General features: G+C 66.9%; 50 protein-coding genes and 1 tRNA gene. 24 read left to right on the top strand and 27 right to left on the bottom strand.

The genetic code is table 11. From position 1 onward, the window contains the following. Positions 1–317: 317 nt before the first annotated feature. The 3 genes from mqo to NR101_RS14695 form a co-directional block, all read right to left on the bottom strand. A complete protein-coding gene (gene mqo, locus NR101_RS14685) occupies positions 318–2015 on the bottom strand; it encodes a malate dehydrogenase (quinone) (protein ID WP_256776367.1) in 1698 nt (565 codons plus the stop codon). Between the two features lie 149 nt (positions 2016–2164). Further along, a complete protein-coding gene (locus NR101_RS14690; RefSeq protein ID WP_256776366.1) occupies positions 2165–2749 on the bottom strand; it encodes a hypothetical protein in 585 nt (194 codons plus the stop codon). A 117-nt stretch (positions 2750–2866) separates the two neighbouring features. After that, positions 2867–3772, bottom strand: coding sequence for a LysR family transcriptional regulator ArgP (locus NR101_RS14695; protein ID WP_256776365.1), 906 nt, complete (start codon positions 3770–3772; stop codon positions 2867–2869). 135 nt (positions 3773–3907) lie between these two features. On the opposite strand from NR101_RS14695, the gene NR101_RS14700 reads away from it, so the two are divergent. Together NR101_RS14700 and NR101_RS14705 are read left to right on the top strand one after the other, a co-directional pair. Continuing rightward, positions 3908–4546, top strand: coding sequence for a LysE family transporter (locus tag NR101_RS14700; protein WP_256776364.1), 639 nt, complete (start codon positions 3908–3910; stop codon positions 4544–4546). Between the two features lie 645 nt (positions 4547–5191). Then, on the top strand, positions 5192–7165 hold the full coding sequence (locus NR101_RS14705) for a S9 family peptidase (RefSeq protein ID WP_256776363.1): 1974 nt from the start codon (positions 5192–5194) through the stop codon (positions 7163–7165). A gap of 71 nt (positions 7166–7236) precedes the next feature. Here the strand turns inward: NR101_RS14705 and NR101_RS14710 are convergent, their stop codons facing one another. Further along, positions 7237–9012 (bottom strand): oligopeptide:H+ symporter, encoded by a 1776-nt coding sequence (locus NR101_RS14710; RefSeq protein ID WP_256776362.1) that lies wholly within the window; start codon positions 9010–9012, stop codon positions 7237–7239. A 179-nt stretch (positions 9013–9191) separates the two neighbouring features. After that, the gene (locus NR101_RS14715) at positions 9192–10343 is read right to left on the bottom strand and encodes a heparan-alpha-glucosaminide N-acetyltransferase domain-containing protein (protein WP_256776361.1); all 1152 of its coding nucleotides are present in this window, start codon (positions 10341–10343) and stop codon (positions 9192–9194) included. Positions 10344–10565: 222 nt separating this feature from the next. On the opposite strand from NR101_RS14715, the gene NR101_RS14720 reads away from it, so the two are divergent. The 3 genes from NR101_RS14720 to NR101_RS14730 all read left to right on the top strand — a co-directional run bounded on the left by NR101_RS14720 (position 10566) and on the right by NR101_RS14730 (position 16201). Continuing rightward, on the top strand, positions 10566–12536 hold the full coding sequence (locus NR101_RS14720; protein ID WP_256776360.1) for an oligopeptide transporter, OPT family: 1971 nt from the start codon (positions 10566–10568) through the stop codon (positions 12534–12536). 147 nt (positions 12537–12683) lie between these two features. Continuing rightward, positions 12684–14747: a S9 family peptidase gene (locus NR101_RS14725; RefSeq protein WP_256776359.1), complete on the top strand. Its 2064-nt coding sequence runs from the start codon at positions 12684–12686 to the stop codon at positions 14745–14747. Between the two features lie 215 nt (positions 14748–14962). Beyond that, complete coding sequence (locus tag NR101_RS14730) at positions 14963–16201, top strand: DUF819 family protein (RefSeq protein ID WP_256776358.1); 1239 nt, start codon at positions 14963–14965, stop codon at positions 16199–16201. Positions 16202–16447: 246 nt separating this feature from the next. Here the strand turns inward: NR101_RS14730 and NR101_RS14735 are convergent, their stop codons facing one another. Genes NR101_RS14735 through NR101_RS14755 form a run of 5 tightly spaced genes read right to left on the bottom strand, consistent with a single transcriptional unit; the run spans position 16448 to position 19487 of the window. Continuing rightward, the gene (locus NR101_RS14735; RefSeq protein WP_256776410.1) at positions 16448–16933 is read right to left on the bottom strand and encodes a hypothetical protein; all 486 of its coding nucleotides are present in this window, start codon (positions 16931–16933) and stop codon (positions 16448–16450) included. Positions 16934–16982: 49 nt separating this feature from the next. After that, positions 16983–17243: a cell division topological specificity factor MinE gene (gene minE / locus NR101_RS14740; protein ID WP_017355894.1), complete on the bottom strand. Its 261-nt coding sequence runs from the start codon at positions 17241–17243 to the stop codon at positions 16983–16985. 2 nt (positions 17244–17245) lie between these two features. After that, on the bottom strand, positions 17246–18055 hold the full coding sequence (gene minD, locus NR101_RS14745; protein ID WP_256776357.1) for a septum site-determining protein MinD: 810 nt from the start codon (positions 18053–18055) through the stop codon (positions 17246–17248). A gap of 36 nt (positions 18056–18091) precedes the next feature. Next, a complete protein-coding gene (gene minC, locus NR101_RS14750) occupies positions 18092–18877 on the bottom strand; it encodes a septum site-determining protein MinC (protein ID WP_256776356.1) in 786 nt (261 codons plus the stop codon). 13 nt (positions 18878–18890) lie between these two features. Beyond that, on the bottom strand, positions 18891–19487 hold the full coding sequence (locus tag NR101_RS14755; protein WP_256776355.1) for a GNAT family N-acetyltransferase: 597 nt from the start codon (positions 19485–19487) through the stop codon (positions 18891–18893). 137 nt (positions 19488–19624) lie between these two features. On the opposite strand from NR101_RS14755, the gene NR101_RS14760 reads away from it, so the two are divergent. From NR101_RS14760 to NR101_RS14780, 5 genes are all read left to right on the top strand, one after another. Next, positions 19625–20815: a histidine kinase gene (locus tag NR101_RS14760; RefSeq protein ID WP_256776354.1), complete on the top strand. Its 1191-nt coding sequence runs from the start codon at positions 19625–19627 to the stop codon at positions 20813–20815. An 11-nt stretch (positions 20816–20826) separates the two neighbouring features. Continuing rightward, the gene (locus tag NR101_RS14765) at positions 20827–21468 is read left to right on the top strand and encodes a response regulator transcription factor (protein WP_256776353.1); all 642 of its coding nucleotides are present in this window, start codon (positions 20827–20829) and stop codon (positions 21466–21468) included. Between the two features lie 282 nt (positions 21469–21750). Further along, on the top strand, positions 21751–22830 hold the full coding sequence (locus NR101_RS14770; protein WP_256776352.1) for an SRPBCC family protein: 1080 nt from the start codon (positions 21751–21753) through the stop codon (positions 22828–22830). A gap of 101 nt (positions 22831–22931) precedes the next feature. Then, positions 22932–23303 (top strand): DUF423 domain-containing protein, encoded by a 372-nt coding sequence (locus NR101_RS14775; RefSeq protein WP_256776351.1) that lies wholly within the window; start codon positions 22932–22934, stop codon positions 23301–23303. Between the two features lies 1 nt (position 23304). After that, positions 23305–23979: a DNA-3-methyladenine glycosylase gene (locus tag NR101_RS14780; protein WP_256776350.1), complete on the top strand. Its 675-nt coding sequence runs from the start codon at positions 23305–23307 to the stop codon at positions 23977–23979. Positions 23980–24265: 286 nt separating this feature from the next. On the opposite strand, the gene NR101_RS14785 is transcribed toward NR101_RS14780, so the two are convergent. From NR101_RS14785 to NR101_RS14805, 5 genes are read right to left on the bottom strand one after another with little or no spacing between them, the layout of a single operon-like run. Further along, positions 24266–25072: a M15 family metallopeptidase gene (locus tag NR101_RS14785; protein WP_256777165.1), complete on the bottom strand. Its 807-nt coding sequence runs from the start codon at positions 25070–25072 to the stop codon at positions 24266–24268. Between the two features lie 9 nt (positions 25073–25081). Then, positions 25082–25636, bottom strand: coding sequence for a PH domain-containing protein (locus tag NR101_RS14790; RefSeq protein WP_256777163.1), 555 nt, complete (start codon positions 25634–25636; stop codon positions 25082–25084). Position 25637: 1 nt separating this feature from the next. Next, positions 25638–25814: a DUF4177 domain-containing protein gene (locus tag NR101_RS14795; RefSeq protein ID WP_256777161.1), complete on the bottom strand. Its 177-nt coding sequence runs from the start codon at positions 25812–25814 to the stop codon at positions 25638–25640. Then, entirely contained in the window at positions 25811–25990 is a 180-nt protein-coding gene (locus NR101_RS14800; RefSeq protein ID WP_256777159.1) for an Arc family DNA binding domain-containing protein, read from the bottom strand. The genes NR101_RS14795 and NR101_RS14800 overlap by 4 nt, the downstream gene beginning before the upstream one ends. 3 nt (positions 25991–25993) lie before the next feature. Then, a complete protein-coding gene (locus tag NR101_RS14805) occupies positions 25994–26863 on the bottom strand; it encodes an SPFH domain-containing protein (RefSeq protein ID WP_256777158.1) in 870 nt (289 codons plus the stop codon). A 123-nt stretch (positions 26864–26986) separates the two neighbouring features. Here NR101_RS14805 and purT point away from each other — a divergent pair, with 123 nt between their 5' ends. Next, on the top strand, positions 26987–28174 hold the full coding sequence (purT, locus tag NR101_RS14810; protein WP_256777156.1) for a formate-dependent phosphoribosylglycinamide formyltransferase: 1188 nt from the start codon (positions 26987–26989) through the stop codon (positions 28172–28174). A gap of 88 nt (positions 28175–28262) precedes the next feature. On the opposite strand, the gene NR101_RS14815 is transcribed toward purT, so the two are convergent. Continuing rightward, entirely contained in the window at positions 28263–29468 is a 1206-nt protein-coding gene (locus NR101_RS14815; protein WP_256777155.1) for an endonuclease/exonuclease/phosphatase family protein, read from the bottom strand. A 37-nt stretch (positions 29469–29505) separates the two neighbouring features. After that, on the bottom strand, positions 29506–30261 hold the full coding sequence (locus tag NR101_RS14820; RefSeq protein ID WP_306175563.1) for an arginyltransferase: 756 nt from the start codon (positions 30259–30261) through the stop codon (positions 29506–29508). Between the two features lie 153 nt (positions 30262–30414). On the opposite strand from NR101_RS14820, the gene NR101_RS14825 reads away from it, so the two are divergent. Beyond that, the gene (locus NR101_RS14825; protein WP_256777153.1) at positions 30415–31020 is read left to right on the top strand and encodes an EF-hand domain-containing protein; all 606 of its coding nucleotides are present in this window, start codon (positions 30415–30417) and stop codon (positions 31018–31020) included. A gap of 54 nt (positions 31021–31074) precedes the next feature. Here the strand turns inward: NR101_RS14825 and NR101_RS14830 are convergent, their stop codons facing one another. The 4 genes from NR101_RS14830 to NR101_RS14845 form a co-directional block, all read right to left on the bottom strand. Continuing rightward, complete coding sequence (locus tag NR101_RS14830; RefSeq protein ID WP_256777151.1) at positions 31075–32280, bottom strand: RNA polymerase sigma factor; 1206 nt, start codon at positions 32278–32280, stop codon at positions 31075–31077. Between the two features lie 166 nt (positions 32281–32446). Further along, the gene (locus tag NR101_RS14835) at positions 32447–32950 is read right to left on the bottom strand and encodes a pathogenicity-like protein (protein ID WP_256777150.1); all 504 of its coding nucleotides are present in this window, start codon (positions 32948–32950) and stop codon (positions 32447–32449) included. A 1-nt stretch (position 32951) separates the two neighbouring features. Further along, entirely contained in the window at positions 32952–33860 is a 909-nt protein-coding gene (gene tesB / locus NR101_RS14840) for an acyl-CoA thioesterase II (RefSeq protein WP_256777147.1), read from the bottom strand. Between the two features lie 534 nt (positions 33861–34394). Continuing rightward, positions 34395–35174 carry an enoyl-CoA hydratase/isomerase family protein gene (locus NR101_RS14845; protein WP_256777142.1) on the bottom strand — a complete coding sequence of 260 codons (780 nt, stop codon included), beginning with the start codon at positions 35172–35174 and terminating at the stop codon, positions 34395–34397. Positions 35175–35208: 34 nt separating this feature from the next. On the opposite strand from NR101_RS14845, the gene NR101_RS14850 reads away from it, so the two are divergent. Continuing rightward, complete coding sequence (locus NR101_RS14850) at positions 35209–35655, top strand: copper chaperone PCu(A)C (RefSeq protein ID WP_256777137.1); 447 nt, start codon at positions 35209–35211, stop codon at positions 35653–35655. A gap of 254 nt (positions 35656–35909) precedes the next feature. Here NR101_RS14850 and NR101_RS14855 read toward each other — a convergent pair whose 3' ends face one another. From NR101_RS14855 to uvrA, 3 genes are all read right to left on the bottom strand, one after another. Further along, positions 35910–36635, bottom strand: a complete 726-nt coding sequence (locus NR101_RS14855) for an enolase (RefSeq protein WP_256777136.1) — start codon at positions 36633–36635, stop codon at positions 35910–35912. A gap of 154 nt (positions 36636–36789) precedes the next feature. Next, a complete protein-coding gene (locus tag NR101_RS14860; RefSeq protein ID WP_256777134.1) occupies positions 36790–37197 on the bottom strand; it encodes a thioesterase family protein in 408 nt (135 codons plus the stop codon). Next, the gene (gene uvrA / locus NR101_RS14865) at positions 37197–40199 is read right to left on the bottom strand and encodes an excinuclease ABC subunit UvrA (RefSeq protein WP_256777132.1); all 3003 of its coding nucleotides are present in this window, start codon (positions 40197–40199) and stop codon (positions 37197–37199) included. Before uvrA ends, NR101_RS14860 begins: the two co-directional genes overlap by 1 nt. Before the next feature lie 294 nt (positions 40200–40493). On the opposite strand from uvrA, the gene rplU reads away from it, so the two are divergent. The 3 genes from rplU to cgtA all read left to right on the top strand — a co-directional run bounded on the left by rplU (position 40494) and on the right by cgtA (position 42335). Beyond that, on the top strand, positions 40494–40811 hold the full coding sequence (gene rplU / locus NR101_RS14870; protein WP_256777131.1) for a 50S ribosomal protein L21: 318 nt from the start codon (positions 40494–40496) through the stop codon (positions 40809–40811). A gap of 15 nt (positions 40812–40826) precedes the next feature. Next, positions 40827–41087 carry a 50S ribosomal protein L27 gene (rpmA, locus tag NR101_RS14875; protein WP_256777127.1) on the top strand — a complete coding sequence of 87 codons (261 nt, stop codon included), beginning with the start codon at positions 40827–40829 and terminating at the stop codon, positions 41085–41087. Between the two features lie 195 nt (positions 41088–41282). After that, the gene (gene cgtA, locus NR101_RS14880) at positions 41283–42335 is read left to right on the top strand and encodes an Obg family GTPase CgtA (protein ID WP_256777125.1); all 1053 of its coding nucleotides are present in this window, start codon (positions 41283–41285) and stop codon (positions 42333–42335) included. Between the two features lie 262 nt (positions 42336–42597). On the opposite strand, the gene rpsT is transcribed toward cgtA, so the two are convergent. Beyond that, positions 42598–42867, bottom strand: coding sequence for a 30S ribosomal protein S20 (rpsT, locus tag NR101_RS14885; protein ID WP_019184515.1), 270 nt, complete (start codon positions 42865–42867; stop codon positions 42598–42600). Between the two features lie 116 nt (positions 42868–42983). Here rpsT and murJ point away from each other — a divergent pair, with 116 nt between their 5' ends. From murJ to ispH, 5 genes are all read left to right on the top strand, one after another. After that, complete coding sequence (gene murJ / locus NR101_RS14890) at positions 42984–44588, top strand: murein biosynthesis integral membrane protein MurJ (RefSeq protein WP_256777167.1); 1605 nt, start codon at positions 42984–42986, stop codon at positions 44586–44588. Positions 44589–44663: 75 nt separating this feature from the next. Then, entirely contained in the window at positions 44664–45611 is a 948-nt protein-coding gene (locus NR101_RS14895; protein ID WP_256777124.1) for a bifunctional riboflavin kinase/FAD synthetase, read from the top strand. Next, entirely contained in the window at positions 45608–48439 is a 2832-nt protein-coding gene (gene ileS / locus NR101_RS14900) for an isoleucine--tRNA ligase (RefSeq protein ID WP_256777123.1), read from the top strand. Before NR101_RS14895 ends, ileS begins: the two co-directional genes overlap by 4 nt. Next, positions 48439–48945 carry a signal peptidase II gene (gene lspA, locus NR101_RS14905; protein ID WP_256777122.1) on the top strand — a complete coding sequence of 169 codons (507 nt, stop codon included), beginning with the start codon at positions 48439–48441 and terminating at the stop codon, positions 48943–48945. Before ileS ends, lspA begins: the two co-directional genes overlap by 1 nt. Positions 48946–48999: 54 nt before the next feature. Continuing rightward, on the top strand, positions 49000–49950 hold the full coding sequence (gene ispH, locus NR101_RS14910; protein WP_256777121.1) for a 4-hydroxy-3-methylbut-2-enyl diphosphate reductase: 951 nt from the start codon (positions 49000–49002) through the stop codon (positions 49948–49950). Positions 49951–50065: 115 nt separating this feature from the next. On the opposite strand, the gene NR101_RS14915 is transcribed toward ispH, so the two are convergent. Next, complete coding sequence (locus NR101_RS14915) at positions 50066–51613, bottom strand: hypothetical protein (protein WP_256777119.1); 1548 nt, start codon at positions 51611–51613, stop codon at positions 50066–50068. Positions 51614–51796: 183 nt separating this feature from the next. Between NR101_RS14915 and NR101_RS14920 the strand changes: the two genes are divergently transcribed. Further along, positions 51797–53680: a peptidase M61 gene (locus tag NR101_RS14920; RefSeq protein ID WP_256777118.1), complete on the top strand. Its 1884-nt coding sequence runs from the start codon at positions 51797–51799 to the stop codon at positions 53678–53680. After that, positions 53677–54396 (top strand): lysoplasmalogenase, encoded by a 720-nt coding sequence (locus NR101_RS14925; protein ID WP_256777116.1) that lies wholly within the window; start codon positions 53677–53679, stop codon positions 54394–54396. Before NR101_RS14920 ends, NR101_RS14925 begins: the two co-directional genes overlap by 4 nt. Before the next feature lie 25 nt (positions 54397–54421). Here the strand turns inward: NR101_RS14925 and treA are convergent, their stop codons facing one another. Beyond that, a complete protein-coding gene (gene treA, locus NR101_RS14930; protein WP_256777115.1) occupies positions 54422–56059 on the bottom strand; it encodes an alpha,alpha-trehalase TreA in 1638 nt (545 codons plus the stop codon). Positions 56060–56258: 199 nt separating this feature from the next. On the opposite strand from treA, the gene NR101_RS14935 reads away from it, so the two are divergent. Continuing rightward, positions 56259–56334 (top strand) — tRNA-Thr (locus tag NR101_RS14935). The last annotated feature ends 149 nt before the right edge of the window (positions 56335–56483 follow it).

The following is a 56483-nucleotide window of genomic DNA, read 5'->3' on the forward strand; positions in this document are numbered from 1 at the left end:
ATAAAGGGGGAGGGGGCGGCCGCAGGCCGACGCCGGAGGACATTCGCCGGAAAGGCCATGGGGGCCCACCGCCCGGCCCACCGACCACCGCTGGAGGCGAAATAAACGAGGAGAGGGCGCCCGCAGGCCGACGCCGGGGGACATTCGCCGGAAAGGGCATGGGAGCCCAGCGCCCGGCCCGCCGACTGCCGCTTCATAAAGGTCCAGAGAGCGCCCGATGTTTCCCACGCCGATGGAATAACACGCAAAAAAAATCCGGCCCACACCGGGGCCGGATCCAGGTTTTCACCGCGCGGCCAACGCCGCAGCAGGCAGGCTTACAGCGCCTGCAGTTCTTCGTTGGCGTTGCGCTTCTTCTGCGTCGGCGCGGCGGCCGGCGGCGGGGTCAGCATCACCGCCGGAGTGGTGGCGTTTTCCACCGGTACCTCCAGGTAGGGCAGCTTCAGCGTTTCGCTGGTCTGGCGGCGGATCTCGTTGGTCAGTGCCGGGCTGTCGTTGAGCTTGCGCCCGTAGGACGGCACGATCTGCTTCAGCTGCGCTTCCCAGCCGGCGGCCATCTGCTGCGGGAACGCCTTCTTGAGCAGGTCCAGCATGATCGGCGGCGACGTCGAGGCGCCCGGCGAGGCGCCCAGCAGCGCGGCCAGAGTGTGGTCCTTGTCGGTTACGATCTCGGTACCGAACTGCAGCACCGGACCCTTCTCCGGGTCGCGCTTGATGATCTGCACGCGCTGGCCGGCGGTGACCAGTTTCCAGTCCTCACGCTTGGCGTTGGGGAAATACTTCACCAGTTCGGCCTGGCGATCCGCGTCGTTCAGGCGCGCCTGGCCCATCAGGTACTTCACCAGGTCCAGGTTCTCCATGCCCACATCGAGCATGCCGGCCACGTTGTTGTGGTTGACCGAGGAATACAGGTCGAACCACGAGCCGTGCTTGAGGAACTTGGTGCTGTACAGCGCGAACGGCCCGAACAGCACCACCGGTTTGCCGTCCAGCTTGCGCGCGTCCAGGTGCGGCACCGACATCGGCGGCGAGCCGGTCTCGGCCATGCCGTAAGCCTTGACCGAATGGCGTCCGGCAATTGCCGGGTCCTGGAAGGCCAGGAATTGGCCGCCCACCGGGAAGCCGGCATAGTCCTTCGCCTCGGGGATGCCCGACAACTGCAGCAGCTTCAGCGCGGCGCCGCCGGCACCGATGAACACGAAGCGCGACTTGATCGTGGACTCCTTGCCGGACTTCAGGTCCTTGACCGTCACGTTCCAGCTCTTGTCCTCGTTCTGGCGCAGCGCGCCAACTTCATGCTCCAGGTGCAGCTGGAAGTTCGGGCTGCGCTGCAGGCCGGCGGTCAGCTGCCGGGTGATCACGCCGAAGTTGACGTCGGTGCCCAGCGGCATCCAGGTCGCGGCGACCTTCTGCTTCGGGTCGCGGCCTTCCATCAGCAGTGGCGCCCACTGCTTGATCTGCGTGGCATCCTCGGAATACTGCATGCCGTAGAACAGCGGGTTCTTGACCAGCGCCTGCTGGCGCTTGTGCAGGTAGGCGATGTTGTCATCGCCCCACACAAAGCTCATGTGCGGGGTGGGATTGATGAAATCCGACGGTTCGCCCAGGCGGCCCTGCTTGATCTGGTGCGACCAGAACTGGCGGGAGATCTCGAACTGTTCGGCGATACCGACCGCCCGCTTGGTCTCGATGCTGCCATCGGGCAGTTCGGGGGTGTAGTTGAGTTCGGCGAACGCCGAGTGGCCGGTGCCGGCGTTGTTCCAGCCGTCCGAACTCTCCAGCGCCACGCCGTCGAGGCGTTCGTAGAGCTGGATGTTCCAGTCCGGCTGCAGTTCCTGCAGGAACGTGGCCAGGGTGATGCTCATGATGCCGCCGCCGACCAGCACGACATCGACCGGCTTGCCGTTGGCCGCGGCCGGGACCGAGCGCTGGTGCAGGGGCCAATACAGGAAAAGCGCGGCTGTCAGCAGCAACAGCACGAGCAGGCCGAGGACGACCTTGGCGAATTTCTTCATGGGGATCTCAGGTGGGGGAGATGTGAACAGGATGCCCACGCCCCGGCTACGAGGCGTGAAGAAACAAAGGGTTGGCACTCCAGGATGGCGATTTTATCGCCTTTCGACCGATTTCTGGTGCAACGCAGCATCCGGCCGGTGCAATGCGCTCAATCCGGCGAAAGGGTGAAGTACTCGGCCAGGAAGTAGATCGCCTGGTACAGCAGCGCTGCCACGGCCAGCGCCAGCTGCACGCGTCGCTGCCGGCAGACCGCACCCAGGCCGGCGATCGCCAGCATCAGCACCGTATGCAGGGGATAGGCCGGCCCGAGCATCTGCCACCGGCTGTGGCCCTTGATGGCCGTATCGCCCAGGTCGAGCAGGGTCAGCAGCGCCAGCATGCCGAAGAACCAGCCGCGACGTTGCAGCAGATAGGCCTCATAACTGCCGTACTCGCGCACGTCATCGGGAAACAGCAGCACGCACAGCATGAACCAGGCCGCGCAGTAGGCGATGACAAACAGGTACAGCCCGAACGTCCATTGGCGCACTTCGCCGAGGCGGAACTCCCACCACCAGAACGTCACCACCGAGATCAGCGCCCACAGCACCCAGCACAGGTGGATCCATGACCAACCACGCCGCCCGGGGTGCTCGATGATCGAGGCCAACCCGCGCAGCAGGGTAGTGATGCTCAGCCCCAGGATGATGCTGAGCACCACGCGGATATGCAGGTAGACCGGATCGGTGTCCATCGCCATGGCCATCGCGGGGATGCGCCGATGCTGCGCCGGGCAGGATCATCGGGCCGTGTAGGGCGTGGCGCCCCGCAGGATGTGCTTCTTGCTTCTGAACCGTGCCGGCCGATCCCGTCAGCGCTTCTTCCGCACCAGCGTGGTCGACGCATCCAGCACCGCCCGGGTCAGCAGCGCCATGGTCTGCACGTCGCCCTTCCAGTGCTGCCAGTACAGCGGCACGTCTTCCCACGCGCGCTGCTTCATCAGCACCAGTCGGCCGGCCTCCAGATGGCGCTTGACCAGCGGCAGCGGATTCATCGTCCAGCCCAGCCCGCCCAGGTTGGCCTGGACGAACGCCCGCGTCGACGGAATCCACCACGTCGGTGCCGTCAGTGGCAGATCGTCACCGGCCAGGCGTCGGGCAAAACGCGCCTGCATGTCGTCCTTGCGGTTGAACACCAGCACCGGCGCCTGCGCCAGCGACTGCGCATTGACCCCCTTGGCGAAATGCTTCTCATGGAAGGCCGGGGTGCACGTGGCGGCGTAGCGGATGCTGCCCAGCGCATGGATCTGGCAGCCTTGCACCGGCTCGTCCAGGGTGGTCACCGCGCCGAGCACCGCCCCCTGGCGCAGCAACGCCACCGTGTGGTCCTGGTCTTCCGAACGCAGGTCCAGCGTGGTGCCGGTCTGCCGCGCGAAGTTCAGCGCTGCCTCCGGGAACCAGGTCTCCAGGCTGTCGTGGTTGACCGCCACCGGAATGCTCGCGTGCGGCAGGTCTTCATCGGCGATACCCATCCGATGCAGCGCATCGTGCTCCAGCAGCGCCGTCTGCTCGGCCAGCTGCACCAGCACCTGGCCCTCCGGGGTGGCCACCGCGGGCGAGGAGCGCTTTACCAGCAGTCGCCCGACCCGATCCTCCAGCGCCTTGATCCGCTGGGACACCGCCGAAGCGGTCACATTGAGCGACTGCGCGGCCCGCTCGAAGCTGCCCTCGCGGACCACCGCGGCCAGCGCGCGCAGCTGGGCATGGTCGATGCGCATCAGATTAAGTCCTGCTAAAGATGGTTAAGTAAGTTTAGCTCTACTTTTTCATGTTGCGGCGCGACAATATGCGCCATCCGGTGCTGTACGCCTTGGCGAGGCACCGCTCCCATCTGCAAGACAAGGCGGTATCCCATGTTCTCCACCATTCTCTCCGGCGGCCCCGGTCTGGCCGCGTGGCTCAGTGGCGCCGCTACCGGCATCGGCCTGTTCGCCGTGGTCGGTGCGCAGAGCGCCTTCATCCTGCGCCAGGGCATCCTGCGCAAGCACATCGTGCCGGTGGTAGCCACCTGCGCGGCGATCGACGGCATCTTCATCTTCGCCAGCGTGGCCGGCCTGCGCACCCTGACCCAGGCGCTGCCGTGGCTGACCACGGTGGTGCTGTGGGGCGGCGTCGCCTTCCTGGCCTGGTACGCGTGGCAGTCGGCGCGGCGTGCGCTGGCCGGTGGCGGCGGCATGCACGTGGACGATGGCGACAGCACCTCGCGCCGTGCCGTGCTGATTTCAGCAGTCGGCTTCTCGCTGATCAACCCGCATTTCTGGCTGGACATGATGGTCATTGGTGGCATTGCCGAAAACTTCGGCAACGCGCGCATGGCGTTCGCCGCCGGCGTGTTCACCGCCAGCTGCCTCTGGCTGACCGCCCAAGGGCTGGGCGCACGCATGCTGGCCCCGCTGTTCACCAAGCCCAAGACCTGGCGGATCCTGGACGGCACCATCGCGGTGATTCTGTCGATCCTGGCCCTGACCCTCGCGTTCCGCGGCATGCATTGAACTCTCTCCTCGATGCGTTCCTCAATGGCACCGCTTGCGGTGCCATTTTTTATGGGTTTTCCCCTGCATCGGCGTGGCAAGCACGAAGCCCGCCGTGGACCTTTACAGGCGCGGCCGTCGGTGGGTCGGGCGCTGGGGCCCCATGCCCTTTCCGGCGAATGTCCTCCAGCGTCGGCCTGCGGCCGCCTCCTCCCCCTTTATTTCGCCTCCAAGGGCATGGGGCCCCAGCGCCCGACCCACGGACGGTCGTCAGAAGAGCCCGCTTTGCCGCGTTGCCTGTGCCATCCGCAAGCCGAGCCCCGTAGCGGCCGCTAGGCTCCTGGGCAAAATAAAGGAGGAGGCCGCTCCGCGGCCGGGGGACATTTGCGCCAGGGGCCTAGCGGCCGCTACGGGGCCCTCACGCGCGCGACAAACCCGAGCGGAGACAGCACTAGATCCAAGACGGCGTCCGACTACCCAGCCACACGTATCGCTGTCTGCGACGCGCCTTCAAGGAGGCGCGCCCCAAACTGGAAGAAACACCCTGTTACAAGCGCCACCGAGGAAAGACCCGACAGGCGGGTCCGAAGTGCTCCTATGATCCCGGCATTCAGCTTCCGTCTAGAATCGGCCACCCGGACAGGGTGTCCGGAAACAGGGGGAAGGATGCGCAAGTCAGGCTGGATGGCATTGATCGTGTGTGGCGCGCTGGCGGGGCAGGCCGGTGCAGTGGACCTGGACCGATATCTCAAGCGCGATGATTTCGCCGATATCAAGATTTCGCCCAATGGCGACTACTTCGCCGCCACCGTGCCGATGGAAGACCGCACCGCGCTGGCGATCCTGCGCCGGTCGGACAGCAAGGTCGTGGGCACCTTCGTGCCGCCGGCCAAGAACCACGCCAACGACTTCGACTGGGGCAACGGCAATCGCGTGCTGATCGGGCTGGCCGAGAAGATCGGCGCGCTGGACATGCCACGACCCACCGGCGAGTTGTTTGCGATCAACGCCGATGGCGGGCGCGGCGAACTGCTGGTCGGCTACCGCGTGGAAGGCAACGGCCCCGGCACCCGCATCCAGCCCAAGAAGGTAGAGGCCGTGGCGGCGTTCCTGTTCGACGACCTCCCGCAGGATGACCGCAACGTGCTGGTCTCGATCTGGCCCTTCAGCAACGAGCCCTTCACCCGCGTGGACAAGCTGGACGTACAGAGCGGTCGCCGCCAGACGGTGGCGCTGTCGCCGGTACGTCGTGCCGAGTTCGTCAGCGACGCCAACGGCCAGGTCCGCTTCGCCCATGGCGCCGGCACCGACAACGTCAACAAGCTCTATTACCGCGAAGGCGGGGGCGACACCTGGAAGCTGGTCAACGATGAGGCGGTCAATGGCCGCATCGAGCAGGCGATCGGCTTCTCCGCCGACGGCAAGCTGGCTTACTTCACCTCCGAGCAGGCCAACGGCCCCACCGCGATCATCGCCTGGGATCCGGCGACCGGCGCGCGGACGCCCGTGCTGCGCGATCCCAAGGTCGATCCCAGCCGCATCATCCGTCGCCCCGGTACCGCCATCCCGGTCGGCGCGCTGTTCCTGGGCGACACGCCGCACACCCGCTTCTTCGATGAGACCTCCGTCGATGCACGGCTGTATCGCAGCCTGGAAGCGGCCTTCGGTGGCGATGCGGTCTTCATCACCTCCAGCACCCGGGACGGCAAGCAGCTGATGATCGAAGCGTGGTCGGGGCGGAATCCCGGCGACTTCTACATCTTCAACAACGAAACCAAGAAAGCCGATCACGTGATCAGCCGCAGCAGCTGGGTGGACCCGGCCAAGGCCGCCACCGTGCTGCCGGTGGCGGTCAAAGCCCGCGACGGACTGGACCTGAGCGGGTTCCTGACCGTCCCGGCTGGTCGTGCCGGCGGCAAGCTGCCGATGGTGGTCATGCCGCACGGCGGCCCGTTCGGGATCTTCGACGACGGCAGCTACACCACCGAAACCCAGCTGCTGGCGGCGGCCGGTTATGCCGTGCTGCAGGTCAACTTCCGTGGCTCGGGCAACTATGGCCGCGCCTTCCAGGCCGCCGGTGCGAAGCAGTGGGGCGGGACGATGCAGGATGATCTGACCGACGCCACCCGTTGGGCCATTGCGCAGGGCCACGCCGACCCCGCGCGGATCTGCATCTACGGTGCCAGCTATGGCGCGTATGCCGCCCTGATGGGCGCGGCCAGGGAGGCCTCGCTGTACAAGTGCGCGGCCGGTTATGTCGGTGTCTACGACCTGCCCATGATGTTCACCCGTGGCGATACACAGGAAAGAAAGTCCGGTGAAACCTTCCTGAAGGATTGGTTGGGCGATCCGCAGAAGCTGGCGGCAGTGTCGCCGGTCAACCTGGCCGCGCAGATCAACGTCCCGGTGTTCCTGGCTGCGGGCGGTGAAGACCAACGCGCCCCGATCTTGCACACCAAGCGTATGGAAGAGGCGCTGAAGAAGGCCGGCGTGCCGGTGGAGTCGCTGTACTACGCCACCGAAGGCCACGGCTTCTACACCGATCCGCATCGCCGCGAGTACTACAGCAAGCTGCTGGCGTTCCTGTCGCGCAGCCTCGGCGGGGAAACCGCCAACGCAGCGCCGGCCGCACAGCCCTGATCAGCGCTGCAGCGTGGAAACGAGAACGGCACCGCGAGGTGCCGTTCTGGTTTGGGCATGGGGGGCGCGCCTTATTTCACCCCGTGCATCATCTTCTTCAGCAGCGGCGAGCAGGCCAGCGCGACGGCCGCGCAGCCCAGGCCGATCCACATCAGCAGCCAGAACAGGTGCGCGTAACTGGCCGCGGCGCTGGCGATGTTCATCGTCTGGCCCTCGGGCACTTCGATCGCGGCGAGCTTGCCGAACAGCGCGGCCAGCGTTTCGGAGAAGGCGGTGGCCAGGAACCAGGTGCCCATCATCAGGCTGACCACGCGCGGCGCGGCCAGCTGGGTGACCGCCGACAGGCCCACCGGTGACAGGCACATTTCGCCGATCTCCAGGATCAGGTAGGCCAGCACCAGCCACCACACGCTGGCCATCTGCCCGGTCGCGCCCACCTGCTGGGCGGCCAGTGCCAACGGCACGAACGACAACGCGGCAAAGATCAGTCCGATCGAAGACTTGACCGGCTTGGACGGGTCCAGGCGACGGCGGTCCAGCCACGCCCACAGCATCGCAAACAGCGGGGCGAGGACCACCAGGAACAGGCCACCCAGATAGGTCAGCGAGCCGGCGGTCTGCGGGATCACCAGGCAGTCGCGGATCAGCATCACCAGCATCAGTGCGACGATGACGATGAACAGGTTGCGCGGCGCGGTCGAGCCGGGGCTGCGCTCGGACAGCCGTGCGGCCACCACGAAGCCCAGCGGCGCCAGCAGCAGCGAGGCGATCGACCACGGCAACGGGGTGCCGCCCTGGATCACCAGCGACGGCACCAGATCCTTGGTCAGCAGGCGATCGGTGAAGGTCACCCACGACCCGTAGGTCTGCTCGTACAGGGTAAAGAACACCAGGGCCATGAAGATCAGCGCCATCAGCGCGATCATCTGCTGGCGCTGCACCGGCGTGCAGCGGGTGCCGGTGAACCAGGCGAACCAGACCAGCACGCCGCCGAGCACGACGATCATCAGCATCAGCGCCAGACTGATTTCACCGCCGAGCGCGAACGCGCCGTTGGCGGCGGCCCACATCAAGGCAGCGACGGGGATCACGCCGAGCACCGCCAGCGCGTAGATCAGCCACTCGCGGCGGATGCCCAGCACGCGCTGGCGCAGGGCCGGCACATCGGTCGGTTCGGCGTGGCCTTGCAGGTACTTCTGGCCCCACAGGAACATGCACAGGCCGATCACCATGCCGATGCCGGCCGCACCGAAGCCGTACTTCCAGCCATAGGCTTCGCCGAGGAAACCGCACACCAGCGAGGCGAACAGCGCGCCCAGGTTGATGCCGGCATAGAACAGGGAGAAGCCGGAGTCGCGGCGTGGATCGTTTTCCGGATACAGCTTGCCGACGATGGTGGAGATGTTGGGCTTGAGGAACCCCACGCCCATGATGATCAGCGCCAGCGACAGGTAGGTGATGCCCAGCGCGGCGTCATCGCGCACGATCTGCCCGTCGATGCGGGTCGCCGCGTGGCCTTCGAAGGCCATGCCCATATGCCCCAGCACCAGCAGCACGCCGCCGAACACCACCGCCTTGCGCATGCCCAGCCAACGGTCGGCGAGCAGGCCGCCGAACACCGGGATGCAGTACACCAGGCCACCGTAGGCACCGAGCAGATCCAGCCCGGCCTTGTCGCCGAACAGGTGGTACTTGGTGAGATACAGCAGCAGCAGCGCCTTCATGCCGTAGAACGAAAACCGCTCCCACATCTCGGTGAAGAAGCAGACGTAAACGCCCTTGGGGTGGCCGAGGAAATCGTCGGTGGCAGTGGAGGTTGCGGAGGCGGGCAGGGCGGCTGCGGTCATCGAGGGATAGGGCGCGGCGGACAAGGAGGCGAGTATAGGCCCGGGGCGAAGGGCCAGCCGTGCCGCGTCTGGCCGCTCCGCCGTCGTGGTGTCGGCCGCTCCGCTGTCGTAGTGCCGGCCGCTACGCTCTAGTAGTGCCGGCCGCTGGCCGGCAGCCTCACCATCCCGGCATCGCGCGCTTACAGATAACGAAGCCAGGCCAGGTCCCGCCGGCGCGCCTTGAACCGCGCGAACGCTCTGGTCGGCCAATACAGCGCCAGGGCCAGCACCGCGGTGATCCCCCACAGGCTGGCCACGTGGTCCACGGCGAAGTACGCCCCGTGGGTGTGCCCCCAGCGTGCTTCGGCCAGCACGTACAGCAGCTTCAACACGTACAGGTGCAGCAGGTAGAAGAACATCGGCGCCGCGCCGATGTCGGCCAGCGGTGCCAGCGCCCGGGCCACGCGCGGCTGCTCGTACAGGCGCAGCACCAGCAGGCCGATGCCCAGGGTCAGCAGCAGGAACAGCAGCGAGGGCGGGTACTTGGTGACGTTGAAGAAGCTCATCAGCGTGCTGCCCGGGGTGGCGAAGGACTGCCACGGGCTGTCGCCGTAGAGGTTCACCGCCCGCAGCAGCACGAAGCCCAGCAGTGCACCGGCCCCGGCCATCCACAGGCGGCGCTGGCGCAGCAGGGGATCGCCGCCGCGCGCGAACCATGGGCCGATCACCCAGCCCAGCGCAATGACGCCGATCCACGGCAGCACCGGGTAGGAGGTGCGCAGGCGCAGCCCGTCGGTCACGGCGATCCAGTCGCGCTGGTGCAGCACCTTCCACAGCACGGCCAGCGCCCCGTCGCCCTGCACGCGTACGCCATCGAGCAGGTTGTGCCCGGCGATCACGGCCAGCGCCAACACCGCCAGCGCCCCGCGTGGCAGCCACAGCAGCCCGGCCAGCGCGATCATGCTGATGCCGATCGCCCAGATCACCTGCAGGTACATCACGCTGGGCGGGAACTGCAGCGTCCACGCGACATTGACCACCAGCAGCTCCAGCACCACCAGGAACAGGCCGCGCTTGAGCAGGAAGGCCGACGCGGCCCGGCGCCCATCCGGTTTGCCACTGGCGTACAACCAGGCCGACAGGCCGGTCAGCAGCACGAACACCGGCGCACACAGATGTGCCAGCAGCCGGCTGACGAACAGCGCCGGCTCGACCTGGTCCACCACCATCGGGTCGCCCACCTGCTGGTGCATATGGAAGGTTTCGCGTACGTGGTCGAGCAGCATCAGCACGATCACGGTGCCGCGCAGCTGGTCGATGGAGGTCAGGCGGGAGGGGGAGGAATACGTCACAGCGGCGCCGGTTACTCGGTGCGATAGGATATAACATTACTAAATGGATGGGCCCGGCGCTGGACGTTGCCGAGTCCGGCGGGACGCGGCCGCAGCGGCACGCGTCGGTCAACAGGCGCCTTGATCGGGGGGTGCAGGGTTGCCGGCCAGCGGCCGGCACTACTGGACTTGCCCGTACATGAACGCTAGCGTGGCAGGGATTTTTTGCCAGCAGGGGCTTCCATGAACAACGACGCTGCGCCACGCCAGCTCACTTTCCGCGCGGTGGTGCTTGCCATCGTGCTGGCAGTGATTCTGTCGGCCGCCAACGCCTACCTGGGTCTGTTCGCAGGCCTGACCATCGCCACCGCGATTCCCGCCGCCGTCATCTCCATGGGCGTGCTGCGCCTGCTTGGCGGTGGCACCATCCTTGAAAACAACATCGTCCAGACCGGCGCCTCGGCCGGCTCGTCGATCGCCGCCGGCGTCATCTTCACCATCCCCGCGCTGGTGATCATGGGCTACTGGCCGGACTTCAAGTACTGGTGGGTGCTAGGCATCGCCGGTCTGGGTGGCCTGCTGGGCGTGCTGTTCTCGGTGCCGCTGCGTCGTTCGATGATCGTGGAAGATCCGCTGCCGTTCCCGGAAGGCAAGGCGGCCGCCGAAGTGCTCAAGGCCGGAGAGAATCCGGGCCCCGGCCTGAAGATCCTGGCCGTGTCGGCGGTGATTGGCGCCTTCGTGAAGCTGGCCGCCGAAAGCGGCCTGCGCCTGATCCCGGATGCCTGGGCCACCTCGGCCTACGTGGGCAGCTCGAAGATCACCGCCTTCATCGGCACCAACCTGTCCCCGGCGCTGCTGGGCGTGGGCTACATCGTCGGCCTGAACGTCGGCATCGTGGTGGTGTCCGGCTCGATCCTGACCTGGCATATCGCCATTCCGCTGTACCAGTCGTTCTTCATGAACACCGATCCGGCGCTGGCCGCGTCGATCGCCACGGCCACCTCCACCGAGGCGGCGTTCGCCATCTGGGGCGCGAAGATGCGTTACCTGGGCGTGGGCGCGATGCTGATCGGCGGCGTCTGGACGCTGATCTCGCTGCGCAAGTCGCTGCTCAACGGCGTCAAGAGTGGGTTTGCCGCGGCCCGCAAGAGCGGTGGCCCGGCCCTGGCGCACACCGAGCGCGACCTGCCGATGAAGTGGATGCTGGTGGCCCTGGTGGTGTTCACCCTGCCGCTGCTGGCGCTGTACCAGGCCATCGTGGGCCAGTGGCATGTGTCGATCCCGATGACCCTCATCATGATCGTGGCCGGCTTCCTGTTCGTGTCGGTGTCGGCCTACCTGGCCGGCCTGATCGGCTCCTCCAACAACCCGGTCTCGGGCATCACCATCTCCACCATCCTGTTCGCCTCGGCGGTGCTGGTGCTGCTGCTCGGCAAGGACGGCCTGACCCCGGTCGGCGTCGGCGGCGCACCGCTGGGTGCGGTGGCCGCGATCATGATCGGTGCGGTGGTGTGCTGTGCGGCCGCGGTCGGCGGTGACAACCTGCAGGACCTCAAGGCCGGTTACATCGTCGGCGCCACCCCGTGGAAGCAGCAGTTGATGCTGGGTATCGGGGCGTTCTCGTGCGCGCTGATCATGGCCCCGGTGCTGAACCTGCTGGCCACCGCCTACGGCATCGGCGTCAAGTCCGAGCTGCATCCCAATGCACTGGCCGCGCCGCAGGCCAACCTCATGGCCTCGGTGGCCAAGGGCCTGTTCGGTGGCGAACTGCCGTGGACCTTCATCGGCATCGGCGCGGTGGTCGGCGCGGCGATCATCGCCTTGGACAGCTGGCTGAAGTCCCGCAACGCCCGCTTCCGCGTGCCGGTGCTGGCCGCGGCGATCGGCATTTACCTGCCGCTGGAGCTGATGGTGCCGATCTTCCTGGGCGGGCTGATCGCGTATCTGGTGGAGCGTTTCCACAAGATCCGTGGCGACGATGAAGAAGGCCGCGACCGCGTGCACAAGCCGGGCGTGCTGTTCGCCGCCGGCCTGATCACCGGTGAAGCCCTGATGGGTATCGCGATCGCAGTGCCGATCGTCATCAGCAGCCGCGCCGACGTGCTGGCGCTGCCGTTCCACCTGCCGGGCGCGCAGTGGATCGGTCTGGCCGTGCTGTTCCTGGTCGGCTGGTTGATCTACCGCACCGGCAAGCGGGCGGTCGGTTCGGTCTAAACAACCCGACCGGTTTCAAGGCAAACCCCGCTCCGGCGGGGTTTGTCGTTTCTGCGGCCCGCCCATCCCCCTGCATGACCGATGGCCTTTGCATGGGCGGCCCCTGCGGCCCTAACATCGGCGTTTTGCCGTTCCGCGGAGACCCCGATGAAACTTCGTTACGCCCTGCTGCCGTTGTGCCTGCTGACCGCGATGCCTTCGCTGGCGGCCACGCGTGGCCTGGATGTGCGCGACATGATCGCGCTGGATCGGGTCTCCAGCCCGTTGCTCACCGCCGACGGCGGCAACGTCATCTTCGCCAAGCGCGTGGTCGGCAGCGACAGCAAGGCCAGCACCGGCCTGTTCATCCGCAACCTGCGCACCCGCGACCTGGCCCCGCCCAAGCCGCTCACCCCGGCTGGCTGGAACGTCAACTCGGCGGCACTGTCGGCCGACGGCGGCACCGTGTACTTCCTCAGCGCCAAGGGCGGCAGCCAGCAGCTGTATTCGCAGCCGATCGCCGGCGGCACCCCGCGCCAGTTGACCGACTTCCCGGTGGACGTGGACAGCTTCCACGTGTCCCCGCAGGGCGACCGTGTGGTCTTCAGCAGCGGCGTGTTCCAGGCGTGCGGCTCGGACCTGGCCTGCACCACCAAGAAGCTGGACGCGCACAAGGCGCGCAAGAACACCGGTGAAGTCTTCGACACTCTGTTCGTGCGCCACTGGGACACCTGGGCCGATGGCCGCCGCAACACCCTGTTCGTGGCGCCGCTGCCGGCGTCCAAGGCGGCGGCGGTGAAGGGGGCCTCGGCGATCAGCGCCACCCTCGACGGCGATGCCCCGTCCAAGCCGTTCGGCGGCAACGACGACTTCGCCTGGGCGCCGGACGGCAAGAGCGTGGTCGCCTCCATCCGCGTGGCGGGCAAGCAGGAGCCGTGGTCGACCAACTTCGACCTGTACCGGCTCGACGTGGACGGCAAGCAGGCCCCGGTCAACCTGACCGCGTCCAACCCGGCCTGGGATGCCGGCCCGGTGTTCAGCGCCGACGGCAAGACCCTGTACTACCGCGCGATGAAGCGCCCGGGCTTCGAAGCGGACCGCTTCGGGGTGATGGCGCTGGACCTAGCCTCGGGCAAGACCCGCGAGATCGCCCCGAAGTGGGACCGCTCGGCCGGTGAAATCGTGCTGGCCGCCGACGGCAACAGTTTCTACACCGGTGCCGACGACCTGGGCGAACACCGCCTGTTCAACATCGACATCGCCACCGGCAAGGCCACGGTCGTCGCCGAAGGCGGCAGCATCGGTTCGCCGGTGATCGCCGGCAGCACCCTGGCGTACACGAAGAACAGCCTCAAGAGCGGCGACCAGATCCTGGTGGCCGCCGCCGATGGCAGCAGCCCGCGCGAGATCACCCCGAGCGCCGCGCAGATGCTGCCCGACGTGGCCTTCGGCGACTACGAGCAGTTCCAGTTCAAGGGCTGGAACAACGACACCGTGCACGGCTACGTGGTCAAGCCGTACAACTACCAGGAAGGCAAGACCTACCCGGTGGCGTTCCTGATTCACGGCGGCCCGCAGGGCAGCTTCGGCAATGGCTGGAGCTACCGCTGGAACCCGCAGACCTATGCCGGTCAGGGCTACGCGGTGGTGATGATCGACTTCCACGGGTCTACCGGCTACGGCCAGGAATTCACCGATGCGATCAGCCAGCATTGGGGCGACCGCCCGCTGGAAGACCTGCAGAAGGGCTGGACCGCGGCGCAGAAGCAGTATCCGTTCCTCAACGGTGACAAGGCCTGCGCGCTGGGCGCCAGCTACGGCGGCTTCATGATCAACTGGATCGCCGGCAACTGGAACGAGCCGTGGAAGTGCCTGGTCAACCATGACGGCGTGTTCGACCAGCGCATGATGGGCTACGCCACCGAAGAGCTGTGGTTCACCGAGTGGGAGCAGGGCGGTACGCCGTTCCAGAAGGCGGCCAACTTCGAGAAGTTCAACCCGGTCAACCACGTGGCCAACTGGAAGAAGCCGATCCTGGTCATCCATGGCCAACTCGACTTCCGCATTCCGGTCGAGCAGGGCCTGGCCGCGTTCACCGCCGCCCAGCGCCAGGGCATCGAGTCCAAGTTCCTGTACTTCCCCGATGAAAACCACTGGGTGCTCAAGCCGCAGAACAGCGTGCAGTGGCATGACACCGTCAACGGCTGGTTGAAGCAGCACATCGGCGAATAAGCCGGATGGACGCGCCGCCCCTTGGGGCGGCGCTTCTTCATGGCACCGGGTGTGGTTGGCCGTGGTATCAGCGGTGATCGGCTGCGGTGTAACTGGTAGAGCCGACCGTTGGTCGGCTGCCGTAAAAGAGCAGCCGACCAACGGTCGGCTCTACCGGTGATTGTTTTCCCGAAACGTGTGGAATCCCACGCCCATCCTCCAGGTACGCCACACCCGTGAAAGCACCCGCCCTGATCCAGAACGACATCGTCGTCTTCGGCCTGATCGCCGCCACCCTCGGCGCCGTGTTCTGGACCGCCTCGCGCGAGCAGGGGCTGTGGAAGCGCTTCTATACCGTCGTGCCGGCGTTGCTGCTGTGCTACCTGATCCCGGGCATCTACAACACGTTCGGGCTGATCGACGGGCAGAACACGCATCTGTACAACCCGGTCGCGCGCGACATCCTGCTGCCGGCCGCGTTGGTGCTGCTCACCCTGGCGGTGGACATCAAGGGCATCCTGCGGCTGGGTCCGAAACTGATCGTGATGTACCTGGGCGCCTCCTTCAGCATCATGCTCGGCGCGGTGGTGGCCTTCCAGGTGATGAAGTGGCTGCACCCGGCCACCGTGGCCGGCGACACCTGGGCCGGCATGGCGGCACTGGCCGGCAGCTGGATCGGCGGCGGCGCCAACATGCTGGCCATGCGCGAGGTGTTCGACGTCAACGCGACCACCTTCGGCCAGTTCGCGGTGGTCGATGTGGGCGTGGGCTATGTATGGATGGCGGCGCTGATCTTCCTGGCTGGCCGCGCGGCGAAGATCGACGCGCGCAGCGGTGCCGATACCTCGGGCATCGACGAACTCAAGCTGCGCATCGAGAAATTCCGCAGCGAGCACGAACGCGTGGCCAGTCTTACCGACCTGATGCTGATCGTGGCGGTGGCCTTCGGCACGGTCGGCCTGTCGCATGCGATCGCCGGCCCGGTCTCGGCGTGGTTCAAGGGCCATGTCAGTTGGGCATCGCAGTTCAGCCTGGATGCGCCGTTTGTGTGGGTCGTGGTGATTTCCACTACCTGCGGCCTGGCGCTCAGCTTCACCCGTGCGCGCAACCTGGAGGGCGCTGGCGCGTCCAAGCTGGGCTCGCTGCTGCTGTATTTCCTGATCGCCTGCATCGGCATGCAGATGGACCTGCTGGCGCTGCTGGATCGACCGTGGTTGTTCCTGCTGGGCCTGATCTGGATCGCCGTGCACATCGTCCTGCTCTGGGCGTTGGCGCGGGTGTTGAAGGTGCCGTTCTTCTACTTCGCGATCGGCTCGCAATCCAACATCGGCGGACCGGCCTCGGCACCGGTGGTCGCCGCCGCCTTCCACCCGTCGCTCGCCCCGGTCGGGGTGCTGCTGGGGACGATGGGGTATGCGACCGGGACGTACCTGGCCTACATCGTCGGGATCACGCTGCGCGCGATGGCAGGGTAGAGCCGACCGTTGGTCGGCTGCCGTGTTATGGCAGGGTAGAGCCGACCGTTGGTCGGCTGTCGTGCGCTGTGACGCCACGTCAAGAGCAGCCGACCAACGGTCGGCTCTACGGCAGAAGCAATCTGTGTTCGATCAATCAGGCAAGTGGTGCATCCAGCATCCTGCTCGAACCGCGCCGAGTGAACACTCTGGCGCCTGCACGGTTGGCGCGTCGCCACGCGCCCGGACGTGGCCGCGCATGCGGATTTACGCAGGAAGAAGGCCGCGTTCGAGCAACCACGCTTTGGCATCTTCTGCATCCTGCTCGAACCACGCGCGCGTAGAGCCCAGCCGATACGTATACCCCCACGCATCCATGTCCTGCATCAGCCGATCACTGCCCACGCCGGGCAATTGCCCGGCCAGCACGATCTGCAGGTAACAGGTGGCATCTTCCTCGGGCACCGAATCGGTGGCATCGGTATGCACCAGCGCACGCCGCTCTGGCGGCAGCACGATCAGGTGGCAGGCCTCGTGCAGCATCGAATGCACCGGCGTGTCATCGCGCACATACACATCGCTGCCGATGATCCCAGCCTCCGGCTCGCCCCAGTAACTGCCCGGAATCGGCGCAGCCTCGGCCACACGGTGCAGACGCAACGCGTGCGCCGCAAGCAGGGCAACTGCATCGTCGAAACGGATATCGCCGACCCGCGTCACCTGCGGCTCGGTCTGGATCACAGCATCGTTCATCGTGGTCATGTCGCGCGCCCCCGCCCGGACGGGAAGGGGCGCTATCGCATCAGGGTTGTTGCGGACCTTCCGGCAAGGCGACGGAAATATCGAGCACATCGTGCTCCCCGTCCTTCACCAGATCCACCTTCACCGCATCGGCGTCGATGTTCACGTACTTCTTGATCACTTCCAGCAGCTCACGCTGCAACAGCGGCAGGTAATCGGGGCCACCGCGATGGCTGCGTTCCTGCGCGATGATGATCTGCAGACGGTTCTTCGCCGTTTCGGCAGTGGTCTTCTTCCGGTTCAGGAAATCGAACAGTCCCATGCTTACCCTCCGAACAGCTTGCTGAAGAAGCCTTTCTTCTCCACGGTGGTGAAGCGCATCGGACGCTCTTCGCCAAGAATGCGGCCAACCGCATCTTCATACGCCTGGCCCGCCGCCGATTCGGGGTCCAGAATCACCGGCTCGCCCTTGTTGGACGCATTGAGCACGTCGCCCGACTCGGGCACCACGCCAATGGCCTTCAGGCCCAGCACCTCTTCCACGTCGGTGATGCTCAGCATCTCGCCACTTTCCACCCGTGCCGGGCTGTAGCGCGTGAGCAGCAGGAACGCCGGCACATCCTGGCCCGACTCGGCCTTGTGCGTCTTCGAATCGAGCAGGCCGATGATGCGGTCCGAGTCGCGTACCGAGGACACTTCCGGATTCACCACCACCACCGCACGGTCGGCGTAGTACATCGCCAGGAACGCACCCTTCTCGATGCCGGCCGGCGAGTCGCAGATGATGTAATCGAAGCCGTCCGCGGCGAGGTCCTTGAGCACCTTGCCCACGCCTTCCTGGGTCAGCGCATCCTTGTCGCGGGTCTGCGAAGCGGCCAGCACGTACAGGTTGTCAAAGCGCTTGTCCTTGATCAGCGACTGCTTGAGCGTCGCCTCACCGTGCACGACGTTGACGAAGTCGTACACCACCCGGCGCTCGCAGCCCATGATCAGGTCGAGGTTGCGCAGGCCGACGTCGAAGTCGATCACCGCCACCTTCTTGCCGCGCCGTGCCAGGCCGCATGCCAGGCTGGCGCTGCTGGTGGTCTTGCCCACGCCGCCCTTGCCGGAAGTGACTACGATGATTTCAGCCAAAGGACTTCTCCTGATTCATTTTGTGTGGGCGCCGGATCAGTCCAGCGCCGCGATCTTGATCTGGTCCTGTTCCAGCCACACCTGCACGGCCTTGCCGCGCAGGGTGTCCGGGACATCGTCCAGTACTTTGTAATGGCCGGCGATTGCGACCAGTTCAGCATGGAATTCACGGCAGAAGATACGCGCCGTGGTGTTGCCTTGGGCACCTGCCAGGGCACGGCCCCGCAGCGTACCGTAGATGTGGATGCTGCCGTCGGCGATCACCTCGGCACCCGCGCCGACGGTCGCCATCACCGTGAGGTCGCAGTTTTCCGCGTACAGCTGCTGGCCCGAGCGCACGTTGCTGGTCTGCATGCGACCGGGCTGAGCTGCCTTGGCCGGATCGACCGGGGCCGGTGCCGCCGCGGCGGCGCGTGCGCGTCGGGCCGGTTCCGGGGCAGGCGCGGGGGCCGGCGGTGGTGGCGGCGCAGCCTGTACCGCTTCCAGGTCGGCGCGCTCGTACTGCGCACGGAACTTGGCCAGCAGCGGCAGGCCCAGCTGCTGCGAGAGTTTTTCGGTTTCGGTCGTGCCGTAAGCCAGCGCGACCGGCAGCACACCGGCGCCGCGCAGCCCGTCCAGCAGGGCCTGGGCAGTGGCTACATCCGGAATCTGGCTCAGTCCGCCAAAATCCAGGATCACCGCGGCACGCCCGAACAGCTTGGGCGCACGTGCCACGCGGTCGTGCATTTCACGTGTGAGGCGTTCCACATCGAGGGTGCGGATGCGCAGGTTGGCGATGCCGACCTGGCCGATCTTCAGTTCACCGGCCTGTTCAAAATCCATGTTCGCCGCCACCTCAGGTCCCCGTCGGTCGATGCGCGCGCAGCGGCTCGCGACGATGGCCCACCCAGGGCACGTCCGGCAGCTGGTCGCCGTAGGTGTCGTGCACCCACTGGTAACTGCACAGGTCCTTGAGCAGCATGCTGGCACGCACGTCCACGTGCTCCATGGTGTTCTGTCCGATCTCGCGGAAGCCGAAGCTGCCATGGAACAGCAGCGCCGCATCGGCGCCATGGTCCAGGAACACCTCGCAGGTCAACTGCGGGTAGCGCAGCTCGGCGTAGCTCTGCGCGTCGGCATAGAACGCACGGCCGACACCGCCGCCGCGACGGCGACTGGCGACCACGATGCGGTCGATATAGAAGAATTTGCTGTCCAGCTGCTGCTGGAACCAGGCGAAGTTGCTGCTGTCGTGCTGGCTGTCGCTGCCGAAGCCGATCAGGAAGCCGGCCAGGTTGCCGTCGCGCTCGGCGACGCGGAAATATTCAGCGGTTTCGTAGAACAGGCGCAGGCGGGCGGCATCCAGCGGCAGGATGGCCAGGCCGGCGTTGTTGTTCAGGGCCAGGACGGAATCGAGCTCGTGCTCGCGCACGTCGCGGATGACAATCGACATTGTGACTCCGTGGGGTAACGCGGTTGGCCCATCAAGGGGCCCTCGTCGGATTATTGCACGGGTGACCGGCCCCGGCGAATCGGGGGCCATGACTTATGTGGGAGTGCAGGGGCGCAGGTTCAGCCTAAGATGCGTCCATGCTGGGATACCTGAGCCAAACCCGAGTACTGCGACTGGCCGGCCTGTTCACCTGGGTCATGGTCGGCCTGCCGGTGGTCTATTCCCAGTACGAATCGCTGCTGCGCCACCGCGGCGATGGCCTGGACAGCTGGGCGGTGTGGCTGTTCACCGCTTACCTGGCCTTCGGTGCGTGCTACTTCTGGCTGACCCGCGGCCTGCGCGATGGCGGCGGGCATTCGGCCTGGTACGACCGGGTGGTGCTGCTGCTGCTCACCACCTCGGCGCTGGGCGTGAGCTACCTGAGCGGGTCGGGCCTGGGCAGCATCCTGATGATGGTCGCCGCCGGGGTGATTCCGTGGATGCTGCAGGTGCGCGGCGGGGTGCTCTGGCTGTTGCTGAGCCAGCTGGCGGTGCTGCCGGTGTACTACCTGATCCTGCGCATGCCGCTGTTCGAAGCGCTGATGCAGTCGCTGCTGTACGGCGGCTTCTCCATGTTCATCTTCGTGACCAGCCTGGTGGCGCGGCAGCAGACCGATGCGCGTGAAGAACAGCGCCGGCTCAACACCGAGCTGCGCGCCACCCGCGTGCTGCTGGCCGAAAGCGCCCGGGTCAACGAGCGCACCCGCATCTCCCGCGAGCTGCACGACCTGCTGGGTCACCACCTCACCGCGCTCAGCCTGAACCTGGAAGTGGCCGGCCACCTCACCGACGGCCAGGCCCAGGAACACGTGCACCAGGCCCACACCCTGGCCAAGCTGCTGCTCACCGACGTGCGCGAGGCGGTCAGCCAGATCCGCGACAGTGGCGCCATCGACCTGGCCGCCGCGTTGCGCCCGCTCACCGAGCAGGTGCCCTCGCTGGACATCCACCTGGATATCGCCGAGCCCCTGAACGTGGAAGACCCCGAGCGCGCCCATGTGCTGCTGCGCTGCACCCAGGAAATCATCACCAATGCCGTGCGCCACGCCAATGCACGCAACCTGTGGATCCAGGTCCGGCGCGAAAGTGAAGGCCAGGTGGTCATCCAGGCGCATGATGACGGCGTGGGCGCCGATGGCATCGTGGTCGGCAACGGCCTGCGCGGCATGCGCGAACGTCTGTACCAGTGCGGCGGTGAGCTGCAGATTGAAACCCGCCGGGGTCAGGGCTTCCGCCTGCGCGCCTCGGTTCCCGGTGCGCCCGTGCTGCTGCTGGCCACCGTTCCTTGAGGAGTGCGTTGATGATTCGCGTCTGCCTGGTCGACGACCAAACCCTGGTGCGGCAGGGAATCCGCTCGCTGCTGGCGCTGGACGCCGGCATCGAAGTGGTGGCCGAAGCCGCCGACGGCCGCCAGGCGGTCGAGGTGGTGCCGCAGGTGCGCCCGGACGTGGTCCTGATGGACATGCGCATGCCGGTGATGTCCGGGCTGGAAGCGCTGCAGATGCTGTCCAAGCTGGGCCAGCTGCCGCCGACCATCATCCTGACCACCTTCGACGATGACCAGCTGGTGCTGGCCGGGCTCAAGGCCGGTGCGAAGGGCTACCTGCTCAAGGACGTGACCCTGGACCAGCTGGTCGGCGCGATCCGGACCGTGGCCGACGGCGGTTCGCTGGTGCAGCCGGCGGTCACCCAGCGCCTGCTGTCCGGGCTGGAGCACATGCGCAACGAGTTCGTCAGCCTGGACCGGCCCGACCCGCTGACCGACCGCGAGACCGAGATCCTGCGCCTGATGGCCAGCGGCTTCTCCAACAAGGAGATCGCCAACTCGCTGGGCGTGGCCGAGGGCACGATCAAGAACCACGTGTCCAACATCCTGTCCAAGCTGGGCGTGCGCGACCGGACCCGCGCGGTCCTGAAGGCCTTCGAGCTTCAGCTGGTCTGAGACGGGGCGCAGGCCGCTGTCGCAACCTGCGTCGCAGCCCTTGTGCGACAAGGGTTGCGGCAGGGTCAGGGCGGCCATCGGCCGAATCCGGCAAAGAAATATTGCGCATCCGCTACGTGCTGACGCGTGTGATGCGTTATCTTTCCGCTCCTTGTCTATGCAAAACCGCTGCCGGCATGGATACCGGTGCGCCAATCCTGATCTACATACCCGCGAAGCCTGCTAGGATTGGCGCTTCGCTTCAATCAACCCGGCCGTGGGATCGGCCCCGGAGACTCCTGAATGACCCGTATTATCGAGTTCCTGATCGCCTTGGGGATCGTGGCTGGCCTGTTCGTCATCATTGGCGTATGTCTGCCGGGCGAGCGCCATATTTCCGAAAGCATCGAGACCAACCGCAAGATGACGATCGTGTACGACACGGTCAACAGCCTGCGCCGCTTCAAGGACTGGAACCCGCTCTTGCTGCGCGATCCCGCCGTTGAACTGAAGCTGTCCGGCCCCGCTGCCGGCGTTGGTGCCCGCCTGGACTACGTCTCCAAGGATAATTCCCTGGGCGAAGGTAGCTGGGAGATCACCGGTTCTGAGAAGAACAAGCTGGTGTCGATCAACATCGAGGATGCCACCAAGGGCCACGACAAGAAGACCAGCTTCACCCTCGAGCCGACCGGCAAGGGTGGCCGCAACGTCAAGATCACCCAGGACTACAGCGTCAAGTACGGCTTCAACCTGATGGGCCGTTACGCGGGCCTGTACGTCAGCCGTCACATCGGTGACGACCTGAAGCTGGGTCTGTCGCGCATGGCCAACATGCTGGCCACCGTGCCGAACATCGACTACCGCACCGCCGAAGCCCCGCTGACCGATCTGGCCATCGTGGACGTGCCGGTCGAGGACCTGCTGGTCGTCACCGCCGGTAACGTGGATCGCGGCCAGGAGACGATCACCAAGTCCATCAAGGACAACCAGGAGTGGATCAAGCGCGTGATGGAGGCCAACAACCTCGAAGCCGCCGGTCCGTTCCGCATCATCACCACCGATTTCGGTGCTGAGAAGTACGCCTTCGACGTGGCCCAGCCGGTCAAGAAGAAGGGTGCTGACGGTGCGTCCGCTGAAGCCCTGACCGTCAAGATCGACGGTGGTGCGCCGGTCAAGTATGTGCACGTTGCGCCGCACCGTTCGGCCCACGCGGCCTACACCGGCCATATGGCCGGCCTGGATATCGCCCGCAACGCCCTGCGTGCGTGGTCGGTGACCAACGGCAACGAAGTGATCGATCGTCCGTACGAGTCCTGGAAGGACGGCGTGGAAAAGTCGTTCACGCCGGAAGGCACGTACGACATCTACTGGGCCGTCAAGTAAACCGACGGTTGCCGTGATGTAACGCACGACGAAAAACGCGCCGCTCCCTGCGGCGCGTTTTTTTTTGCTCCCGACCCGGAGCGCCCTGGAAGGATGCACGCATGCTCAACCTGGAACGACGCGCACGCAAACCCTCGCTGCTGGCCTGCCTCGGCGGCCTGCTGGCGGCCACGGCGGTGGGCCTGTCGGCTTACGCCTCGCACGGCATCGCCGATCCGCTGGCGCAGTCGCACGTCACTACCGCCGCGCTGTATGCCTTCGGCCATGGCCTGGCGCTGGCGGTCCTCGGCCCCACCCAGCAGAACAGCGTGGGCAAGCTGGCGCTGTACGTGCTGCTGCTGGGCACGCTGCTGTTCTCGGGCAGCCTGGTCGGCGGCGCGCTGTGGCAGTGGAGCACGCAGTTGGCCCCGATCGGCGGCACCGCGCTCATGCTGGGCTGGCTGGTGTACGGCCTGAACGCGCTGCGGCGCTGACATGCCGCGCTTCCGCCGCGGCTTCGATGTGCAGCACGCGCACGACTGGTTGAGTCGGCGCGATCGTCGGCTGGGCGCGTGGATGAAAAAGCTCGGCCCGATCAATGCGCAGCCGGGCTGGTCGAAATCCTTCGATCCGGTCGACGCGTTGGCGCGGGCGATCCTGTTCCAGCAGCTCAGCGGCAAAGCCGCCTCCACGATCGTGGGACGGGTGGAAGTGGCCATCGGCAGCGCGCGCCTGCACGCCGATACGCTTGGCCGCATCGACGATGCCGCGCTGCGCGTGTGCGGGGTCTCGGGCAACAAGGCGCTGGCGCTGCGCGACCTGGCCCGGCGCGAGACCGCTGGCGAGATCCCGGATCTGCGCCGGATGTCGGTGATGGAGCACGACGCGATCATCGACGCGCTGGTGCCGATCCGCGGCATCGGCCGTTGGACGGTGGAGATGATGCTGATGTTCCGCCTCGGTCGGCCGGACATCCTGCCGATCGACGACCTCGGCATCCGCAAAGGCGCCCAGCGCGTGGACAAGGCCGAGGCCATGCCGACGCCAAAGGAACTGCTGGCGCGCGGCGAAAAGTGGGGCCCGTACCGGACCTATGCCAGCCTGTACCTGTGGCGGATCGCCGACTTCACGGTGGATCCGAAGGTAAAGACCAACCGTTCGCAGACGTAGAACATCCGGTAGAGCCGAGCCATGCTCGGCAACGGCGCAGGACCCCGGTAGAGCCGAGCCATGCTCGGCTGCGCGCAGAGCCCGGTAGAGCCGAGCCATGCTCGGCTGCGCGCAGGGCCCGGTAGTGCCGAGCCATGCTCGGCTGCGCTGGCCCGGCAGGCAGAAGCTGCCGAGCATGGCTCGGCTCTACACGTTCGCTGGCCCGGCAGGCAGAAGCTGCCGAGCATGGCTCGGCTCTACACGTTCGCTGGCCCGGCAGACAGAAGCTGCCGAGCATGGCTCGGCACTACCCGGTTTGGTGCCAGCACCAGTGCCACGGTTCGTAGACGATGCCATGCGGGTTGTCGCGCGGGTAGCTCAGCTGGAACCCGAAACGGTCCGCGTGCTGCTGCAGCCAGACAAATGCCGCCGTGTGTTCGAAACCCTCTTCGGCCGGTGGCTCGCCGGGCGTGCCGATGTCCAGCGCGAAGCCGCTGTGGTGCTCGCTGTAGCCCGGGGCGGCATTGACCTTGAGGATGTCGGAAACGTCCAGGCCGCGCGCGCGTTTGCGCTCGAAAATGCCCAGCTGGTAGGCATGGCTGCGATAACCGGAGATCGCATCGAGCGCGATCCCATCTACCGCCGCCTGCTGGCGCAGGCGCTGCCACCCGCGCGCGGCACTGCGGCGCAGCCAGAGCGGACGGCGGTAGCGGTCGACGCCGGCCAGGTGCAGGTGCGCCGGTTCGGCCTCCAGCGCCAGGCCGGTTGCCTTTTCATACGCGTCTGCATCGATGCCGAGCTGTTCCAGCCGCTGTTGCAGGCCGCTGAGCGGCAGCAGGGATGCGTCCGCCCTGCCGCGCCCTTGTGCCAGCCCTTGCGCGTCCAGCGCATCGAGCGCGGCCTCGATGCCGTGTTCGCGCATCAGCCGTGGCACCAGCGGCAGCACCCCATGCGCGGACACCACCGCCAGGTAGCGACCATCGCGTTTGCGCCGAAGCACCCAACGCGCCTGCGCCAGTGCACGCGCGTCGGCGTTGCTGCGCGCGCGCAGCAGGCCGCCGGGCCACAATTCGATGTCGGCGGTGTTGATCAGCAGGGCAGGGGCGCGGCGCATGGGGTCAGCTTAGTGCGTGCGGCCGGGCGCGGCCAGCGCCTGCAGGGCCGTCAGCAGCGCGCGCGGGTTCTCGGGGCTGATCACCAGCGCGCTGCCGTCGCGCAGCGGCAGGTACAGCACGCGGCTGCTGTCGGTGAGCAGGCAGAACGCCTTGCTGCGGTCGCGCATCCGGTAGTGCCCGGACTGGAATCCCGGCATGCCGTAGCCATTGGTCTTGGTCGTCGGCTTGAGGCTGCCATGCTCGGCCAGGTCCACCACGCGTGCGCGCTCCAGCACGATGTCCTGCACCGGCACGCGCTTGCGATAGAACGTGGAGACCACCTCCAGCTGACGGTCCTGCAGGCGGATGCGGCGACGGAAGAACATCGCGCTCAGCACGGCAGTGAGCACCACCAGGAAGGGCACGGTGAAGCCCAGTTCGTATGGCGTGCGCTGGTCCGATTGCAGCGTGGTGACCACGATCAGCGCCGCACTGGCCAGCATGGGCACCCACAGCCACAGCAGGTGCCAGACCGGGGCCGGGGCGACGGCGAAGTCGTTGGCGGCAGGCGAGGGCGCGGCCATCTCAGATCTCCTTCTTGAAGATCAACAGCGCCACGCCCATCGGTTGGGTCTGCAGCACGTTCACCAGTTCCCAGCCGAGCTGGCCGTGCCGGTTGAGTTCGGCCTGCATCTCATCCGGCTTCAACCCCGTCCACGACGGTTGCAGCTCGACGGTCAAATAGCTCCAGCGCTTGCTCATTCCTTGCTCTCCTTGCTCGAATCGGGTTTGGGAAGGCGGCCGGCCTTGCGCAGGGCATCGCGCAGGACGTACTCGATCTGCGCGTTGGCGCTGCGCAGCTCGTCATCGGCCCAGCGCTGCAACGCCGCCAGGATGTCGGCGTTGATCCGCAGCGGATAGGCTTTCTTCTCGCTCATGGCTCAGTACAACGACCCGGCATTGATGACCGGCTGGGTGCCGCGGTCCGAGCACAGCACCACCAGCAGGTTGCTGACCATGTGCGCCTTGCGCTCCTCATCCAGCTGCACCACGCCGTTCTTCTGCAGTTCGGCCAACGCCATTTCGACCATGCCCACCGCACCGGCGACGATGCGCGTGCGTGCGGCGATCACCGCATTGGCCTGCTGGCGCTGCAGCATCGCCTGGGCGATTTCCGGGGCATAGGCGAGATGGCTGATGCGCGCGTCGATCACCTGCACGCCGGCGTCGGCCAGGCGCTCGGCCAGTTCGTCCTTGAGGTGCTGGGAGATTTCGGCGGCGTGGCTGCGCAGCGACAGCTGGCCGTCCTCGTGCTGGTCGTAGGGGTAGCTGGTGGCCATCGCGCGCAGCGCCGATTCGGACTGGATGTGCACGAAGCTCTCGTAGTCGTCCACGTTGTAGACCGCCTCGGAGGCATCGACCACCTGCCACACGATCACCGCGGCGATCTCGATCGGGCTGCCGTCCAGTTCGTTGACCTTGAGCTTGCCGCTTTCGAAGTTGCGCACGCGCTGGCTGACCTTCTTCTTGCTGAAGAACGGGTTGTTCCAGCGCAGACCGTTGTCCTTGACTGTGCCCACGTACTTGCCGAACAGGCTCACCACCACCGCCTGGTTGGGCTGCACGGTGTACAGGCCGGTCAGGCTGAGCAGGGCCAGGATGGCCAGCGCCACGCCGCTCAGCATCCAGGTGGGCGCCACCGGGAACGCGCGCGCGCCGGAGATGAACAGCCACACCGACAGCCCCAGCAGGACCAGCACCAGCAGCAGGAACGGCAGGCCGGACAGTGAGCGGAGGGTCTTCTCTTTCATGGCGGGGCGTCCTTGGGTAATTGAATCAAAAGATATCAAATTGATATCACAATGCAAGTTGGTCTGCCCGCTTTCCGACCGACGCTCTAGAATGCCCTCCCGCCCCTGATGTCCGGAACCGCCATGACCACGCTCGGTACGCCGCTGTCTCCCTCCGCCACCCGCGTCCTGCTGCTGGGCTCGGGCGAACTGGGCAAGGAGGTCGCCATCGAGCTGCAGCGGCTGGGGGTGGAGGTGATCGCCGCCGACCGCTACGCCGACGCGCCGGCGATGCAGGTCGCCCACCGCGCGCATGTGATCGACATGCTCGATGCGATGGCGCTGCGCGCGCTGATCGCCAAGGAGCAGCCGCACCTGATCGTGCCGGAGATCGAAGCGATCCATACCGAAACCCTGGTCCAGCTGGAGCAGGAAACCGGCCAGCGCGTGGTGCCCACCGCGCGTGCCGCACGCCTGACCATGGACCGCGAAGGCATCCGCCGGCTCGCCGCCGAAACCCTCGGCCTGCCGACGTCGCCCTACCGGTTCGTGGATACCGAGGCCGACTACCGCGCCGCCGTGGCCGCCATCGGCCTGCCGTGCGTGGTCAAGCCGGTGATGTCCTCCTCGGGCAAGGGCCAGAGCACGCTGCGCAGCGAGAGCGACATCGCCCCGGCCTGGGAATACGCGCAGACCGGCGGTCGCGCCGGCGCCGGCCGCTGCATCGTCGAAGGCTTCATCGACTTCGAGCACGAAATCACCCTGCTCACCGTGCGCCACGCCGCGGGCACCTCGTTCTGCGCGCCGATCGGGCACTGGCAGAAGGACGGCGACTACCGCGAAAGCTGGCAGCCGCAGCCGATGTCGCCGCGCGCGCTGGCGCGTGCCGAAGCCATCTCGCAGGCGATCACCGACGACCTGGGGGGCTGGGGCCTGTTCGGGGTGGAGCTGTTCGTGAAGGGCGACGAGGTGTGGTTCAGCGAAGTCTCGCCGCGCCCGCACGACACCGGCCTGGTCACCCTGGCATCGCAGGAACTGAGCGAATTCGCGCTGCATGCGCGCGCCATCCTCGGCCTGCCGATTCCGCTGATCCGCCAGAACGGTCCCTCGGCGTCGTGCGCGATGCTGGCCCATGGCGAAGGCGTGCCGTTCTTCAGCAACGTCGCCGCCGCGCTGGAACATCCGGATTCGTCGCTGCGCCTGTTCGGCAAGCCCACCGTGCATGGCCATCGCCGCGTCGGCGTGACCTTGGCGCGGGGGGGCGATATCGAGGACGCGCGGAAGATCGCGCGTGAGGCGGCCGAGGCGATCGGGATCGAACTGCACTCCTGATCCTGCCGCGCGTTGTTTTCCGGCGACGTACTGCAGATGCAAGAACGGCGGGCAATGCCCGCCGTTTTCTTGACCGTGGTACTGCGGGTTACTTCACATCCACCCACACCAGGTGGTGGTCGCTGCCATCGGCGATCTTGGCCTCCGGGCGGTTGTTGTCCGGCCAGAACACGCCGCTGCCCACGTAGCTGAAACCGACCGACGGCAGCACGTAATCCAGGCGCATGGTGCCGGCCTTCGGGCCGAAATCGCCGGTGGCATGGAAGGGCGCGCCCTTGCGCGCGATGCCCTTTTCCGCATACGCCAGGCTGGTCTGCTCGGCACCCACGCTGCGCGGGGTCGGGTAGCGCAGTACGCGCGGATGTTCGATCAGCTCCACGATTGCCTCGTGGCGGCCATCGCCATCGACCGGATCGTTGTTCAGATCACCCAGGATCACAAAGCGCGCGTCCTGCTGCAGGCCGCCGCACTGGCCGCGGTCATCGCACAGCCACGGCTTGCTGCCGGCCGACAGGTATTCCTGCCACAGCCGCAGTTCGTCGTGGTTGCGCGCGGCATTGCGCTTTTCCGGTCCGTCGAACACCGGCGGGGTCGGGTGGGAAACCAGTGCATGCACCACGCCGTTCGGGGTGGTCACCGGCAGGTCCCAATGCGACTTGGACGACAGCCGCAGCTGCGACCACACGTGGTCGTTGTAGAAGGATTTGCCGGTGCGCGGGTCGATCGGGCGCAGCGCGCCGGGCAGGGTGCTCCACTTCAGCAGCTGGAAACTGCGTACCTTGGCCGCGTCGATCGGGTAGCGCGACAGCACCAGCATGCCGTACTGGCCCGGGTGCAGGCCGTAGCCCCACGCATCGTTGCCGCGCGCGCGGCCGTCGCCGCCAATCTGGCCGTTGTTGTCCAGGTCCAGCCCGCTCTGCACGCCGGTATTGACCGGGGCCAGGTAGCGGTAGGCGTAGTGCAGCGGCTCGCCGCCGCCGGGCTGGGCGGTTTCCAGGTAGCGCTGCTGGAACAGGTCGGCGGCACGGTGCGCGTCGTCGTAGTCGAACTCGTTGAGCAGCACCAGGTCCGGACGCACCTGCTGCAGCACCGCGGCGATCTTGCGCGCGTGTTCGCTGTCGCCTTCCAGCTCGGCGATCAGCCCGCCGGTCTCGTCGTTGTACAGCGAGGTGTTGTAGGTGGCGATCCGCAGCGGCGCGGTGGGGGCTTCCGGCATGGCGGCGGTCTTGGCAGGGGACTGAGCGCAGGCGCTGCACAGCAGGGCCAGGGCAAGGATCAGGGGATGGGCGTTCATCGGCCTATTTTGCACCCGGACGCATTGCAATGCTGCGTCAACGCCCGTCCAGTTCGTCGTCGAAGGCGTGCCAGCGGCGGCCGTCGTAAGCCTCCAGCGGGCGGAAGCGGCGCTTGTAGTCCATCTTGCGGTGGTCGCGGATCCAGTACCCCAGGTACAGGTGCGGCAGCTGCTCGCGACGGGCCCAGGCAATCTGCTGCAGGATGGCGAAGGTGCCCAGGCTGCGGTGGGCGTGGTCGGGGTCGAAGAAGGTGTACACCGCCGACAGCCCCTGCGGGGTCACGTCGGTGACCGCGACCCCGAGCAGGGCACCACGGCGGCCAGCCTCGGCGGGCGCACGCAGTTCCATGAAGCGGCCCTGCGCCCACTGGCCGATCAGGAACTGGTCGAACTCATGCGGGCCGTGTTCGTCCATGCCGCCCTGGGCATGCCGGTGGGTGAGGTAGCGGTGGTAGAGCGCGAACTGCTCTTCGGTCTGCTGGGCGGCCACGATCCGCACTTCCAGGTCGGCGTTGCGAGCCAGGCAGCGGCGCTGGCTGCGGTCCGGGGCGAAGCGCGCCACCGGCACACGCACCGACACGCAGGCGTGGCAGTTGGCGCAGTGCGGCCGGTACACCAGGTCGCCGGAACGGCGGAAGCCCCAGCTCAGCGCCATCGGGTAAAGCGTGCCCAGGCGCGCGTCCTGGGGATCGAGCACCAGGTCGCGCGCGGCCCGTTCCGGCCAGTAACCACAAGGGTGGTCACCGGTCTGGAACAGTCGCAGCTCGTCGTCGCGGTCGCCGTGTATTGCCATGCGCCCAGCATAGCGCCGGGGCGTCGCAGGGGGCGCGACTGTCTGCCAAATGAACATCGCCGGCCAAGCTGTCAACGGCGCCGCCGGCCGGGCGTTGTTACCGGTGTGGGTGCCACGCACCGCACGCCGATACCTTACGAACCGGAGTGATCCATGCGCAATCGCAAACCCCTTCTGCTGCTGGCCCTGCTGCTGTCCACCGGCGCTGCCGGCCTGGCGGTCGCCGCCGATGCGCCGACGCCCGCCGACCCGCCGGCCCGCCCCACGCTCGACACCAACGGCGATGGCGTCATCGACCGTGCCGAGGCGGCCAAGGCCCCGCGCCTGGCCGCGCAGTTCGACACCCTGGACAAGAACAAGGATGGCAAGCTCTCGCGCGAGGAAATGCCGCGCTGGCACGGCAAGCGCCATGGGCGTGGCCCGGGCGGCGGCGGTGACAGGATGGCCAAGCTGGACACCAACAAGGATGGCCGCATCAGCCGCGAGGAAGCCAAGGCCGATCCGCGCCTGGCCGCCCGCTTCGACCAGATGGATGTCAACAAGGACGGCTACCTGGACAAGGCCGACCGCGAGCTGCGCATGAAGCAGCACCGTGACGCCTGGTTCGCCGCAGCCGATACCAACAAGGATGGCCAGCTGAGCAAGGCCGAGTTCGACGCAGCCAAGGGCCCGTTCGGTGGTCCGCGTGGGGGCCACGGCGATGGCAAGCACCGCGATGGCAAGCCGCCGATGCCGCCGAAGGCACCGGCCACCAAGTAAGCCGATCCACGGGTAAGCACACAGCGCCGGTCATCGACCGGCGCTGTGTCGTTTCTACAGCCGACCGGTCTGCCGCAGGCTGTAGAGCACCAGGATCGCCACCCCCAGGGTGACCACCACGATCGCCGCGCGGCCGTACATCAGCTGGTACTTCCAGTTCGGTCCATGGCGGCCATGGCGGGCGGCATCGCGCGCCAGCATGGGCGCCATCACTTTCTGCAGCGGGAACAGGCACTGATAGTTCACTGCGCCCATGCCCGCCGCCATCGCAGTCAGCAGCAGCCAGACCGGTGCCTCCAGCACGCTCAGCATCAGCACCGACAGGCACATCACCAGCGCGGTGACGCTGCTGAGGACCACGAATGCGCGGACCTGCTCGCGCTCGCGCGGGGTTTCCGCGTAGGACAGCAGATAGCGCCCGCCGAGGTAGCTGCCCAGCATGCCGCCGAGCAGGCTGCCGACGACCGTGCCGATGCCCAACATCTGGCCGGGGGCGGCGGTCTGGCTGAGCGCGGCGCTCAACGAGCCCAGCGCGGTGCCGCCGGACAACGTGGCACCGCCCAGGCCCAGCTTGCTGGTGCCCAGTCCGGTGCCGAGCAGGATCGCGGCGCTGGCCGTGCCGGGGGCGGCGATGATCAGCACCGAGGCCAGGGTGGTGGCGAAGGCGGCGCTGGGGGCGCTGCTGCGGGCGAAGTCGCCGAAGCGGCGCAGCATCTCTTCGCGCACGCTGGCGCGGGCGCGCGACAGCCGCTTGCGTACCGCCGCGTCGCTGAGGCCCAGCAGTTCGGCCACCTGCTGCGAACTCTGGCCTTCGCGGTAGTACAGCAGCAGGGTTTCCCGGGCGTCTTCGGGCAGCGCCGAGATGATTTCCTCGGCCGCCAGTTCTTCTTCCACCCGCTGCAGCCGCTCGGGCGCGGTCGGGCCGGGATCGGCGGCCATGTTGATCGCGATCTCGGCCGCTTCGCCGGACAGCGGTCGGCCGCGGTTGGCGCGCAGCCAGTCGCGCGCCAGGTTGCGGGTGATCTGGCGCAGCCAGGGCAGGAAGCTGGACGGGTTGTGCAGCTGGGTGAGCTGCTGCCAGGCCTTGATGAAGGCTTCTTGGGCGATGTCTTCGCTGGCCTGCACGTCGCGGGTGATCGCCAGGGCGATCGCGGTGACGGTGTTCTGGCAGGCCAGCACGATGCGGCCATAGGACTGCGTGCAGCCCTTGGCGGCGGCGGGCAGGTCGCGTTCCAGGGTGGTGGTCAGCAGCAGCGTCATGGCGTCCTTCCCGGGGGTGATCCGAGTATGACGACCGCAGCGACGGAATGTGACCGGGCAGTGCCGGCCGCTGGCCGGCTCTGCAGCTACCCGCCCGCAGGTAGTGCCGGCCGCTGGCCGGCTCCGCAGCTACCCGCCCGCAGAAGCAGCCGGCCAGCGGCCGGCACTACTTGGCGGGCTGGATTCTCACCCGGACTTCGTCATCTTCCGGCGGTGCGGGCTGGGCCGGGGCGGCGGCCGGGGCCGGCTGTACCACCGGGGCAGGGGCCACGGCGGGGGCGCTGCGGTGACGCATCACCACCACCATCGCCACGGCGGCGATGACCAGCAGCAGGCCGATGCGGATCCGCCAGGCCCAGTTGCGGCGCGGCGCGACCTCGCCCACCTGGTCGCGGAAAGCGAACTCGGCGGTGGGGTGGTCGCGGCGGGTGGTTTCCAGCAGGCGCGCATCGCGCAGGATTTCGCGCGCGCGCGGCTGGTCGTTGGCGTGCACCACCCACAGGGTCGGGTGGGTGGTGTTCTTGCTGGTGTCCAGGTAGCTGAACTGACTGCCCCGCTTGCTGTGGTACGAGCGCCCGTTGGTGATGCGCACTTCGATGCCGGCGTCGCGCAGCAGCTTGGCCACGCCTTCGACGGTCTCCACGCGCTGGCTGTTGAATATCTGTCTCATGTCAGTCCTTGGCCGGTACGGCGGCGGCCGCGTCACTGTCGGGCACCACGCGGATCAGGCCTTCCTGGGCGGTGCTGGCCACCAGCAGACCGTCGCGGGTAAAGAACTGGCCACGCGCCAGCCCGCGCGAATCCTGCGCGCTGGGGCTGTCTAGCGAATACAGCAGCCAGTCGTCGGCGCGGAACGGACGGTGGAACCAGATCGCGTGGTCGAGCGAAGCCATCTGCACGTGCGGCTGGTAATAGCTGATGCCGTGCGGGAAGGTCGCGGTGCCGAGCAGGTGGAAGTCCGACGCGTAGGCCAGCAGCGCCTGGTGCAGCTCGGGCGCATCGCCCACGGTTTCATTCAGGCGCAGCCACACCTGGTGGTAGGGCGGGCGCTTGGGCGGATGGAGTTCGTCGCGCGGGTAGACATGGCGGAACTCGAACGGGCCGCCGCGCGAGAGCCAGCGCTGCACCTTGATCGGCAGCCGCTCGAGCACTTCCGGCGGCAGCGGACGGTTGGGCTCGATGTCTTCCGGCTGCGGCACTTCGGGCATCTTGTGCTGGTGCTCGGCCCCGGTCTCGGCCTGCTGGAAGGAGGCCGCGCAGAAGAAGATCACCTTGCCGTGCTGGATCGCGGTGACCCGGCGTACCGAGAAGCTGCCACCGTCGCGGGTGCGGTCCACGTCGTAGACGATCGGGTGGTCGATGTTGCCGGCGCGCAGGAAGTAGGCATGCAGCGAATGCACATGGCGGCCGTTGTCCACCGTCGCCTGGGCGGCCGACAGCGCCTGGCCCAGCACCTGCCCGCCGAACACGTACTTGGTGCCGATGTCGCGGCTCTGGCCACGGAACAGGTTGTCTTCCAGGCGCTCGAGCGTGAGCAGGTCGATCAGCTCGGAGACGACGGGTTCGTGCGTGTCGGACAAGGGAAGCAACCGGCAGGGGGAGGACCCGAATTATAGGGTAGTGCCGGTCGCTGGCCGCATGACGGCAATGCACTCGCGCTGCCGCTCCTGCGGTTCGCTTGGCAAACCGCGGGGGCCATGTCATTGCCATCCACGCCCCCGGCGCTTCGCGGCCGCCCCGCCCTGATTCAGAGGCTCGCTTCAGGCTGGTGGATCCCACCATGCAGCGCATGGTGGGCGGGGGCGTGGTTGCCGGCCGTGGGCCGGCACTGCCTGGGGTGTGGGCATTGCTTGGTTGCCGGCCAACGGCCGGCACTACCTGGGGTGGGCATTGCTTGGTTGCCGGCCAACGGCCGGCACTACCTTGGGGTTTGGGCATTGCTTGCTTGCCGGCCAACGGCCGGCACTACCTGCGGTGCGGGCGTCGCTTGGTTGCCGGCCGTGGGTCGGCACTACCGGGGTGCGGGCATTGCTTGGTTGCCGGCCAACGGCCGGCACTACCTTGGGTTTCGGGCATTGCTTGGTTGCCGGCCATGGGCCGGCACTACCGGAGGGTCAGCCTTTGCCGAGGCGTGCTGCGAGGGTGTGCAGTGCCTGCTGGGCGTCCGGGGCGTACCAGGCCTCGACGAAGCGGTCGAGCTGGATCAGGTCCGCGTGCAAGGCCTCGTGGAGGTCGGCGCGGGCGATCGCGCGGGTCAGCAGCATCGGCTGGCGTGGGAGTTTGAGCAGGCGCTGCAGCCAGGCCACCGCGCGCGGCACCACCTGGGCGGCGTCGGCCAGTTCGTCCACCAGCCCGATCTCCAGCGCGCGCTCGGCCGGGACCATTTCCCCGCCCACCAGCAACTGGGTGGCGCGATGGTGGCCGACCACGCGGCGCATCAGGCGCTGGATGCCTTCGGGGGCGACCAGCCCCACCTGGACCTCGTTCAGCCCGATCACGGTCGGCTGCGCCGGGTCCGGGCTGCGGGCCAGGATCCGGTAATCGCAGCACAGCGCCAGCACGCAGCCGCCGGCCGGGGCATGCCCGGTCAGCGCGGCCACCACCGGCACCCGGCATTCGGCCAGCGTGCGCACCGCGCCGAAGAACGCCTGCCAGCTGTCCAGCAGCTTGTGCCTGTCATCGCCATGGCTGAGCAGATGGGGCACGTCCATGCCGGCGCTGAAGATGCGCTCGCTGCCGGACAGCACGATGCCGTGCACGTCATCGGCCATGGCCTGGTTGAGCGCGCCGATCAGGTGGCGGCACAGCTCGGTGTCCAGCGCGTTGACCGGCGGGCGCGCCAGCCGCAGTTCGCGGAGGGGGCCATGGTTGATCACCTCGATAAGCGTCGTCATGCTGCGATCTCGTTGCGGACAGGGAACTGAGGCGATGATAACCAAACCATTCGCGTGCGTATTGTTGGCCCTGTGTGCGTTCGCAACATCGGCCATCGCCGCCGAACCGGCGTGCGTGTCGGTGCGAGAAGGCTGGGTGCGGCTGCCGCCGGGGGCAATGCCGATGGCGGCGGGATATGGGCAGATCCACAATGGCTGCCGTAGCGCCGTGGTGGTGGTGGGCGCCGGCAGCAAGGCCTTCGGCGATGTGTCGCTGCACGAAACCACGCTGGTGGACGGGGTCAGCCGGATGCGCGCGGTGGAGCGGCTGCCGATCGCGGCCGGTGCCACGGTGGCGCTGAAGCCGGGCGGGCTGCACCTGATGCTGATGCAGCCGGAGGTGCCGCTCAGCGAGGGCAAGGTGTTGCCGCTGCGGCTGAGCCTGGAAGACGGGCGCAAGGTGGATGGGCAGTTGCAGGTGCGCAGTGGCGCAGCGCGCTGAGCGGCCATTGGCCAGAGGTGCCGAGCATGGCTCGGCACTACCGGGATGCGTCACAGGGTGATTGCGCGTCGCGCGGGCCATGATCGCCATGCCCGGCCACCGGGATGCGTCACAGGGTGATTGCACGTCGCGCGGCCCATGATCGCCATGCCCGGCTACCGGGATGCGTCACAGGGTGATTGCGCGTCGCGCGGGCCATGATCGGTAGAGCCGAGCCATGCTCGGCTGCCTTTTCCAAGACCCAGACGCTGCGGTTACGTCCAGTCGTAGGAGAACAGCACCGTGCGGCTGTCTGGTTCGTACAGCATCACGATCGCATCGGCGCCCGCCGCGCACCAGTTGTAACCGGCCACTTCGGCGACCGCGAAGAACGGTTTGCCGTCGTGGGTGATGCGCACGTTCTCGGCATCGTCGGGCCGGTCGCGGTCATACATCGCCGGGTCCAGTGCGATTTCGAATGCCGCCGGGATCTCCGCGGTCTCGGTCCAGTTGCCGCCGGAAATCTGCCCGCCGAGCCGGTCCAGATACGCCTGCTCGCCCGGCTCGCCATCGCCATAGCGCGAATAGCTGGCCAGGCGGCCGTGGATCTGGAAATAGGCGTGTGCCTTGGCGTAACTGTCGCGCATCTCGGCGATATGCTCCACCGCGTCGCTGTCCTGCACCTGCTCGCCGATGAAGTAGCCCACGTTGCCGAGGAAGCGCATGCGGTTGTCGGTGGTCAGTTCGAAGGCGATCCAGTTGGTACCGGTAAACGCGTTGTGGTGTTCCTGCGTGTCTTCGCCGATGCAGCCTTCATACGGCTCGATCGGGCACAGCATCGTGGCCACGGTGCCGGCCAGTTCCGGCCGCAGGATGCCCAGGTCGATGCCGATCAGCGGCAGCAGGTGCTGGGCCAGCCACGGTTGCTCCCGGGAAAAAACGTCGGCGGGGAACGGCGTCATTCCCGGAAGAAGTGTGCGGATGTCAGTCTGGTGGAACATGGCAGTCCTTTGAACGAATGGCGGTAGTGCCGGCCGCTGGCCGGCATCCATGCACATCGATCCGGCGTCATGAGGGTGCCGGCCAGCGGCCGGCAATCATGCACATATCCGTCCGGGAGTCTGAGGTTGCCGGCCATCGGCCGGCACTACCTGCTCAGGTGGACGCACTGCGGATCGCCTCCGGCAGCGGTGCGCTCTTGCCGGTCTGGGTGTCCATCCATACCACTACCACGTTGCCGTCCGAATACAGCGTGCTGTCGTTCTTCTCGTCCACGATGCGGTGGCCGATGGTCACGCTGCTGTTGCCCAGGCGCTCGACGAACAGCTCCACCACGATGTCGTTGGGCCACACGATCGGCAGGCGATAGTTGACATTGGTGGCCGCGACCACCGGTGCTATGCGGTCGGTCATCGACACGCCTTCCACGCCCAGCATCCAGCGCACGCGCGCTTCTTCCAGGTAGGAAATGTACTTGGCGTTGTTGACGTGGCCCATGCTGTCCATGTCGCGCCAGCGCACGCTGATCGGTACGCGGGCCAGGATCTTGTGTTCGGTACTCATCAGGCGTCCTTCTTCTTCTTGCTGGCGGCGCTGGTCTTGCTGGTCTTGCTGACCTTGCCGGTGCTCTTGGCCGCCGCCGCCTTCCTGACCGGCTTCTCCGGCTTGGCCTTGCGCGGTGGGCGGGCGTCGGGCTTGTTGGCAACCGCGGCCGGTCGCTCCGGACGCGCGCTGATGGAGGGCAGCATCTTTGCCAGGAACTGACCGGTGTACGAGGTCGGGCAGGCCGCCACGTCTTCCGGCGTGCCGGTGACCAGGATGGTGCCGCCGCGATGGCCACCTTCCGGACCCAGATCGACGATCCAGTCGGCGGTCTTGATCACGTCCAGGTTGTGCTCGATCACCACCACCGTGTTGCCTTCGTCGCGCAGCTTGTGCAGCACGCCGAGCAGCGCCTCGATGTCGTGGAAGTGCAGGCCGGTGGTCGGCTCGTCCAGGATGTACAGGGTGCGGCCGGTATCGCGCCGCGACAGTTCCTTGGACAGCTTCACGCGCTGGGCTTCGCCGCCGGACAGGGTGGTCGCGCTCTGGCCCAGCTTGATGTAGCTCAGGCCCACGTCGACCAGCGTTTCCAGCTTGCGCGCGATGCTCGGCACCGGCTCGAACAGCTTCAGCGCATCTTCGACGGTCATCTGCAGTACGTCGTTGATGTTGTAGCCCTTGTACAGGATCTCCAGCGTTTCGCGGTTGTAGCGCTTGCCGTGGCACACATCGCAGGGCACGTACACGTCCGGCAGGAAGTGCATTTCCACCTTGATCAGACCATCGCCCTGGCAGGCTTCGCAGCGGCCGCCGCGCACGTTGAAGCTGAAACGCCCGGGCGAATAACCGCGTGCGCGTGCTTCGGGCACCTGCGCGTACAGCTCGCGCAGCGGCGTGAACAGACCGGTGTAGGTGGCCGGGTTCGAGCGCGGGGTGCGGCCGATCGGCGACTGGTCGATGTCCACCACCTTGTCGAACAGGTCCAGGCCCTCGACCTCCTTGTAGGGGGCGATCGCGTGCGAAGAGCCGTTGATCTCGTTGGCGGCCAGCGAGAACAGGGTGTCGTTGATCAGGGTCGACTTGCCCGAGCCGGACACGCCGGTGATGCAGGTCAGCAGGCCCGACGGAATGTCCAGGTCCACGCCCTTGAGGTTGTTGCCGCTGGCCCCGCGCAGGTGCAGGGTCATCTTCGGATTGGGCTTGTGCCGGCGTGCCGGGATCTCGATGGCGCGCTTGCCCGACAGGTACTGTCCGGTCAGCGAGCGCGGCGAATCCAGGATGTCCTGCAGGGTGCCCTGGCCGACGATTTCGCCGCCATGCACGCCCGCGCCCGGACCGATGTCCAGCACGTAGTCGGCCAGGCGGATCGCATCTTCGTCATGCTCGACCACGATCACCGTGTTGCCCAGGTCGCGCAGGCGGGTGAGGGTGCCGAGCAGGCGCTCGTTGTCGCGCTGATGCAGGCCGATCGACGGCTCGTCCAGCACGTACATCACCCCGACCAGGCCGGCGCCGATCTGGCTGGCCAGGCGGATGCGCTGGGCTTCGCCGCCGGACAGGGTGTCGGCCTTGCGTTCCAGGGTGAGGTAATCCAGGCCCACATCGACCAGGAAGCCCAGGCGCTCGCCGATCTCCTTGACGATCTTGCCGGCGATCTCGCCGCGCCAGCCGGGCAGGGACATGCTGCTGAAGAACTTCAGCGCTTCGTCGATCGGCAGCACCACCAGTTCCGGCAGCGCACGGTCGGCAACGAACACGTTGCGCGCGGCCTTGTTCAGGCGTTGGCCGTTGCACTCGGGGCAGTTGCGCTCGCTGATGTATTTGGCCAGCTCTTCGCGCACGGCCGAGGATTCGGTTTCCTTGTAGCGGCGCTCGAGATTGGGAATGATCCCTTCGAAGCGGTGCTTGCGCTGGGTGCGGCCACCGGCTTCGGTGAAGTAGGTGAAGGTGATGGTTTCTTCGCCGCTGCCGAACAGCACCGCCTTGCGGACGTCTTCGGGCAGGCTCTGCCACACCGCATCGACATCGAACTTGTAGTGCTTGGCCAGCGAGGCGATCAGCTGGAAATAATAGGCATTGCGACGATCCCAGCCGCGCACGGCACCGGCCGACAGCGACAGCTCCGGGTGCACCACCACGCGCGAGGGGTCGAAGAACTCGGCCATGCCCAGCCCATCGCAGCCCGGGCAGGCGCCGACCGGCGAGTTGAACGAGAACAGGCGCGGTTCCAGCTCGGGCAGCGAGTAATCACAGACCGGGCAGCTGTACTTGGACGAGAACAGGTGCGCGGGCGCGTCCTCCACGTCCAGCGACTGCACCGAGACCATGCCGTCGCCCAGCTTGAGGGCGGTTTCAAAGCTCTCGGCAAGGCGCTGCTTGATGTCTTCGCGCGGACGGAAGCGGTCGATCACCGCCTCGATGGTGTGCTTCTGGCGCAGCGCCAGCGGCGGCACCGCGTCGATTTCATGCAGGGTGCCATCCACGCGCACACGCACGAAGCCCTGCGCGCGCAGCTGGTCGAACACCTGGGCATGCTCGCCCTTGCGCTCGCGGATCACCGGAGCCAGCAGCATGTAGCGCTGCTCCGGGTCCAGGGTGAGCACGTGGTCGACCATCTGGCTGACCGTCTGCGCTTCCAGCGGGTAGCCGTGGTCGGGGCAGCGCGGGCTGCCGACGCGGGCGTACAGCAGGCGCAGGTAATCGTAGATCTCGGTGATCGTGCCGACGGTCGAGCGTGGGTTGTGCGAGGTCGACTTCTGCTCGATCGAGATCGCCGGGGACAGGCCTTCGATATGGTCCAGGTCCGGCTTTTCCATCACGCTCAGGAACTGCCGGGCATAGGCCGACAGCGATTCCACGTAGCGGCGCTGGCCTTCAGCGTAGATGGTGTCGAACGCCAACGACGACTTGCCCGAGCCGGACAGGCCGGTGATGACAATGAGCTTGTCGCGGGGCAGGTCGAGATCGATGTTCTTGAGATTGTGCGTCCGCGCGCCGCGGATGCGGATGAATTCCATCGCCATGGGGGATCCGTTGTGAGGCTCTGGCCCGGAGGGCCGGCAAGCGGGTGGGGCAAGCGGAGACGGCAATCGGTCAGCCTACCGAGCTTGGGATTTGGGGGCAATCGCGCACATTGCCAGCCCCGGGTCTCATCGAATGCGACCCGCCGGGGCGTTACCTGAACAGGATTCAGGTCCAGACGGGGCAAGGCGGGGGGTGACTTGACCCGACCCACTCCCAGTCATTAAAATCCCGCTTCTGTCTGCCCTCGATGGCAGCAGTCCATAGACCACAATAACTACAGAGGAAGTCTGGTCATGTACGCAGTACTGGTAACCGGCGGTAAGCAATACCGCGTGGCGCAGGGCGAAAAGCTCCGCGTTGAAAAGCTCGAAGTCGAAGTCGGCAACGAGATCAAGTTCGACAACATCCTGATGTTGGGCGACAGCGATGGCATCAAGATCGGCGACGCGCTGAGCGGCGCTTCGGTCACCGCCAAGGTCGTGTCCCAGGGTCGTGCTGACAAGGTCCGGATCATCAAGTTCCGTCGCCGCAAGCACCACATGAAGCGTCAGGGTCACCGTCAGTACTACACCGAAATCGAGATCACCGGCATCGCCGGTGGCAGCAAGTAATCAAGGAGACCAGTCATGGCACATAAGAAGGGCGTAGGCTCATCGCGCAACGGTCGCGACTCCAACCCGAAGTACCTCGGCGTCAAGATCTTCGGTGGCCAGGCCATCGATGCCGGCAACATCATCATCCGTCAGCGCGGCACCCAGTTCCACCCGGGTACCGGCGTTGGTCTGGGCCGTGACCACACCCTGTTCGCGCTCGTCGACGGCAAGGTGGAGTTCTCGGTGAAGGGCCCGAAGAAGCGTCGTACCGTCAGCGTCGTCGCCGAAGCCTGATCTTCGCGATACGCGGGCGCCCACGCCTCGGCGTGGGGCCGCTGACGAAAGCCCCGCTTCGGCGGGGTTTTTGTTTTTATTGAATACACCGGTGCGGGGATCCTTCCCGCCACCGTCCCTGGATCGTACCGGGGACGTTAGACTCTGCGGTCGGGCGCATCCGTCGCCCATCGCCTCCAGTTGGCATCCAGAATCATGAAACTTGTAGACGAAGCAGAAATCCAGGTCACCGCCGGCAATGGCGGCAACGGCTGCGTCGGTTTCCGTCGCGAGAAGTTCATTCCGCTGGGCGGCCCGGACGGTGGCGATGGCGGCAATGGCGGCAGCGTGTGGATCCGCGCCGACGCCAACCTGAACACCCTGGTCGACTTCCGCCACGAGCGCATCTTCAAGGCGCAGCGCGGCGAGAACGGCATGGGCCGCCAGGCCTATGGCAAGGGTGGCGAAGACCTGATCATCACCGTGCCGGTCGGCACCGTGGTGATGAACGTGGCCACCGACGAAGTGATCGGCGACCTGACCCAGCACGATGACACCCTGCTGGTGGCCAAGGGCGGCCGTGGCGGTTTGGGCAACATGCACTTCAAGAGCTCGACCAACCGTTCGCCGCGCCAGGCGCTGCCGGGCGAAGAGGGTGAGGAGCGCCTGCTCAAGCTGGAGCTGAAGCTGCTGGCCGACGTCGGCCTGCTGGGCTTCCCCAACGCGGGCAAGAGCACGCTGATCCGCGCCGTGTCCGCCGCCACCCCGAAAGTGGCCGATTACCCCTTCACCACCCTGTACCCGAACCTGGGCGTGGTGCGTGTGGAAAATTACCGCAGCTTCGTGATCGCCGACATTCCCGGCCTGATCGAAGGTGCCGCCGACGGCGCCGGTCTGGGCGCGCAGTTCCTGCGCCACCTGCAGCGCACCCGCCTGCTGCTGCACCTCGTGGACATCTCCCCGATGGAAGGCGGCGTGGAAGGGGTGTCGCCGATCGAGCAGGTCCGTGCGATCGAACGCGAGCTGGCCAAGCACGACCCGGAACTGCTGGACAAGCCGCGCTGGCTGGTCCTGAACAAGGCCGACCTGATGTTCGAGGACGAGGCCAAGGCGGCCGCCGAGAAGATCGTGGCCGAACTGGGCTGGACCCAGCCGTGGTACCTGGTGTCGGCGCTGGGCCGTGAAGGCACCTGGCCGATCATGACCAACATCATGGCCTTCTTCGACCGCCAGAAGGAAGACGAGGCGCAAGCGCGCGATGCGTACTGAGCGCATCCGCGCGCCCCTGAGAAACCCGGCTGCGGCCGGGTTTTTCTGTGGTGTCGCAGGGCCGGGGCCACGCGATGCGTGGCGCGCGTCCGGCGCGCGTGGCTCTACCGTTGGCGCGGGCCGGAATGGATCGGTGGACGATCGCGGCAGCGCGGGCGCCCAGGAATCGCGCCCAACAAAAAACCCGGCCGGGGCCGGGTCTTTTTGTGCGATCGGGTCGAAGCCACGCAGGGCGTGGCTTTACCGCAACCACGTCGCCGGATCAGGCGGCCTTGATGGCCTTGATGCGCGCGGTCAGGCGGCTCTTATGGCGAGCAGCCTTGTTCTTGTGGATCAGACCACGCGAGCTGAAACGGTCGAGGATCGGCTGGGCAACAGCGAAGGCTGCCTCGGCGCCGGCGGCGTCATTGGCATCCAGAGCCTTGATCACCTTCTTGACAGCGGTGCGCAGCATCGAACGCTGAGCCGTATTGCGCGCGTTGCGCACGACGGTCTGCTTGGCGCGCTTCTTGGCGGACTTGATATTGGCCACAGTGGTGGTTTCCTGAAAAATCGGTGTAATGGGAACAGCAAGCTGGAAAGTATGATGGCTCGAAAAATGTACGTCAAGTCAATTGTCAAGAGGGAACACGGGTGAGTTCACCAAGGATGTTGCGGGGCCTGCTGTCTTTCAGCAGCATGACCATGATTTCGCGGGTGTTGGGGCTGGTTCGCGACCTGGTCATCACCACCACGTTCGGCACCAATGCGGTGACCGACGCCTTCTGGGTCGCCTTCCGGGTGCCCAATTTCCTGCGCCGGCTGTTCGCCGAAGGCTCGTTCGCCACGGCGTTCGTCCCGGTGTTCACGGAAGTGAAGGAAACCCGCTCGCATGCCGAACTGCGCGAGCTGATGTCGCGCGTGGCCGGCACGCTGGGCGGGGTGCTGCTGCTGGTCACGGCGCTGGCGCTGATCTTCGCACCGCAGTTGGCCACCCTGTTCTCCAGCGGGGTGGATACCGACCCGGCCAAGCATGGCCTGCTGGTGGACCTGTTCCGGTTGACCTTCCCGTTCCTGCTGTTCGTCTCGCTGACCGCGCTGGCCGGCGGGGCGCTCAACAGTTTCCAGAAGTTCGCGATGCCGGCGCTGACCCCGGTGATCCTCAACCTGTGCATGATCGCCGGCGCGCTGTGGCTGGCCCCGCGGCTGGGCGGCACCCCGGAGAAGCAGATCCTGGCCCTCGGCTGGGCGGTACTGGCGGCCGGGCTGCTGCAGTTGCTGTTCCAGCTGCCCTCGCTGAAGGGCATCAACCTGCTCACCCTGCCGCGCTGGGGCTGGCGGCATCCCGGGGTGCGCAAGGTGCTGACCCTGATGGTGCCGACCCTGTTCGGTTCCTCGATCGCGCAGATCAACCTGCTGCTGGATACGGTGATCGCCGCCAAGCTGACCGATGGCTCGCAGTCCTGGCTGTCGCTGGCCGACCGCTTCCTGGAGCTCCCGCTGGGCGTGTTCGGGGTAGCGTTGGGTACCGTGATCCTGCCGGCGCTGGCCCGCCACCACGTGAGCACCGACAAGACCGGCTTCTCCAGCGCGCTGGACTGGGGGCTGCGCACGACGCTGCTGATCGCGGTGCCGGCAATGCTGGGCCTGTTGCTGCTGGCCGAGCCGCTGATCGCCACGATTTTCCAGCATGGCGAGTTCAGCGCGTTCGATACCCGCATGACCGCGCTGTCGGTGTATGGCCTGAGCTTCGGCCTGCCGGCGTTCGCGCTGCTCAAGGTGGTGTTGCCGGCGTTCTACGCCCGCCAGGACACCAAGACCCCGGTGCGCGCCGGTATCGCCGCGCTGGTGGCCAACATGGTGTTCAACTTCATCCTGCTGGCGGTGCTGTACCAGGTGATGGTGCCCGAAGCGCTCAAGGCGCAGGGCGTGTGGGTCGCGCTGGGCAAGCAGCCGGGCCTGCACCTGGCGCTGGGCATTGCCAGCGCGCTGTCCAGCTACCTGAATCTCGGGTTGCTGTGGTACTGGCTGGGCAAGACCGGCGTGTACCAGCGCAAGCCCGGCTGGGCCGGCTACGTGACCCGCCTGGGCCTGGCCTGCCTGGCCATGGTGGCGGTGCTGCTGGGCCTGCTGTTCACCATGCCCGGCTTCACCGGCATGGACAAATGGCACCGCATCGGCAATCTGGCGCTGCTGGTCGGCAGCGGTGGGCTGACCTATCTGGTGGCCCTGGTCGCGATGGGTTTCCGCCCGCGCCACCTGCGCGAGCATTGATCCGTGGACACCCCGGCTATACTTCATGGCTATCCCTTGCAACGCATCGGCCCTGGTGGGCCGGATTCCCAGTTGATGAGCAGGCTGTTTAGAAGTATCGAAGGCGGGCAACTGTTCCCGCACGGAAGCGTGGTCTGCATCGGCGCATTCGACGGCCTGCACCTGGGCCATCGTGCGTTGGTGCGCCACGCCGTTGCGCGCGCGCGCGCGTTGGGCGTGGCCGCCGTGGCGGTCGCGTTCGAACCGCTGCCGCGTGAGTATTTCGCCCAGGGCGAGCCGCCGCCGCGGTTGACCCTGGCCCGCGACAAGGTGGCCATGCTCAGCGAGCTGGGCGTGGATGCGATCGGCCTGCTGCGCTTCGATGCGCGCATGGCGGCGATGCAGGCCGAAGACTTCGTGCAGCAGTTGCTGGTGCAGCGCCTGAGCGCGCGCGAGGTGTGGATCGGCCCGGAATTCTGCTTCGGCAACCGCCGTCGCGGTGACCTGGCGCTGCTGCAGTCGATGGGCGCCGAGCGCGGATTTGGCGCCGGCGAGATCGAGCCGATCGACCTGCACGGCGAGCGCATCTCCAGCACCCGCATCCGCCAGTTGCTGCGCGAGGGCAACTTCAGCCACGCCAATGACCTGCTCGGGCGTCCGTATTCGATCGGAGGCAGGGTAGTGCGCGGCCGGCAGCTGGGCCGTACGCTGGGGTTCCCCACCGCCAACCTGCGCTTCCCCAAGACGCCGGCGCTGTCGGGTATTTACGCGACCTGGGTGCACGGGGTGTTCGACCAGCCGTGGCCATCGGTCTCCAGCTTCGGCACGCGGCCGACGGTGGAGGGCGTAGAGCCGCTGCTGGAAGCGCACCTGTTCGATTTCCAAGGCGACCTGTACGGTCGCCACATTGAAGTGGAGTTCGTCGCCAAGTTGCGCGACGAAGAAAAGTTCCAAGATCTGGCCGCATTGACCGACCAGATGCACCGTGACGCCGAACAGGCGCGTCACATCCTTTCCGAACACAGATTGCGAGCCACTGCGTGAGCCAGGACTACAAAGCCACCCTTCATCTGCCGGCAACCGAATTCCCGATGCGCGGCGACCTGCCCAAGCGCGAGCCGGGCATTCTGTCGCGCTGGGAAGACGAGGGCCTGTACGCCCGCCTGCGCGAGAACGCGCAGGGTCGCCCGCTGTTCGTGCTGCACGACGGCCCGCCCTACGCCAATGGCCAGATCCACCTGGGCCATGCGGTCAACAAGATCCTCAAGGACATCATCGTCAAGTCGCGCTACCTGGCCGGCTTCGATGCGCCCTACGTGCCGGGCTGGGATTGCCATGGCCTGCCGATCGAGATCCAGGTCGAGAAGAAGTGGGGCAAGGTCGGGGTCAAGCTCGATGCCGAACAGTTCCGCCAGAAGTGCCGCGAGTTCGCCGAAGAGCAGATCGACCTGCAGCGTCGCGACTTCAAGCGCCTGGGCGTGATCGGCGACTGGGACAACCCGTACAAGACGCTGAGCTTCGATTTCGAGGCCAATGAAATCCGCGCGCTGTCCAAGGTGTTCGCCAACGGCCACATCGTGCGCGGCGCCAAGCCGGTGCACTGGTGCTTCGACTGCGGCTCGGCACTGGCCGAGGCGGAAATCGAATACCAGGACAAGACGTCTCCGGCGATCGACGTGTCCTACGTGGCGCGTGATTCGCAGCAGCTGGCGCAGCGCTTCGGCGTGACCCTGCCGGCCGATGTCGAGGTCGCCGTGCCGATCTGGACCACCACCCCGTGGACGCTGCCGGCCTCGCTGGCGGTGTCCCTCGGTGCGGAGATCGACTACGTGCTGGCTGAAGGTCCGGCCCACAACGGCAAGCGCCGTTGGCTGGTGCTGGCCGCGGCCCTGGCCGAGCGCTCGCTGCAGCGCTATGGCGTGGACGACCTGGTCGTGCACGGCCACGCTACCGGCGCCGCGCTGGAAAACCTGCTGCTGGCCCATCCGTTCTATCCCACCCGCGACATCCCGCTGCTCAACGGCGCGCACGTCTCGGCCGAAGACGGTACCGGTGCGGTGCATACCGCGCCGGGCCACGGCCAGGAAGACTTCGTGGTCAGCCAGCAGTACGGGCTGATGGACCAGTACACCGCGGGCCAGATCAACCCGGTCGACGGCCGCGGCGTGTACCTGCCCTCGACCCCGCCGGCCGGCGATGTCGAACTGGCCGGCGTGCACCTGTGGAAGGCACAGCCGCTGATCATCGAGGTGCTGCGTGCCTCCGGGGCGCTGCTGGCCTTCGTCGAGATCGTGCACAGCTACCCGCACTGCTGGCGTCACAAGACCCCGGTGGTGTTCCGCGCGACCCCGCAGTGGTTCATCTCGATGGACAAGGCCAACCTGCGCCGCGATGCGATGGCCGCCATCGACAACGTCGGCTGGTTCCCGGCCTGGGGCAAGGCGCGCATCGGCGGCATGGTCGAAGGGCGTCCGGACTGGTGCATCAGCCGCCAGCGCACCTGGGGCGTGCCGATCGCCTTCTTCACCCATCGCGAAACCGGCGAGCCGCATCCGCGCACCGTCGAGCTGATGCAGCAGGTGGCCGACCGCGTGCAGGTGGGCGGCATCGACGTGTGGTATTCGCTCGACGCGGCCGAGCTGCTGGGCGAGGAAGCGGCGCACTACGAGAAGGTCACCGACACCCTCGACGTCTGGTTCGACTCGGGCGTGAGCCATGAAGGCGTGCTGCTGGCACGTGGCTTCGGCAAGCCGGCCGACCTGTACCTGGAAGGCTCGGACCAGCACCGCGGCTGGTTCCAGTCCTCGCTGCTGACCGGCGTGGCGATCGACAAGCAGGCCCCGTACAAGCAGTGCCTCACCCACGGCTTCACCGTGGATGAGAAGGGCCGCAAGATGTCCAAGTCGATGGGCAACGGCATCGAGCCGCAGGACATCATGAAGACCCTGGGCGCGGACATCCTGCGCCTGTGGATCGCCTCGGCCGACTACAGCAATGAAATGTCGCTGTCGCAGGAGATCCTCAAGCGCAACGCCGACGCCTACCGACGCCTGCGCAACACCGCGCGCTTCCTGCTCGGCAACCTGGACGGTTTCGATCCGGCCCTGCACCTGGTGGCCCCGGCCGACATGGTCGCGCTGGACCGCTGGATCGTGCATCGCGCCTTTGAGCTGCAGGAGAAGATCAAGGCGGCCTACACCAGCTACAACATGGCCGAGATCGTGCAGCTGCTGCTGAACTTCTGCAGCGTCGACCTGGGCTCGCTCTACCTGGACGTGACCAAGGACCGGCTGTACACCATGCCGATCGACTCGCGTGGCCGGCGTTCGGCGCAGAGCGCGATGTACCACATCGCCGAAGCGTTCACCCGCTGGATCGCGCCGATCCTGAGCTTCACCGCCGACGAGTTGTGGGGCTACCTGCCGGGCGCGCGCAAGGACAACGTGCTGATGGCCACCTGGTACGACGGCCTGGCGCCGCTGCCGGCCGATGCGCCGCTCAACGCCGCCGATTTCGACCAGTTGCTGGCGCTGCGTGAGCATGTGTCCAAGGTGCTCGAGCCGATGCGTGCCAATGGCGCGATCGGTGCGGCGCTGGAGGCGGAGATCACCGTGGCGGCCGATGCGGAAACCGCCGCGCGCTGGCAGCCGCTGGCCGAGGAGCTGCGCTTCCTGCTGATCAGCGGCGACGTGCAGGTGCGCCCGGCGACCACCGATGAGGTGTTCGTCAGCGCCCAGCCGACCGAAAAGCAGAAGTGCGTGCGCTGCTGGCACTACCGTGCCGATGTCGGTGCGGTGGCCGCCCATGCCGAGCTGTGCGGTCGCTGCGTGAGCAACCTCGACGGTGCCGGCGAAGATCGGCGGTGGTTCTGATGAGCGCCGTCCGTCCGCGTCCCAATGCATTGGTGTGGCTGCTGCTGTCGGCGGCGATCATCGGTCTGGACCAGTGGAGCAAGGCCTGGGTCCTGTCCAGCCTGCCCGAGTACCAGCCGGTGGTGGTCATCGAAGGCTTCTGGAACTGGTTCCGCACCTACAACACCGGCGCGGCATTCAGCTTCCTGAGCGATGCCGGTGGCTGGCAGCTGTGGTTCTTCACCGCGCTGGCGGTGGGCATCAGCGGCCTGATGGCGTTCTGGCTGTCGCGTACCGCGCGCGGCCAGTGGCGCAGCGCCGTGCCTTACGCCCTGGTCATCGGCGGGGCCATCGGCAACGTGATCGACCGGCTGATGCACGGCCACGTGGTCGATTTCATCCAGTGGTACGTCGGTGACCATTACTGGCCCTCCTTCAACATCGCCGATGCGGCGATCGTGGTGGGGGCCGTGGGGATCGCTGTGTTTGGTCTGTTCGACGGCAAGGCCGAGAAAAAAGCGGGATAATTCCCCCTGTATCCCGCAATGAACCGGCCTGGCGCCGGCCGGAGTATCTGACCGATGGACGTGTTGCTCGCCAATCCGCGTGGTTTCTGTGCCGGTGTCGATCGTGCGATCGAGATCGTCAAGCGCGCGATCGAGACCCTGGGCGCGCCGATCTACGTGCGCCACGAGGTCGTGCACAACCGCTTCGTGGTCGACGACCTCAAGGCCCGCGGCGCGATCTTCGTCGAGGAACTCGATGAAGTGCCCGATGACAACACGGTGATCTTCAGTGCGCACGGCGTGTCCCAGGCCGTGCGCCAGGAGGCCGAACGCCGTGGCCTGAAGGTGTTCGACGCGACCTGCCCGCTGGTCACCAAGGTGCACCTGGAAGTGGCCCGCCACTGCCGTGCCGGCCGCGACGTGGTGCTGATCGGCCATGCCGGCCACCCCGAAGTGGAAGGCACCATGGGCCAGTGGAGCCGCGAGCGCGGCACCGGCCGGATCTACCTGGTGGAAGATGTCGAGGATGTCGCCACGCTGGAGATCGACCAGCCGGAGAACTTCGCCTACACCACCCAGACCACGCTGTCGGTGGATGACACCCGCGGCATCATCGAGGCCATGCGCGCGCGCTTCCCGGCGATGCAGGGGCCGAAAAACGACGACATCTGCTACGCCACCCAGAACCGCCAGGACGCCGTGCGCGACCTGGCCCAGCGCTGCGACCTGGTACTGGTGGTGGGCTCGCCGAACAGCTCCAACTCCAACCGTCTCAGTGAACTGGCGCGCCGCGAAGGCGTGGAGTCCTACCTGATCGACGGCGCCCACGAGATCGACCCGGCCTGGGTGGCCGGCAAGCAGCACATCGGCCTGACTGCCGGCGCCTCGGCACCGCAGGTGCTGGTGGACGGCGTGATTGCGCGGTTGAAGGAGCTGGGCGCGACCGGCGTCGGTGAGCTCGACGGCGAGCCGGAGTCCATGGTGTTTGCGTTGCCAAAGGAACTGCGGCTGCGGTTGATCAGCTGATCGGGCGTGATCGTTGGTGCAGCCACGCATGGCGTGGCTCTACCGGATCGCGGTAACCGACCTTCAACCGGTAGAGCCACGCCATGCGTCTCCGCGCTGGCAATCCCACCGCGCATTACCCCGTAAATACCGCCCGCAATCGCTGCCACGGCCTCTCCAATCCCGGCGTGGCCGCGCCGATCACTGCGGCGTCCAGCGCATCGACCAACGCCAATGCCCTGGCGAAACTGCACACCTGCTGCCACGCAAACCCGGCATCCAATCGCCCCAAGCCACCGCCGGGCAACTGCTGGCAGAGATAGTCCGGACCGGGCACCAGCCCGATCCCCGGTATTCCGCACAGATACGGACTGGCGCCTTCGCCCAGGAACAGCTCGCCAATGCGCGGTGCCACCACCAGGCTGCGCAGCTTGCTGCGGCCGGCAACGGCAGCGCAGTACACCTGCTCCATCGCCGGGTTGGTGGCGTAGACAATCTCGCGTTCCAGCCGGCCGGTGGCCCGGGGGTCGCTGCGTCCCGGACCGTCCTTCCATTCCAGGCAGCCCAGGTGCTCCAGCGTCAGGCAGGCTACCGCGCGCGCGTGATCACCCTTGCCATCCCACAGCCCAGGATGCGCACGCAGCCATGCCATCGTCGCCTGGCCACGGTCGGTGAACTGCGGAATCTGGAAGTGGCCGCTGGCGAACACGAACACCATGTCGCGACGCCGCGGGCGCTGGGCGAAGGCAGCGGCCAGCGCGAGCAGTCCGGCGCCGCCATTTTCTTCGCACGCATTGGGGCCATCGGTGTGGGTGTTGATCAGGATGCTTTCACCCCGCGTGGTGCCGGGCAGCACGGCATGCAGGGAGTCGGTCCCGGCCTCGGTGCGCTCGGCCTGCAGCACCAGCGTCGCACTGCGGCCAGCGTGCGCAGCCGAACGCAGCGCCTCGCCGGCCTGTTCGCCCACCCATAGCGCCGGGCAATCCATCCATGGCGTGGTGAACGGCAGTACCTGATCGCGCGCCAGACCTTCAGACAGCCCGCCAAACACGCAGACCACGGCGCGTACGCCGGCCTTGCGCGCGCGTTCGAGCAGCGTCGGATCGATCAACGGCGCCAGCACCGGGATGACCTCATCGCGCGCAAACCCGGCATCGGCATCGGGCAACATCGCACGCTGCTGGAACACCATCGCCGCCTTGGCCCGGCGCATCGCCACCGGATCGATCCGCACCACGGCGATCGCATCGCGCGCGGGTTCCATCCGTTTGGCCGAGTCCAGCCACACCAGCCGACCATGCACGCCCTGTGCGTCGGTCTGGCCCGAGTAGGGATAGGGCGCGGCAACCTCGATGGGCGTGCCATCGTCCAGCCGCAGCGCGCAGTGCTGCGGCGTCCAGCGCTGGATCCGGTGATGCTGGCGGTGCACCTGCAGACCGAGCGCTTCCAGTTCGCCGGCCAGGTAATCCACCGCCTGCGCGTGCGCGGGCGTGGCGGTCAGTCGCGGGCCGAACGCGTTCAGCGCTTCGATCCAGCGCCAGAGCTGGGCCTGGTCGGGCAACAGCGGGGTGATGTCGTCCACCGCAGGCAGTGGTACGCGCCGGCGCGGCCCCTGTACGGTCAATGCGGCGGTGGCCACGGCCGCCGCGACGGTCAGCCCGCCTATCCATCTGCGTGCCTGCATGCGTGATGCCTCCCGGGGAGTGTCTGCAACGTGGCGGGCAGTGTGGCGCTGGCACGGTGAACACGGCGGCACGCGTCGCCCGGCTTTGCCCGTTCTGGCCGCAGCCCCGCGCATGACCTTTGGCCATGGGGCAGGGCGATAGCGAGGTCTAGGATCGGATGTTTCGCCGCTGGAGCGTTGCCGATGAAGATGCGTGCCACCGTCCTGTCCGTGCTGTTGGCGTTGTCGGCCAGTGGCGTACAGGCGCAGACGTCGCCCCCACAGGATGTGGCCTGGCCGGGCGTGTTGCGCATCGATGTGGACGCGCGCGACATCGGCCGGCGCATCTTCAAGGTCAAGGCGACCATTCCGGCCAAGCCCGGTCCGCTCACCCTGCTGTATCCGCAGTGGCTGCCGGGCAGCCATTCGCCCAGCGGCCCCATCGACAAGCTGGCCGGGCTGGTGGTCACCGCCAATGGCAAACCGCTGGCCTGGAAACGCGACCCGTACGATGTGTACGCCTTCCAGGTGGACGTACCCGAAGGTGCCAGCGAGGTGGTGGCCGCGTTCAAGTTCCTGTCGTCACAGGGCGGTACCCAGGGGCGGGTGGTGATGACCCCGGAGATGCTCAATCTGCAGTGGAACGCCAACTCGCTGTACCCGGCCGGCGTGATCACCCGCAACCTGCAGGCGCAGGCCAGTGTGACCCTGCCCAAGGGCTGGTCGTATGCCACCGCGCTGGAGACCGAGCGCCGCGACGGCGACACGGTGGTGTTCAAGCCGATCCGCTACGACCACCTGGTGGATTCGCCGCTGTTCGCCGGCCGCTATTACCAGCAATTCGACCTGGATCCCGGCGCCAAGGTGCCGGTGCATCTCAACGTGTTTGCCGATGATGCCAAGTCCCTGGTCGCCAAGCCCGAACAGGTGCAGGCACACCGTGCGCTGGTGCAGCAGATGTACAAGCTTTACGGCGCACGTCACTTCGACCGCTATGAGTTCCTGCTGGCACTGACCGGCAAGCTCGGCGGCATCGGGCTGGAGCACCAGCGCTCCAGCGAGAACAGCGCCGAGACCGGCTACTTCACCGACTGGGACAAGACCTGGCTGGGCCGCGATTTGCTGCCGCACGAGTTCAACCATTCCTGGAATGGCAAATACCGTCGCGGTGCGGATCTGGCCACGCCCAACTTCAACGTGCCCATGGGCGACAGCCTGCTGTGGCTGTACGAAGGCCAGACCCAGTTCTGGGGCCAGGTGCTGGCTGCGCGCTCGGGGTTGTGGAGCGTGCAGCAGACCCGCGAAACCCTGGCCAATGTCGCGGCGACCTACGATCGCGGTCGTCCCGGTCTGGCGTGGCGCAGCCTGCAGGACACCACCAACGATCCCACCATCGCCCAGCGCCGCGCGCTGGGATTCCGCAACTACCAGTTGAGCGAGGACTACTACTCCGGCGGGCAGATGGTGTGGCTGGACGTGGACGGCAAACTGCGCAGGCTGACCGGCAACAAGCGCAGCCTGGACGATTTCGCCAAGGCGTTCTTCGGCATGAACGATGGCGACTGGAACGTCAATCCGTACACCTTCGACGACGTGGTGCACACCTTGAACGGCATCGCGCCGTTTGATTGGGCGACCTTCCTGCGCGAGCGCCTGGATGGCCACATGCCGCTGATCGGCGGGCTGGACGCGGCCGGTTGGAAACTGGTCTACACCGATGCCCCCAGCGATGCCTTCAAGGCGCAGGAGACCCGCGCCAACGGCACCAACCTGGTCTATTCGCTGGGCCTGAGCGTGGCCAACAGCGGTGCAGTCACCGACGTGCTGTGGGACAGCCCCGCATTCAACGCCGGCCTTACCCCGGGCATGACCGTGCTGGCGGTCAACGGACGCGTGTTCAAGGGTGAAGCGCTGAAGGAAGCGGTGACCGCTGCCAAGACCGACACGGCCCCCATCACCCTGCTGGTGCGCAGCTTCGACCGCATCGACACGGTGACGCTGGATTACCACGGTGGCCTGCTGTATCCGTCGCTTGAGCGCATCCCCGGCAAGCCGGATCGTCTGGCCGAGCTCTGGAAAGCCCGATGACCGTCCGCGGCCGCGAGCTACTCATCGTAGTGCTGGCGGCCGCCGCCATCCTCGGCGCAGGGCTGCAGGGCGACGGACGCTGGCTGCACTGGCTGGCAAAGCCGCTGACCACCCTGCTCATCGCGTCCATCGCATGGCACCCCGGTAGTGCCGGCCGCTGGCCGGCAACCTCAGCCCTCTCACTGGGCCCAGGCTACCGTCGCGCGGTGCTGGCCGGCATGGGGCTCTCCTGCGTCGGCGACATCGCCTTGATGCTGCCGGTGGACGCCTTTGTCCCGGGGCTGGTCGCGTTCCTGCTCGCACATGTCTGCTACATCATCGCGTTCCGCGCCGGCTTCAGGGCCGGGCGTGGATTGTGGATGGCCGTTGTGCTGTTGGGAGCGTTCGCCGCCACCAACGTCACCGCGCTGTGGCCGCATCTTCCCGCCGACATGCGCGTGCCGGTGCTGGCCTACGTGGTGGTGCTCGCGTTGATGGCGATGCTGGCGTTGGCGCGCGTGTGGGCGAGGCCAGCGTTGCCCGGCGTGCCGCGTCGCAGTGCAGGCTGGGCTGCCGGTGGTGCACTGCTGTTTGTCGCCAGCGATTCGCTGCTGGCGTGGGACCGCTTTGCGGATGGATTGCCGATGGCCAGTCTGCTGGTGCTCGGTACGTATTACGCCGCGCAATATGGCATCGCCCGGTCGGTGGCAGGTGGCGGTCGAAGCGCTTCGGTTTGATGCCAACGTTGGATTGAAGGGGCGATCAGTCCTCGTCACCCACATCCTGCGCGTTCTCGCAGCGCTTTCGTGGCGGGCACAGCCGATCCAGCAACGCTGCGGTGACGCCATTGCTCCAGCCGAAGCCATCCTGCAACGGGTATTCGCCGCCACCACCGCCGCCGGCCGAACCGTCGACCACGTATTTCTCCACCAGTTTGTTTTCGCGGTCGTACACCGCCTGCACCGTGTGCAGGAAGCGGACCCCGATGCGGCGCGCGACCGCGTCCTGCTTGTAGCGCTGCAACCCATCCACCGCGACCCACTGCAGCGGCGCCCAGCCATTGGGCGCGTCCCATTGCTGGCCGGTGTCCAGCGTGGTGGTCAGTAGGCCGCCTTGGCGTAGCAGCTGCGTGTTGGCTGCCTTGGCGGTCTGCCGGGCCTGCGCAGGCGTAGCGACGTGTAGCCACAGCGGGAACAGCGCGGCGGCGGTGAGCGCGGGGCGGGTCGCGCCGGTGTCCAGATCGCGATCGGCGTACCAGCCGTGTTCGGCATTCCAGAGCAGCGTGTTGATGGCGCGCTGGCGTGCCTTCGCCTGCTGCTTGAAGTCGCGTGCGGCAGCGCCGTCACCGGCGGCCTTGCTGGCGCGGGCGAGGGTGGTTTCCAGGTGGAACAGCAGGCTGTTCAGATCCACCGGCACGATCGCCGTGGTGTGGATGCTGGCCAGCACGCCCGGTTCGGCCAGCCAGCGCGAACTGAAATCCCAACCCGACTCCGCACCCGCGCGCAGGTCGCGATACACCTGCGACGGCGCGCGCTGCGGCGCCTTCGCGGCGGTGGCCAGGTCATCGGTCCACGACTCGGTGCGTGGCACCGCGCGCGCATCCCAGTAACGGTTGAGTACCTGGCCATCGGCCAGCCGTACCACGCGCTCGCTGGCGGTGCCGGGTGGCAGGCCTTGCGCACCGCGCATCCAGGAGGCGTGCTCGATGCGTAATTGCGGCAGGTAACGGCGATACGCGTCGTCACCCTCGTGGGTTGCCAGCAGATCCACCATCATGCTGAAGAACGGCGGCTGCGAGCGGCTCAGGTAATAGCTGCGGTTGCCATTGGGGATATGCCCGTACTGATCCAGCTGCCAGGCGAAGTTGTCCACCATGTCGCGTACCTGCTGCCAGCGTCCGCTCGAGGCCAGCCCGAGCATCGTGAAATAGCTGTCCCAGTAATACACCTCGCGGAAGCGTCCACCCGGGACCACGTAGGGCTTGGGCAGCGGTAGCAGCGAGCCGCGCGGGTCGACCGTCTCGGTGGTGCGCGTGAGCACCGGCCACAGGCCTTCGATGTGGGCGCGCAGGGTTTCGCCGGTGGGTGGCACGTAAGCGGTTGCCTCCCCGGGCACGGTGAAGTGCTCGGCGACGAACGCGGGCAGGTGGTCCGGCTGACCTCTCATCTCTTGCCACTGCGCCAGCACAGTGCTTGCTTCCTGCCTGGGCACGGCGTCGGCGAAGGTTTTCTGGTCCTTGAACAGGTGTGCGCTCTGGACCTGCTGGAACAGCGGTTGCCACTGCTGGTCTGGCGGCATTGGTGGCTGCGGGGCCGCCTCGGCGGCGGCGGTGCTTGGACCGGGGCCAGCGCAGAGCAGGCAGACCAGCAGCAGGCCGGTGAAGCGGGGGCGGGAGCGCATCGGCGGCCTCCAGGGGGTGGTGGGGCCACTTTAGGGGCGGAGGCGTCAACGTCCGGTCCTGTTGGGGGCAGCCCTTGGTGCACCGCTTGTGGGACGGGCGATGGTGGACTGTGGGACGGGGATTGCGGGCCTGTACTGCGGATGTGCTGGCGCGGCCAATTGACCATTCCGGCCACTCCCCCGTAGAATTGCCTGCTCAGCCGGAATAGCTCAGTTGGTAGAGCGGCGCATTCGTAATGCGTAGGTCGTAGGTTCGATTCCTATTTCCGGCACCAGATACAGCAGAAAGCCCCGGCCTTGGTCGGGGCTTTTTGTTTGTGTGGGTGTTGGAACCTATTGATGGGAAAGGTGTTTCTTCCACTCCCAAGGTTAGGTGGCTTAAACAGGCGACAGTTGCGGACAATTCGCATCCATCTTGGAACAA

The sequence above is a fragment of the Stenotrophomonas sp. Ste86 genome, assembly GCF_024519465.1.
Lineage (GTDB): Bacteria > Pseudomonadota > Gammaproteobacteria > Xanthomonadales > Xanthomonadaceae > Stenotrophomonas.

What these genes read in the sequence shown, in the direction of transcription:
- mqo (WP_256776367.1), bottom strand. Translation starts at nt 2,015, where the DNA reads ATGAAGAAATTCGCCAAGGTCGTCCTCGGCCTGCTCGTGCTGTTGCTG.
- NR101_RS14690 (WP_256776366.1), bottom strand. Translation starts at nt 2,749, where the DNA reads ATGGACACCGATCCGGTCTACCTGCATATCCGCGTGGTGCTCAGCATC.
- NR101_RS14695 (WP_256776365.1), bottom strand. Translation starts at nt 3,772, where the DNA reads ATGCGCATCGACCATGCCCAGCTGCGCGCGCTGGCCGCGGTGGTCCGC.
- NR101_RS14700 (WP_256776364.1), top strand. Translation starts at nt 3,908, where the DNA reads ATGTTCTCCACCATTCTCTCCGGCGGCCCCGGTCTGGCCGCGTGGCTC.
- NR101_RS14705 (WP_256776363.1), top strand. Translation starts at nt 5,192, where the DNA reads ATGCGCAAGTCAGGCTGGATGGCATTGATCGTGTGTGGCGCGCTGGCG.
- NR101_RS14710 (WP_256776362.1), bottom strand. Translation starts at nt 9,012, where the DNA reads ATGACCGCAGCCGCCCTGCCCGCCTCCGCAACCTCCACTGCCACCGAC.
- NR101_RS14720 (WP_256776360.1), top strand. Translation starts at nt 10,566, where the DNA reads ATGAACAACGACGCTGCGCCACGCCAGCTCACTTTCCGCGCGGTGGTG.
- NR101_RS14725 (WP_256776359.1), top strand. Translation starts at nt 12,684, where the DNA reads ATGAAACTTCGTTACGCCCTGCTGCCGTTGTGCCTGCTGACCGCGATG.
- NR101_RS14735 (WP_256776410.1), bottom strand. Translation starts at nt 16,933, where the DNA reads ATGAACGATGCTGTGATCCAGACCGAGCCGCAGGTGACGCGGGTCGGC.
- minE (WP_017355894.1), bottom strand. Translation starts at nt 17,243, where the DNA reads ATGGGACTGTTCGATTTCCTGAACCGGAAGAAGACCACTGCCGAAACG.
- minC (WP_256776356.1), bottom strand. Translation starts at nt 18,877, where the DNA reads ATGGATTTTGAACAGGCCGGTGAACTGAAGATCGGCCAGGTCGGCATC.
- NR101_RS14755 (WP_256776355.1), bottom strand. Translation starts at nt 19,487, where the DNA reads ATGTCGATTGTCATCCGCGACGTGCGCGAGCACGAGCTCGATTCCGTC.
- NR101_RS14760 (WP_256776354.1), top strand. Translation starts at nt 19,625, where the DNA reads ATGCTGGGATACCTGAGCCAAACCCGAGTACTGCGACTGGCCGGCCTG.
- NR101_RS14765 (WP_256776353.1), top strand. Translation starts at nt 20,827, where the DNA reads ATGATTCGCGTCTGCCTGGTCGACGACCAAACCCTGGTGCGGCAGGGA.
- NR101_RS14770 (WP_256776352.1), top strand. Translation starts at nt 21,751, where the DNA reads ATGACCCGTATTATCGAGTTCCTGATCGCCTTGGGGATCGTGGCTGGC.
- NR101_RS14775 (WP_256776351.1), top strand. Translation starts at nt 22,932, where the DNA reads ATGCTCAACCTGGAACGACGCGCACGCAAACCCTCGCTGCTGGCCTGC.
- NR101_RS14780 (WP_256776350.1), top strand. Translation starts at nt 23,305, where the DNA reads ATGCCGCGCTTCCGCCGCGGCTTCGATGTGCAGCACGCGCACGACTGG.
- NR101_RS14785 (WP_256777165.1), bottom strand. Translation starts at nt 25,072, where the DNA reads ATGCGCCGCGCCCCTGCCCTGCTGATCAACACCGCCGACATCGAATTG.
- NR101_RS14790 (WP_256777163.1), bottom strand. Translation starts at nt 25,636, where the DNA reads ATGGCCGCGCCCTCGCCTGCCGCCAACGACTTCGCCGTCGCCCCGGCC.
- NR101_RS14795 (WP_256777161.1), bottom strand. Translation starts at nt 25,814, where the DNA reads ATGAGCAAGCGCTGGAGCTATTTGACCGTCGAGCTGCAACCGTCGTGG.
- NR101_RS14800 (WP_256777159.1), bottom strand. Translation starts at nt 25,990, where the DNA reads ATGAGCGAGAAGAAAGCCTATCCGCTGCGGATCAACGCCGACATCCTG.
- NR101_RS14805 (WP_256777158.1), bottom strand. Translation starts at nt 26,863, where the DNA reads ATGAAAGAGAAGACCCTCCGCTCACTGTCCGGCCTGCCGTTCCTGCTG.
- purT (WP_256777156.1), top strand. Translation starts at nt 26,987, where the DNA reads ATGACCACGCTCGGTACGCCGCTGTCTCCCTCCGCCACCCGCGTCCTG.
- NR101_RS14815 (WP_256777155.1), bottom strand. Translation starts at nt 29,468, where the DNA reads ATGAACGCCCATCCCCTGATCCTTGCCCTGGCCCTGCTGTGCAGCGCC.
- NR101_RS14820 (WP_306175563.1), bottom strand. Translation starts at nt 30,261, where the DNA reads ATGGCAATACACGGCGACCGCGACGACGAGCTGCGACTGTTCCAGACC.
- NR101_RS14825 (WP_256777153.1), top strand. Translation starts at nt 30,415, where the DNA reads ATGCGCAATCGCAAACCCCTTCTGCTGCTGGCCCTGCTGCTGTCCACC.
- NR101_RS14830 (WP_256777151.1), bottom strand. Translation starts at nt 32,280, where the DNA reads ATGACGCTGCTGCTGACCACCACCCTGGAACGCGACCTGCCCGCCGCC.
- NR101_RS14835 (WP_256777150.1), bottom strand. Translation starts at nt 32,950, where the DNA reads ATGAGACAGATATTCAACAGCCAGCGCGTGGAGACCGTCGAAGGCGTG.
- NR101_RS14845 (WP_256777142.1), bottom strand. Translation starts at nt 35,174, where the DNA reads ATGACGACGCTTATCGAGGTGATCAACCATGGCCCCCTCCGCGAACTG.
- NR101_RS14850 (WP_256777137.1), top strand. Translation starts at nt 35,209, where the DNA reads ATGATAACCAAACCATTCGCGTGCGTATTGTTGGCCCTGTGTGCGTTC.
- NR101_RS14855 (WP_256777136.1), bottom strand. Translation starts at nt 36,635, where the DNA reads ATGTTCCACCAGACTGACATCCGCACACTTCTTCCGGGAATGACGCCG.
- NR101_RS14860 (WP_256777134.1), bottom strand. Translation starts at nt 37,197, where the DNA reads ATGAGTACCGAACACAAGATCCTGGCCCGCGTACCGATCAGCGTGCGC.
- uvrA (WP_256777132.1), bottom strand. Translation starts at nt 40,199, where the DNA reads ATGGCGATGGAATTCATCCGCATCCGCGGCGCGCGGACGCACAATCTC.
- rplU (WP_256777131.1), top strand. Translation starts at nt 40,494, where the DNA reads ATGTACGCAGTACTGGTAACCGGCGGTAAGCAATACCGCGTGGCGCAG.
- rpmA (WP_256777127.1), top strand. Translation starts at nt 40,827, where the DNA reads ATGGCACATAAGAAGGGCGTAGGCTCATCGCGCAACGGTCGCGACTCC.
- cgtA (WP_256777125.1), top strand. Translation starts at nt 41,283, where the DNA reads ATGAAACTTGTAGACGAAGCAGAAATCCAGGTCACCGCCGGCAATGGC.
- murJ (WP_256777167.1), top strand. Translation starts at nt 42,984, where the DNA reads ATGTTGCGGGGCCTGCTGTCTTTCAGCAGCATGACCATGATTTCGCGG.
- NR101_RS14895 (WP_256777124.1), top strand. Translation starts at nt 44,664, where the DNA reads ATGAGCAGGCTGTTTAGAAGTATCGAAGGCGGGCAACTGTTCCCGCAC.
- lspA (WP_256777122.1), top strand. Translation starts at nt 48,439, where the DNA reads ATGAGCGCCGTCCGTCCGCGTCCCAATGCATTGGTGTGGCTGCTGCTG.
- ispH (WP_256777121.1), top strand. Translation starts at nt 49,000, where the DNA reads ATGGACGTGTTGCTCGCCAATCCGCGTGGTTTCTGTGCCGGTGTCGAT.
- NR101_RS14915 (WP_256777119.1), bottom strand. Translation starts at nt 51,613, where the DNA reads ATGCAGGCACGCAGATGGATAGGCGGGCTGACCGTCGCGGCGGCCGTG.
- NR101_RS14920 (WP_256777118.1), top strand. Translation starts at nt 51,797, where the DNA reads ATGAAGATGCGTGCCACCGTCCTGTCCGTGCTGTTGGCGTTGTCGGCC.
- NR101_RS14925 (WP_256777116.1), top strand. Translation starts at nt 53,677, where the DNA reads ATGACCGTCCGCGGCCGCGAGCTACTCATCGTAGTGCTGGCGGCCGCC.
- treA (WP_256777115.1), bottom strand. Translation starts at nt 56,059, where the DNA reads ATGCGCTCCCGCCCCCGCTTCACCGGCCTGCTGCTGGTCTGCCTGCTC.